The following is a 55,091-nucleotide window of genomic DNA, read 5'->3' as shown; positions in this document are numbered from 1 at the left end:
GCCCACCACCCCGGGCCAGCTGCTCGAGCGGTTCTACGCCTTCGACCTGGTCGTGCACGGCTGGGACCTGGGCGTCTCCCAGGGCCGGCCGACCACCTTCAGCGAGGTCGATATGGACACCATGGAGAAGTCCTTCGCCGCCTTCGGCGAGGCGATGTACGCCGAGGGCGTCTTCCGGCCCGCCGTCGAGCCGCCGGCCGGCGCCGACCGCCAGACCCGGCTGCTCGCCAGGATGGGCCGACTGGCCTGACCTCAGCCCCGGCGTGAGCCGAGCGCCTCCCGGAAGACCGTCGCCATGTCGGCCGGATCCTCGGCGATGTACGCCTCGCCGCCGGTGGAGCGCGCGATCCGGCGCAGCGCCGCGGCGTCGGCGTCGGCGGAGATGCCGATCGCGATGATCCGCACCGGACGTCGGGGGTCGGCGAGCTCGTGCAGCTCGGCGAGCAGCTCGGCGAGGCTGATGCTGCCCGGGTCGTCGTTCGCGCCGTCGCTGAAGAGCAGCACGCTGTTGGCGGCCGCGGGGTCGTAGTCCGCCTGCACCGCCCGGTACGCCGCGAGCGTCGTGTCGTAGAGCCCCGTCCCGCCGCCGGTCAGCGCGGCCAGCTCGGCGAGACCGGCGCCCAGGGCGTCGCGCTGCGTGCCGCCGGGCACCTGGGCGCCCAGGCGACGGATCGGCAGCAGCTCGCGGTGGTCGGTCTCGCCGTCGAGCCGCTCGGAGAAGGCCCACAGCCCGATCGCGGCGGCATCGGGGAAGAGCCCGAGGCCCTGCCGGGTCGCGGCGGTGGTCAGCTCCATGCGGGTCCGGCCGCCGGCGTCGAAGTCCATGGATCCCGAGACGTCGACGACGGCGAGCGTCCGGCTCGGGAGCACCAGCCGCGCCCACGTCTCCAGCACCGCGGAGACCTGCTTCGCCGATGCGGGCAGGACGGCGACCTTCCCCACGCCGTCGCCCCTCGGGGCCCCCTGCGGGTCGCGGAAGCCGGACTGCGCCAGCGCGTCGCGGGCCTCCCCCGCGCCGAGTAGGCGCACCAGGGTGCGGGTGGTCGCGTCGATGTCGGCTCGTCGCTCCTCGCCGGTGGTGAGCAGCACCGGGTAGTCGAGCAGCATGGTGCCGGCGGCCGGAACCCGCGCACGGAACCCCTGCGCGCTCGCCAGCAGCTCCTGCTCGCTGGCGACGGTGAGCCGCGCGTCGTTCCCGCCGAGGGTGCCCAGTCCCGCCTCGTCGGGCCGGTCGTTCCGGTCACCGGCCCGGGCCTGGGCCAGCGGGACGATCGTTGCCGCCGGGTCGGTGCCTGCGCCCTCCGCCTCCGCCACGGCGGCGACCAGCGCGACCGCCGCCGGGGCCGAGGTCAGCGGGTCCCCGAGCACCAGACCGTCGTCGGCCAGCGCCGCGCTCCACGAGGCCGGCACCCTGCCCGCCGCGGCCACCAGCACGACGGGGGAGGTGGCGAGGGACTGGACCAGGGGCTGCGGGGTGGCCGGGGCCGAGACCGCCGCGCGGCGTGCCCACGCCGAGGAGTCGGGGACCCACACGTCCGGCGCGTCCTTGCCGGCGGCCACCCGGGCGCTGACCAGCGCCGGTGCCTCCGCCTGGACGCTGATCTGGTCACACCCGGCGTCGGCCACCACCTCGGAGAGGACCGGAGCGATCTCGGGGGCGGCGGCGACGACGATGCTCGGGCCACCACAGCCCGCCGACGCGTCCGCGGGCCCGTCACCCTGGCTGAGTGCATAGGTCCCGGCAGCGCCGACCAGCATCGCGCCGATCGCGAGCAGGGCCACCGGAGCCCACCCGATCCCCCGGCGCGCACGGGCCGCCCGATGGCGCGCCGAGTCGTGTCCAGAGTGCCGAGCGTCCACGCCGGCCTCCCCTCCGAAGGAACCGCGGCGCACACTATCCGCTCGGGGTGGCCCGTGGACGACCTTCGGCCGAGAAAATCTGCGCGGTCGTCCCGGGCCTCGGGGCGGCGGGTCGCCGACTACTTCGGGGGCATCCGGATGCCGCCGTCGACGCGGACGACCTCGCCGTTCATGTAGGAGTTGGTCAGGCACTCCACGACCATGCTGGCCAGCTCCTCGGGCACGCCGAGCCGCTTGGGGAACAGCACCGACTCCCCCAGCTTGGCCTTGAACGCCTCGGCGTCGGGACCCTCGCCGTAGATCGGGGTGTCGACCAGGCCGGGGGCGACCGTGTTGAGCCGGATCCCGGAGGCGGCCAGGTCGCGGGCGACCGGCAGCGTCATCCCGACCACGCCACCCTTGGAGGAGGAGTACGCCGCCTGGCCGATCTGGCCGTCGAACGCGGCGACGCTGGCGAGGTTCACGATCGCGCCCCGGCAGCCGTCGGCGTCCGGCTCGTTGCGGCTCATCACCGAGGCCGCCTGGCGGACCATGTCGAAGGTGCCGATCAGGTTGATCGCGATCACCCTGGTGTAGGCCTCCAGCGAGTGGGCCGAGTCGACCTGGCCGTCGCGCCCGATGGTGCGCTGGGCCCAGCCGATGCCTGCCGAGTTCACCACGGCGCGCAGCGGCGCGATCTCGGCGGCGGCCTCGACGGCAGCGTTGATCTGCTCGGTCTGCGTCACGTCGACCTGGGCGAAGACGCCGCCGATCTCGGACGCGAGCGCCTCACCCTTGTCGGCCTGCAGGTCCGCGACCACGACGACGGCGCCGAGCGCGGCCAGGCGGCGGGCGGCTGCGGCGCCGATGCCCGAGGCGGCTCCGGTGACGATGGCACTTGATCCCTTGATGTCCATGGACCGGAGCATAGGGGCCGGACCGGCGGCTCAGAGGTCGGTGGTCCCCGCCGCGACGACCACGGCCGGCCCGCTGAGCAGCACCCGCCCGGTCGTCGTCCAGGTCACGCCCAGGGTGCCGCCGGGGACGTCGACGCGGTATCGCGCGTCGGTCGTCGGTGTCGCGCCCACCGTGGCGTGGTGGTCGTGGATCGCGGCCGCGACCGCCACCGCACAGGCGCCGGTGCCGCAGGAGCGGGTCTCCCCCGAGCCGCGCTCGTGGACCCGCATCGCGACGTGGTGGTCGCCGCAGCCCACGACGAACTCCACGTTCACGCCCGCGGGGTAGACCTCCCGGTCGTAGGCCGGCTCCTGGCGCAGGGTGCCCACCGGGCCGTCCGGGTCCAGGGAGTCCACCCGGGCGACCGCGTGCGGGTTGCCCATGTCGACGTGCAGCGCGGGCCAGGTGCGGCCGTCGACGGCGACGACGGTGCCGCCGAGCACCCGCGGCGCCCCCATGTCGACGGTGAGCAGGTCGCCCTCGACAGTGACCGTCTTGACCCCGTCCCGGGTGCCGACCGGGATCGGCCGCGCCGGGTCGACCAGGCCCGCGTCGATCAGGTGCCGTGCGAAGACCCGCAGCCCGTTCCCGCACATCTCCGACGCCGAGCCGTCGGCGTTGCGGTAGTCCATGAACCAGGTCGCCTCGGCGGGGCCCACGTGCTCACGCGCCACGTCGTACGCCGCGGTGCGGACCACGCGCAGCACCCCGTCGCCCCCGATGCCGGCGCGGCGGTCGCACAGGGCCCGGACCCGCGCGGGCGCCAGCGCCCCGTGGACGGTGCCGTCGTGGTCGGGCAGCAGCACGAAGTCGTTCTCCGTGCCGTGGCCCTTGAGGAAGTCGTAGGTCATTGCGCGTACAGCCCCTTGCGGTAGTTCTCCGGCCGGTAGTACTCGTCGAGCTCGGCGACGCTCTGCCCGGCCCGCTCCACCTCGGCGGCGAGCACCGCCCGCCGCGGCACGAGGCCCTCGGGGTCCCAGGTCTCGGGCTGCCACAGGTCCGAGCGCAGGAACGCCTTGCCGCAGTGGAAGAAGATCTCCTCGATCGCGATCACGGCCGCCAGCACCGGGCGGTGTCCCGCGACCACCATCTCGTCGAGGAACGGGGCCTCGCTGACCAGCCGGGCCCGGCCGTTGATCCGCAGCGTGTCGCCCCGGCCGGGGATCAGGAAGGTGAGCCCGACGTGCGGGTTCTCCAGGATGTTGCGGTAGCCGTCGGCGCGGCGGTTGCCGGGCCGCTCGGCCAGCGCGATGGTCCGGTCGTCGAGGACGTGGACCAGGGACCCCGCCGGGTCGCCCTTCGGCGAGGCGTCGCACTCCCCGGCCGCCGAGGCGGTCGCCAGCACACAGAACGGCGAGGCGGCCAGCCAGGCCCGGTCCACGTCGAGCAGCGCCGGACGCGTCTTCTCCCGGGCCCGCCGCGTGGGCTCGCCGAGCAGCGCGGCGAGCTCCGCGGCGGTGCCGATCTCGGTCCAGGTCACCCACCCAACCTAGCGCCGGGGCCGCACCACCGCCGCGCTGCCGCCGCCGCGCCGCTCGGGCTCGGCGACCGCGACCAGCCGGCCCCGGGGGCCGAACCCGATCGCGGTGGCCGCGCCGATCTCGGCTGCGCTGGTGAACGCGTCCCCGGCCGGGCGCAGCACGTGGCCCAGCCCGGTGAGCCCCGCGCCGTACCGGTCGATGAAGGTCGGCTCCGCCGTGACCGCCTCGGTGTTGCGCTGCGCGGCCCGCGGGGCCGCGATCGCGCGGGGCAGGCTCATGCCGCGGTCGACCCGGTTGAGGATCATCTGCAGCACGGTGGTGATGATCGTCGAGCCGCCCGGGGAGCCCAGGGCCAGCACCGGGCGGCCCTTGCGGGTGATGATCGTCGGCGACATCGAGCTGCGCGGCCGCTTGCCGGGCTGGATCCGGTTCGGGTCGGCGGGGTCGTAGGTGAGGCTGAAGTCGGTGAGCTCGTTGTTGAGCAGGAAGCCGCGGCCCGGCACCACGATCCCGGAGCCGCCGGTCTGCTCGATGGTCAGCGTGTACTCGACGACGTTGCCCCACCGGTCGGCCACGGTGAGGTTGGTGGTGGAGACGTTCTCGGTGTCCTCCGCGACCGTGCCCGCCGGGGGGGCGGCGTCGCACTTCCCGTCGTAGGCGCCGACGTCGCCGGCCGCGACCGGCTTCGTGGCCGCCCGGGCCGGGTCGAGCCGGCAGGCCCGCTCCGCAGCGAACTTGTCGTCGAGCAGGCGGCGCACCGGGACCTTCACCTTCGCGGGGTCCCCGACGTACTTCGCGCGGTCGGCGAAGGCCAGCGCGCTGGCCTCGAGGTAGTGGTGCAGGGCGTCGGTCTCGGACATCGTGCCGAGCCGGTAGCGCTCGAGGATGTTGAGCGCCTCGCCGATCGTGGTGCCGCCGCTGGAGGACGGCGGCATGCCGTGGATCGTCAGCCCGCGGTAGTCGCTGGTCGTGGCCTTGGCCTCCGCGACCCGGTAGCGGCGCAGGTCGCTGCGGCGCAGGTAGCCCCGCGGCACCGGCAGGTCGGTGCCGGCGGCCTTCGGAGGCCGGCGCACCGCCTTGACGATGTCGCCGGCGAGGGCGCCGCGGTAGAACGGGCGCAGCCCCTTCGTCGCGAGCAGGTCGTAGGTCTTGGCCAGCGCCGGGTTGCGGAACCTGCTGCCCACCCGCGGCGCCTTCCCGCCGGGCAGGAAGAGCTTGCGGGTGGAGCGGAGGGCCGCGAACCGCTCGGCGTTGTCGTCGGTCTGGTCGTGGAAGGTCTGGTCCACGACGAAGCCCTTGCGGGCCAGCTTGGTCGCCGGGCGCAGCGACTGCGCCAGGGACCGGGTGCCCCACCGGCGCAGCGCGGCGCGCCAGGTGGCGGGGGTGCCGGGGGTCCCGACCGAGACGCCGCTGGTGACCAGCTGCGGGGTGAACGGGTAGGTCTCCCCGGTCGCCGGGTCGATGAACGCGTCGCGCGGCATCGACCGGGGCGCGGTCTCGCGGCCGTCGATGGTCTGCACTCGGCGGGTGCGGGCGTCGTAGTGGACGAAGTAGCCGCCCCCGCCGATGCCGGCGCTGTAGGGCTCGGTGACCCCGAGCGCGGCGGCGGTCGCGACGGCGGCGTCGACGGCGTTGCCGCCCGAGCGCAGCACCTGGACCCCGATCCGGGTGGCGTAAGGGTCGACGCTGCTGACGGCCCCGCCACGACCGCGGGCCGTGGCCACCTTGGCGGGACCCTTCGGTCGCTCCTCGACGGCGGCGCCGGCGTTCGCCGCGGCCGGGGCGGCGGCCGGCGCGGCCGCCTCCGCGGTGCCGAGGGCGGTCAGCGAGGCGGCGGGCAGGGCGAGGGCGAGGAGGACGGCGGGAACACGCATGGCACTTCTCCCGGAAGGACGGCACTGTCGGGGGCCTCTTACCCCGATTCGCAGTGGTTCAGCCCCTCTCCACCCAACTCGTGCTCACGACGGCTCAGCGCGGGCCCACGACCTCGTAGCGGGCGCACAGGAACGCCCGGTTGCGGGCGTGCCCGAGCAGTCGCAGGTCGAAGCGGCGCGGAAACAGCGGCCGACCCGCGCCCAGGGTCACCGGGGCGATCGAGACGACCACCTCGTCGAGCAGCCCCTGCTCGGCGAACTGCGCGGCCAGGTCCCCACCGCCGACCACCCACAGGTCCCGTCCGCCCGCGGCCTCGGCCATCGCGGCGTGCACCTCCTCCACCGGCGCCTGGGTGAACCTGATCAGCTCCCCGACCGCCGGCAGGTCGCGGTGGGTGAAGACCCAGGCCGGGACGTCGTAGGGCCAGGACTCCCCCGAGGAGGCCAGGTGCGCGCGCAGCCACTCGTACGTCGTGGCGCCCATCGCCACCGCGCCGATCCCGGCGTAGAAGTCGTCGTAGTTCATCGCGCCGTGCTCGTCGATGTCCTGGGTGAGCAGCCAGTCCAGGGAGTCCTGCTCGTCGGCGAGGAACCCGTCCAGCGTGCTCGCCGTGTAGTAGGTCGTGCGGGTCATGCGGGGCCTCCGGTCCGTCGTTGCAGCCAGGTGATCGGGTCGCCCTCGGGCCAGGGCGGCGCGCTCCCGAGGTCGGCGAGCAGCCAGCGGGCGACCTGGCGCCGGTGGGGGGCGTAGGTCAGCACGTGCGCGAGGACGCTGCCGAGCACGAAGGTCTCCGGCGGCTCGCACAGCGCGTCGACCAGCCGGTCCCCCCACGCGCCGCGCCGCTCCACGTCGCGCACCATCGCCAGCCAGCGCGGCGCGACGGCCGCGTGCCGGTCGATCAGGTCGGCGGCGTCGCCGGACCCCGGCTCCGGCGCGCCGGAGCCGTCGATCGAGGCCAGCCACACCTCCTTGGCCAGCACCAGGTGCCCCAGCACCTGGGCCAGGGACTCCTCGGCCCCGTCGAACGGCAGCGCGCGGTGGCCGGCGAGCCGGGGACGCCGGTACTCCTCCCCGCTCAGGCCCTTCGCCGCCTCGAGCAGGTCCCGGGTGTCGTCGAGGTCGTGCTCGACCAGGAGCGCGGTGACCTCACCGCCCGACGGCTTGCCTCCTCCCTCCACCCACAGCGACATCGGCGGGTGGAAGTGGATGCCGTTGGGCGCCGGCAGCCAGTGGCTCGCCGGGTCGTGCGCGGTCACGGTGCTGGGCGACTGCCCGTAGGCGCGGGCGAACGCCCGGCTGAAGCCCTCCACCGAGTCGTAGCCGGCGGCGAAGGCTGCGTCGGTGACTGAGGCTCCCCGGCGCAGCTGCCAGGCGGCGCGCTCGAGCAGCACCCGGCGGCGCATCGACACCGGCGGCTCGCCGGCCCCGCGGGAGAGCTGGCGGCTGAAGTGGAACGGCGAGGCGAACGCGTCGCCGGCCATCGCCTCCAGGGTGGCGTTCTCCTCGTCGAGGACCGCGTCGAGGAGCTCGCGCAGCCGGTCCGGTGCGGGTGTCGTCTCGGGCATGGCTCCAGTCTGGGGCCGGCGGGCGCCGTACCGCCCGACCGTCCTTGCTCAACTCGGGGCTCAGGCGCCGGGCTCAGGTGGCGAGGTCGTCGACGGCCTCCAGGGCGCGCCGCACCCGGTCGGGGTCGTCGTACCTGACCCAACGGATCCGGGGGTCCTTGCGGTTCCAGGACTCCTGGCGCCGGGCGAAGCGCCGGGTGGCGACGACGGTGCGCTCGCGGGCCTCGGCCTCGGTGCACTCCCCGCGGAGGTACGCCGCCACCTCGCGGTAGCCGATCGCCCGGGAGGCGGTGCGGCCCTCGGCCAGCCCCTCGGCCAGCAGCCGCTCGACCTCGGCCACGAACCCGGCGGCGAACATCTCCTCGACGCGGCGCGCGATCCGGGCGTCGAGGGCCGGCCGGCCGATCTCGACACCCACCTGGACGGTCAGCGGGTCGGCGTACTCCAGGGCCGGCAGCGAGGCGGTGAACGGCCGCCCGGTGATCTCGATGACCTCCAGGGCGCGGACCACCCGGCGGCCGTTGTCGGCGCCGATCCCGTCGGCCGCGGCCGGGTCGAGCCCGGCCAACCGGGCGTGCAGGGCGCCGGGGCCGACCTCGGCCAGCTCGGCCTCCAGCCGGGCCCGGACCGCGTCGTCGGTGCCCGGGAACTCGAAGCGGTCCAGGATCGCCCGGGTGTAGAGCGGTGAGCCTCCCACCAGGACCGGCACGGTGCCCTGGGCCCGGAGCCGGGTGACGACCGCGCGTGCCCGGCCCTGGAACTCGGCGACGGTGAGCGGGTCGCGCACGCTCAGCAGGTCGAGCAGGTGGTGCGGGATCCCCCGGCGCTCGGCCGGCGGCAGCTTGGCGGTGCCGACGTCCATGCCGCGGTAGACCTGCATCGCGTCGGTGTTGACGATCTCGCCGCCCAGGGCCTCGGCCAGGTCCAGGGAGAGCGCGGTCTTGCCCGAGGCGGTGGCGCCGACGACGGCGACGATCGGGACACGGATCGGGTCGGGCACGTGCACCAGTGTGGCAAGCGGGTACGGGTGCCCCATGAGCGACTCCCGCGAGAATCAGCCCCCGCCCCGCTCCCCGCTGCGCGACGACGAGCCGGCCGCCCCCATGGAGCCCATCGAGGGCGCCAAGGACCCCGGCCCGCAGGTCCAGCGGGTGACCCGCGACGACACCCCCGGCACCGACGACCCGCCCCCGGCCAGCGGCGACCGGCCCGAGCAGGGCGACGCCGAGCGCGCCGCGCAGGAGGAGAACGCCGAGACCTCGATGGACCAGCCGTCCCAGTGACGGCGCCTTGCCCCCCGCCCCCCGACCCGAGGAGGACGTCGTGACCGACATCCCCACCGAGAAGCCAGTCGAGGACGTCGCCGAGGACGTGCTCGCCGACGATCCCGCCGACCCGGAGGAGTACCAGGCCTCCGAGCGCGAGCAGGTCTCCGCCGACACCGGGACCGTGTACGACGCGACCGGCCAGGCCGACGAGACGCCCCTCGACCTCCCCGTCGAGGACGAGGAGGAGTGAGCGACCCGCGCGTCCTGGGGCACGAACGGGCGGTGTTGGACGCGATCGGGTCGGGTACCTGCGCGCCCTACACGACGTTCGGCTTCCGCGTGGAGCCCGAAGGGAGCACTGCATGAGCGAGACCGACCTCGGCCCCCAGCCCGATCCGGAGATCGAGCCCGGCGAGCCCAACCCCGGCGGGGTGGACGCCGTCCCCGTCGACCGCGAGAACATCCCCGCCGACCTGACCGTGGAGGCCAACCCCGCGGTGGAGACGGAGAGCGCCCCCGACGCGATCAGCGAGGGCGAGGACACCAGCACCGAGGCGACCCGGGGCGACGGCGAGGGCGAGGGCAACGCGGAGGGCGAGGCGACGGCATGACCGACGTCCGCGACTCCACCCCGAACTCCAGCGGCCCGGAGCGCGCCCAGGGCGAGATGGGGGTGAGCAGCGAGCGGGTCGGTCCGACTGGCCCCGGCCAGGTCAGCACCGACGGCGTCCGCGACGTCGCGCCGGTCGAGCCCGACGGGGACACGCCCCCCGAGCAGTCCGCCGACGGCGCCGGCGAGGACAACCCCACCGGCCTGCAGCCGAAGGCCGGTTATCCCAGCCGGGACCCGCGCTCGGCCCAGAACCCGTACGAGCCGTCGTAGGCACGGGCCAGCGGTGAGCTGGCCACCGTTCGACGCGCCTGACTCGGCCCGGCGGTGAGCTGGCCACCGTTCGACGAGCCTGCCTGGGGCCAGCGGTGAGCTGGCCACCGTACGACGTACCCACCTCGGCCCAGCGGTGAGCTGGCCACCGTACGACGCGCCCGAACCGTGGCTGGCTCACCGCTCCCCGGAGTGAACCGTGGCTGACTCACCGCTCCCCCGGAAGAACCGTGGCTGACTCACCGCTCGCACCCGGCCAGAGGGAGCCGACCGCTCAGCGGCAGGCGGGAGCGTCCGGCAGCGGTGCCGGCACCCCGAGCGACGGCATCCCCAGGGAGACACCCGAGACGCCGGCCGGCGCGGGGCCGGCCTGACGGGCCGCCCAGGCGTCGCCGGAGCGGGTACGGCGCACGGCGCGGACCGGGCCGTCGGCGACCAGGTGGTGCGGTGCGGCGTAGGTGAGCTGGACGGTCACCATGTCGCCGGGGCGCACGTCGTCCGCGTCCACCGCGGAGAAGTCGGCCTCGAAGTGCACCAGCCGGTTGTCGGGGGCACGGCCGCTGAGCCGGCGGGTGGCGGCGTCCTTGCGGCCCTCCCCCTCGGCGACCATCAGCTCGACCGTGCGGCCCACGAGCCGCTGGTTCTCCGCCCAGGAGATCTCGTTGACGAGGTCGACCAGGCGGTTGTAGCGGTCCTTGACGACCTCGGGCGAGATCTGGTCGGGCAGGTCGGCGGCGGGCGTGCCGGGGCGCTTGGAGTACTGGAACGTGAAGGCGCTGGAGAAGCGCGACTCCCGGACCACCCGCATCGTCTCGAGGAAGTCCTCCTCGGTCTCGCCGGGGAAGCCCACGATGATGTCGGTGGTGATCGCGGCCTCGGGCATCGCGGCGCGAACCCGCTCGATGATGCCGAGGTACTTCGAGGAGCGGTAGGAGCGGCGCATCGCGCGCAGCAGCCGGTCCGAGCCGGACTGCAGCGGCATGTGCAGGCTCGGCATCACGTTCGGCGTCTCGGCCATCGCCTCGATGACGTCGTCGGTGAACTCGGCCGGGTGCGGGCTGGTGAAGCGGACCCGCTCCAGGCCCTCGATGTCGCCGCAGGCGCGCAGCAGCTTCGAGAACGCCTGCCGGTCGCCGAACTCGACGCCGTAGGCGTTCACGTTCTGGCCCAGCAGCGTCACCTCGGTGACGCCCTCGGCGACCAGGGCGCGGACCTCGGCGAGGATGTCGCCGGGCCGGCGGTCCTTCTCCTTGCCGCGCAGGGCCGGGACGATGCAGAACGTGCAGGTGTTGTTGCAGCCCACCGAGATCGAGACCCAGGCGGCGTACGCCGACTCGCGCTTGGTCGGGAGCGTGGAGGGGAAGACGTCGAGGGACTCCAGGATCTCGACCTGGGCCTCCTCCTGGACCCGGGCGCGCTCCAGCAGCACCGGCAGCGAGCCGATGTTGTGGGTGCCGAAGACGACGTCGACCCACGGCGCGCGCTGGGTGATCGTGGTGCGGTCCTTCTGGGCCAGGCAGCCGCCGACGGCGATCTGCATGCCGGGGTGGGCGGCCTTCACCGGCGCGAGGTGGCCGAGGTTGCCGTAGAGCTTGTTGTCGGCGTTCTCGCGGACGGCGCAGGTGTTGAACACGACCACGTCGGCCTGCTGGCCGGTGGGCGCGGCGGCGTACCCCGCGTCCTCGAGCAGGCCGGTGAGCCGCTCGGAGTCGTGGACGTTCATCTGGCACCCGTAGGTGCGGACCTCGTAGGTGCGCGTCATGACCGCACCAGGGTACGGCGGGCGGTGGCCGCGCCCGGAATTCGCGCCGGGGCTCAGCGCACGTAGACGCTGCCGTCGAGGTTCAGCAGCCCGGCCGACTCCAGGGCCACGTGGGTCTCGCTGTCCTCGTCGGAGTCCGGGGCGGTCTCGATGTCGACCGCGGCGACGTCGGCGAGCGGGACCAGGTGCGTCTGCGCGGTCTTGATGCCCATCCCGGCCCGGTCGGTCGGGATCCCGTCCTCGAGGAAGAGGAACCCGTCCCGGATCCCGAGGAAGCGGGCGCAGGCGTACAGCTCGCGGGTCCCGTCGGTGCGGCGTACCGAGATGGTGCTGAACGCGGGGTGCTCGTCGGTCGGCATGGGCCCATGCTCCCAGCCGCACCCTCCCGCCGTCTCGATGTGGCGCAGGTCCCACGGCGGCCCGGCGTAGGTCACGATCCGGTTCCGGTCGGCGCGCCCGGGCCGGCTGCGTGGCCCGAACCAGCCGGGAGCGGCTAGGTTGCTCGCCATGACGGACCGCCACACCGATGCCCTGGTGGTGCTTGACCACGTCGACAAGTGGTTCGGCCAGCTGCACGTGCTGCAGGACATCAACCTCTCGATCGGCCGCGGCGAGGTCGTCGTCGTGATCGGGCCCTCCGGGTCCGGCAAGTCGACCCTGTGCCGCGCGATCAACCGCCTGGAGACGATCGACCAGGGCACGATCAGCCTCGACGGCCAGCCGCTCCCCCAGGAGGGCAAGCAGCTGGCCGAGCTGCGTGCCGACGTCGGCATGGTCTTCCAGAGCTTCAACCTCTTCGCGCACAAGACGATCCTCGAGAACGTCACGCTCGGCCCGATCAAGGTGCGCAAGAAGTCCAAGGCCGACGCCGAGAAGCGGGCCATGGAGCTGCTGGAGCGCGTCGGGGTCGACCACCAGGCCACGAAGTACCCCGCCCAGCTCTCGGGCGGCCAGCAGCAGCGGGTCGCGATCGCCCGGGCTCTGGCCATGGAGCCCAAGGTGATGCTCTTCGACGAGCCGACCTCGGCGCTGGACCCCGAGATGATCTCGGAGGTCCTCGACGTGATGGTCGACCTCGCGAAGCGGGGCATGACCATGGTCGTCGTCACTCACGAGATGGGCTTCGCCCGCACCGCCGCAGACCGAGTCGTCTTCATGTCCGACGGCGCGATCGTCGAGGAGAACACCCCCGACGAGTTCTTCACCAACCCGAGAAGCGATCGGGCCAAGGACTTCCTCGGCAAGATCCTCAAGCACTGAAGGAGATCAGGCATGCGACTCACCAGGTTCAAGGCCGCGACCGCGGCGGTGCTGCTCACCGCCAGCCTCGCGGCGTGCGGCGACGCGGGCGATGACAGCGACAGCGGCCGCGAGGTCGAGGCCGATGAGAACGCCGCCGAGAACTTCGAGGACGGCACCCGGATGAAGGAGCTCGCCGACGCCGGCAAGATCACCATCGGGGTGAAGTTCGACCAGCCCGGCATCGGCTTCAAGGGCGCCGCGGACGACACCCCGCGTGGTCTGGACCCCGAGATGGGCAAGATCCTGGCCGCCTCGCTGGGCATCGACTCCGGCGACATCGTCTGGAAGGAGACGATCTCGGACAACCGGGAGCCGTTCCTCCAGGAGGGCGAGGTCGACCTCGTGATCGCGTCGTACTCGATCACCGACGAGCGCCGCCAGGTCGTCGGCCAGGCCGGCCCCTACTACGTCACCGGCCAGCAGCTGCTGGTCGGCGCCGACAGCGACATCGCCGGCATCGAGGACATCAAGGGCCAGGAGGTCTGCTCGGTCACCGGGTCGACCTCGCTGGAGAACGTCAAGGCCGAGGGCGCCAAGCCCCGCGGCTTCGACACCTACTCCGAGTGCGTCGACCAGGTCCTCGACGGCACCGTCGACGCGATGACCACCGACGGCGCGATCCTGCTCGGGTACGCCGCGGAGAACCCCGACGAGCTCAAGGTCGTCGGCGAGCCGTTCTCGGAGGAGCGCTACGGCATCGGCTACGCCAAGGACCGGCCCGAGATGTGCGGGTGGATCAACGAGACGCTCACCAAGGCGTTCGACGAGGGCGACTGGGAGGAGGCGTTCGACGTCACCCTCGGCGAGTCGGGCGTCGACGCCCCCGAGCAGCCCACGCTCGACGAGTGCGCGGCCTGAGCGCCGTCCACCCCATCCACGTCTGATCCGGTCGGCGGGAGCCCCAGGCTCCCGCCGACCGTCCTGAGAGGAGGAGCGCGCCATGGAGGCGGTGTTCTCGAACTTCGACGAGTACCTCAAGGCCTTCGGCCTGACGCTGGGCCTCTTCGTCGTCTCCGGCCTGGCGTCGCTCGTCTTCGGCCTGTTCCTCGCCTCGCTGCGCGTCGGCCCGGTGGGGATCATGCGCAAGGCGGCCGCGGTCTACGTGACAGTCTTCCGCAACACGCCGCTGCTGATGATCTTCATCTTCATGGCGGTCGCGATGCCGAAGCTCGGCTACAACTTCAAGTTCATCGAGGACTTCGAGATCGCCGGCTACAGCGTCTCGGCGTTCTTCTTCCGCTCCTGTCTCGCGCTCACGCTCTACACCTCGGCGTTCGTGGCCGAGGCGTTCCGCTCCGGCGTCAACGCCGTCCCGGTCGGCCAGGCCGAGGCGGGCCGCGCGATCGGGCTCACCTTCACCCAGAGCATGCGCTACGTCGTCCTGCCGCAGGCGCTGCGCGCCGTGGTGCCCCCGCTGACCAGCGTGCAGGTCGCGCTGATCAAGAACACCTCGGTCGCGGCGGCCTTCGGCATGGCCGAGGCGGTCGCGACGATGCGTGCCTTCAACAACGACAACGCGGACCAGCGCATCCAGATCTTCCTGCTCTTCGCGATCGGCTACATCCTGATCGTCGAGGTGGTCTCGCTGGCCTCCTACGCCCTCGAGCGCCGCTGGAAGGTGGCCTGACATGGCTGGCTCCATCCTCTTCGACGCCCCCGGACCGAAGACCATCGCGCGGCACCGGCTCTACACGGTGCTCACCGTGCTGGTCCTCGCCGCCCTCGTCGGGTTCGCCGTCTGGCGGCTCGAGGACACCGGCCAGCTGGTCTACGACAAGTGGGAGGTCTTCTGGACCCCCGCCTACGTCGAGGTGATCGGTGAGGCCCTGCTGAACACCCTGAAGATGGCGTTCGGGGCGATCCTGCTCGCCATCGTCTTCGGCCTGGTCTTCGGGATCGGCAAGCTCTCCGAGCACGCGCTGATCCGCTGGCCGTCCTGGCTCGTGGTGGAGTTCTTCCGCGCGGTGCCGGTGCTGCTGCTGATGATCTTCATCTTCTACTGGCTCTCCATCGGCGGCGGACCGCTGAGCCCGCTGTGGTGCGTGATCGCCGCCCTGATGCTCTACAACGGCGCGGTCCTGGCCGAGGTGTTCCGGGCCGGGGTCAACGCGGTTCCGAGGGGCCAGGCCGAGGCGGCCTACGCCCTGGGCATGCGCAAGTCGCAGGTGATGCTGTCCGTCCAGCTCCCGCAGGCCGTGAAGATCATGCTGCCGTCGCTGATCAGCCAGTGCGTGGTCGCGCTGAAGGACACCAGCCTCGGCTTCTACATCGTCGCTCCGGGCCTGACGGCCGTGGCGCGGCCGATCTACCAGCAGTTCGCCAACCAGGTCCCGACGGCGATCGTGATCACGGCCATCTACATCACCGTGAACCTGCTGCTGACCGCCCTGGCCACCTGGGTCCAGCACCGGCTGATCGGCGAGAAGAACCCCATCGACCTGAGCCGCGTCGGCAACATGGACGGCGGCCGGGCCGTCTAGCTCCGGCGCGGCGTCACCCAGAGCCGGATCACGCCCTCGATCACGACAGTGCCGTCCGCGAGCTCACCGCGGACCCGGACCGGGAGGTCCGGCTCCGTGGAGGTCCACTGCGCGGGGTCGGTCTCGGCGATGCAGGTGACGTCGCCGGTCGCCTTCGCGGTGTAGGCGACCTCCATCCCCTTCGGGATCCAGCGCCGCTCGGCGGGCACGCTCGCCTCGGCGAGCGCGCCCATCGCCGCCTCGAGCCCGTTGCACAGCGCGATCGCGTGCACGGTGCCGAGGTGGTTGTGGACCCGGCGGCGCTTGCGGACCACCAGCTCGGCACGGTTCGGCTCGAGCACCGTGAACCGCGGCCGGACCGAGGCGAAGTACGGCGCCCGCTGCCCGAACAGGATCGAGAAGACGCGGGGCCCCACCACGGGGACCTTGCTCGCCGTACGCCAGAGCCGGAGGACCTGAGTCATGCGGCCGGACGTTACCAGCCGGTAACTTATTCGGTCCAGGGTCAGCCGGGCTTCCGCGCGACCACGAAGATCCGCCGGAACGGCAGCACGACCCCGGCCGGCCCCTCGGGGTACGCCGTGGCGAGCCGGCGGCGGAACTCGGCCTCGAACGCCGCCCGCAGGTCGGCGGAGACCGCACCGAGGGCCTGGAGGGTGGGCCGGGCGCCGGTGCCGGAGACCCAGGTGAAGACCGGGTCCGGCCCGGAGAGCACGTGCAGGTAGGTGGTCTCCCAGGCGTCCACCGAGCAGCCGAGCCGGGCCAGCGCCGCCAGGTAGTCGGCCGGGTCGTGGGAGGACGGCACGGCCACGTCGCGCAGGTGCTCGGCGTACGGCGCCTCGGCCGCCAGGTCGCGGCGGATCGTGTGGCTGGGCTCCTCGAAGTTGCCGGGGACCTGGAAGGCCAGCCATCCGCCGGGGGCGACCTGGCCGAGCAGGTCCGCCAGCAGGTCGAGGTGCCCGGGGACCCACTGGAGTGTCGCGTTCGAGACCAGGACGTCGACGGGCTCGGCCGGGCGCCAGGCCCGCAGGTCGCCGACCTCGAAGTCGACGCCGGCCGACGCGGGCACGTCGCGCCGGGCCCGGTCGACCATCTCGGGGCTGGCGTCCAGCCCGGTGATCGCGGCCTCGGGCCACCGCTCGCGCAGCAGCACCGTCAGGTTGCCCGGCCCGCAGCCGAGGTCCGCGACGCGCAGCGGCCGCGCGGCGCCGACGCGCGCCAGCAGGTCCACGAACGGCCGGCCACGCTCGTCGGCGTACGTCAGGTAGCGCTCGGGGTCCCAGGTGTGGCTCATCGGACGATCCTGCGCCGGAGGTATCTCGATGTCAAGATTCTCGACCGTTGCGATACCATCCGGGCATGCGGGACGACGTCGACGAGCTCGTCGAGGCCTGGGCGCGCGAGCGTGCCGACCTCGACCTGGCGCCGATCGCGGTCTTCAGCCGGATCTCCCGCCTGGCCCGCCACCTCGACCTCGCCCGCCGGGCTGCGTTCACCGAGCACGGCATCGAGCTGTGGGAGTTCGACGTGCTCGCGGCGCTGCGCCGCGCCGGTGCGCCGTACGAGCTCTCGCCGGGCCGGCTGCTGCGCGAGACCCTGGTGACCAGCGGCACGATGACCAACCGGGTCGACCGGCTCGCGGCGCGCGGCTTCGTCGAGCGCTACCCCGACCCCGCGGACCGGCGCGGCGTCATCGTGCGGCTCACCACCGAGGGCAAGACCGCCGTCGACGGCGCGTTCACGGCGCTGGTCGAGGCCGAGAAGGGCTTCCTCTCCCCGCTCCCGCCCGCCGAGCGCGACCAGCTCGCCGACCTGCTCAGCGCGCTGCTCCAGCCGTTCTCCCGCTGAGGGCTGCTACTCCAGCAGCTCGGCGGCCTCCATCCACTCCAGCTCCAGCTGGTCCTTCTCGGCGGCGAGGCTCGCCAGCTCGGCGCCCAGCTCGGCCAGCCGGTCGTAGTCGGCGGCGTGCTCGACCACCGCGGCGTTCAGCTTCTCCTGCTGCTCGGCGATCCGACCCAGCCGCTTGTCGATGCGCGCCAGCGCCTTGCGGGCGGTGCGCTCCTCGGCGCTGCCGGACTTCGCCCGGCCGGACGGCACCGGCACAGTGTCGGCGGCACCCGCGGAGGCAGCGCCCGCGGAGGCCGGCTCCGGCGACCCGACCTGCCGGGTCGGCGCGTCCGCGGCGGCCATTCCTGCCAGGTCAGCGGCGCGGCGCTCGAGGTACTCGTCGACGCCGCGGGGCAGCATCGAGATCTGGCCGTCACCGAGCAGCGCCCAGGTGGTGTCGGTGACCCGCTCCAGGAAGTACCGGTCGTGGGAGACCACGACGAGGGTGCCGGGCCAGCCGTCGAGGAAGTCCTCCAAGACGTTGAGGGTCTCGATGTCGAGGTCGTTGGTGGGCTCGTCGAGCAGCAGCACGTTGGGCTCGTCGAGCAACAGCATCAGCAGCTGGAAGCGGCGGCGCTCGCCACCGGAGAGGTCGCCGATCCGGGCGGTGAGCTTGTCGCCGGTGAAGCCGAAGCGCTCCAGCATCGAGCTCGCGGTGATCTCCCCGTCGGCGGTCTTGGTGACCCGGCGGTAGCCCTCGACCATCGGCAGCACCCGGGCGTCGGGGTCGAGGTCGTCGAGCTGCTGGGACAGGTGGCGCAGCGCCACGGTCCGCCCCCGCCGTACGGTGCCGGCGGCGGGCTCGAGGTCACCGGCGAGCAGCCCGAGCACCGAGGTCTTGCCGGCGCCGTTGACGCCCACGATGCCGACCCGGTCGCCGGGGCCCAGGCGCCAGGTGGCGTGCGAGAGCAGCGTCCGCTCGCCGCGGACCAGGTCGACGTCCTCGACGTCCAGCACGTCCTTGCCGAGCCGCTGGGTCGCGAACCGCTGGAGCTCCAGGCGGTCGCGCGGCGGCGGCACGTCCTCGATCAGCGAGTTGGCCGCCTCAATGCGGAACTTCGGCTTCGCGGTCCGGGCCGGCGCTCCCCGGCGCAGCCAGGCCAGCTCCTTGCGGACCAGGTTCTGCCGGCGCACCTCGGAGGCGGCGGCCTGGCGCTGCCGCTCCGCCTTGGCCAGCACGAACGCGGCGTACCCGCCCTCATAGGCGTCCACGACGCCGTCGTGGACCTCCCAGGTCCACTGGCACACCGCGTCGAGGAACCAGCGGTCGTGGGTGACGACGACCAGCGCGCTGGGCCGGGCCGCGAGGTGCGCGGCCAGCCAGGCCACGGCCTCGACGTCGAGGTGGTTGGTGGGCTCGTCGAGCACCAGCAGGTCCTGCTCGCCGATCAGCAGCGCGGCCAGCGAGCAGCGCCGCCGCTCGCCGCCGGAGAGCCCGGAGACGGCCCGGTCCAGCGAGACACCGGCCAGCAGCACCTCGACGACCTCGCGGGTGCGGGGGTCGGCCGCCCACTCGTGGTCGGAGCGGCCGCCGAGCACGGCCTCGCGGACCGTGTGCGTCTCGACCAGCTCGTCGCCCTGGTGCAGGTAGCCGATCAGCAGCCCCCGCGAGCGCGAGACCCGTCCGCCGTCGGGCTCCTCCAGACCGGTCATCACCTCCAGCAGCGTGGTCTTGCCGTCGCCGTTGCGCCCGACGATGCCGATCCGCATCCCGGCGCCGACGCCGAGCGAGACGTCCTGGAGCAGCGGGCGGACGCCGTAGGACTTCGAGACCCGCTCGAGGTTGAGGAGGTTGTCGCTCATGCGTACTCCACCAGGTGCGCGCCGGAGACGGCGCCGTTGGCCACCAGGACTGTCGGGTGCTCGCCTCCACCGTCGGGGTCGGCCAGCGTCGCCGCGACCTCCCGGGCGTGGTCGGGCGAGGAGCAGAGGAACACGCACGTCGGTCCGGAGCCGGAGATCAGGCCGCGCAGTGCTCCGGCCGCCTCACCCCGGTCGAGAAGGTCGCCGAGCTCGGGACGAAGGGCGATGGCAGGCTCCTGGAGGTCGTTGTGGAGGGCGGCGGCCAGCGCCTCGGGCACGCCACTGGCGAGGGCCGCGATGAGGTCGTCGGCGGGTGGCGGCTGGGCGGGGGCGTGCGGGCTCAGCTCGTCGAAGTGGCGGTAGACCTGCGGGGTGGACAGGCCGCGGTCGGAGGGCACGGCGACCCACCACCAGGTGCCGGCGTCCTCGACCCGCTGGACCAGCTCGCCGCGGCCGGTGCCGAGCGCGGAGCCGCCGATGAGTGCGAACGGCACGTCGCTGCCGAGCTCGGCGGCGATCCGCAGCAGGTCCTCGTCGGTGGTGCCGGTCCCCCACAGCCGGTCCAGCGCCACCAGCGCGGCCGCCGCGTCGGCGGACCCGCCGGCCATGCCGCCGGCGACCGGGATCGCCTTGACGACGTCGACCGCCCCGGTGCGAGGTACGCCGTGGTGCGCGGCGAGCAGGTCCGCGGCCCGGGTCACGATGTTGTCCTCCAGCCGGGGCAGCTGGCCGGCGTCCATCCAGTCCGGCACGGCCACCTCGACCGACCAGTCCGGCGCCGGGCGGACGGTGACGTCGTCGTGCAGGCCGACGGCCTGGTAGACGGTGAGCAGCGGGTGGTAGCCGTCCTCGCGGGGGGCACCGACACCCAGGTGCAGGTTGATCTTGGCCGGGGCGCGGACCGTGAACTGGGCCGGCAGGTCCTCGAAGCGGGCGGTCATCGGTGCAGGCCCTCGGCGATCGCGACGAACTGCCCGATCTCCAGGGACTCGCCGCGGGCCAGGGGGTCCACGCCGGCGGCGGCCAGGGCGGCGTCCACGCGCTCGCCCGGCGCGAGCGCGCGCAGGGCGCCGCGCAGCGCCTTGCGCCGGTGCGCGAACGCCGCGTCGACGACCGCGAAGACCTGCTCGCGGGTGGCGGTGGTGTCCGGCGGCTCGCGCCGCGTCCAGGCGACCAGCCCGGAGTCGACGTTGGGAGCCGGCCAGAAGACGTTGCGCCCGATCGTGCCGGCGCGGCGCACCTCGGCGTACCAGGCGGCCTTGACCGACGGGATGCCGTACACCTTCGATCCCGGCCGTGCCGCCAGCCGGTCGGCGACCTCCGCCTGGACCATCACCAGCCCACGCTCGAGCGAGGGCAGCAGGCCCATCAGGTGCAGCAGCACCGGCACCGAGACGTTGTAGGGCAGGTTCGCGACCAGCGCGGTGGGCGCCGGGCCGGGGATCGACTCCACGCGCATCGCGTCGGCCAGGACGACCTGGCACCGGTCGGCGTGCCCGGGGGCGAACTCCGCCACGGTCGCGGGCAGCCGCCCGGCCAGCACCGGGTCGATCTCGACCGCCACGACGTGGCTGACGGTCTCGAGCAGGGCGAGCGTCAGCGAGCCGAGCCCGGGCCCGACCTCGAGGACGACGTCGGTGTCGTTGACCCCGGAGTCGCGCACGATCCGGCGCACGGTGTTGGCGTCGATGACGAAGTTCTGGCCGCGCTGCTTGGTGGGGCGCAGGTCCAGCTCGGCCGCGAGCCGACGCACCTCCGCCGGCCCGAGCAGCCTCGGGCCGGCGGAGGTGGACATGGCCGGAAGGATATCGGTCAGCGCGGCAGACCCAGCTTCGAGGCACAGCCCGGCCAGGAGCCGTACCCGCCGGTCGCGTCCCGGAGCTTGGTCGCGACGGCGATCTGGGTCTCGCGGCTGGCGTTGCTGGGCAGCCCCGTGCCGCCGTACGCCTGCCAGGTGCCGAGGTTGAACTGCAGGCCGCCGTAGTAGCCGTTGCCGGTGTTGATCGACCAGTTGCCGCCGGACTCGCAACCGGCCAGGGAGTCCCACACGGTGCTGCCGCCAGCGAAGTTCGGCGCCGACTGGCGCGTCTCCACCACCTGCTCCTTGGTGCCGACCTCGACGATCCTCGCGACCGGCTTGCGGGTGACCGTCGAGTCGACCTCGACCCGACGGACCAGCTCGCCGTTGCGGAAGGTCAGGTCGTAGGTGACGTCGCGGGCACCGGCGCGGCCGGCGCGGACGACGTTCTCCTCGCCCTCGTAGGCGGAGTCGTCGTCACGCTCGACGGTCTCGAAGCCGATCGCCTCGCCGGCGACCTGCTTGGTGGTCTTCCGGATCCGGGTCAGGACGAGCTTGTCGCCGTCCTCGACCTGCTCGTCGAGCGCCGGCACCGTGCGGTCGTGCTTGCGGATCTTGACGCCGAGCTCGGCGAACGCCTCCTCGGTGGTGAGCGCGACGACCTCCTGGCGGGCCGGCTTCGCGCCGCCGACCGAGACGCGCAGCGACTTGGGGGTGACGACGCTCAGGGCCATGCCCTCGCGGCTGATGCCGGCCGAGCGGCTGGTCGAGAGCCGGGACTCCTCGAAGGAGCGGCCGATCTGGCCGAGGGCGTCCTCGACCTCGGTGGCGGTCACCCAGTAGGTCTTCTTCTCGCCGTCGATGCTGAGCGTCAGCGGGCGGGCGTACTGGACCGAGATGCGGGTGTCCTCGCCGACCTCCTCGTGCAGGCCGGGCGCGACCAGGTCGCGCTCGCCGACCTCGATGCCCTCCTCGTCGAGGACCTCCTCGACGGTGCCGGCCATCGTGGAGACCTCACGGGTCTCGCCGTCGACGGTCAGTGCCACCGACGCGGAGAGGGCCGAGTAGCCGAGGGCGGTGCCGGCCACGGCCAGGACCACGATCGCCGAGACGGCGACCAGGGCGATCCGGCTGCGGGTGGCGCGGGCCAGCGCGGTGCCGACCTTGGTGCGCAGGGTGGGGAGCAGCGTGGAAGCCACAGTTCTCCGAACGTCGTGCTGCCCGGGTCTCGGCGGCCACCATGCTGCGGCGAACGCCTCGGTGCCGGACCGTCACGAGTTCTTCCCCGAACCGCGACTGCCGCTGTGCACCGGGCGTGTTCCGTCCCGATCCCGGCTGTCAGCGCCCCAGACCACCAATGATCGGGCCCGATTGCAAGTCCTCGTCCCGGTCAGGAGGACGGTGTGGCCAGGGTCATGCCCCTCGTCATGCACCCCACGAACCCCCGAAGGCCGCGTCGGTGTTGGCGTCGACGGCAGCGCAGAGGTCGCCGAGGTCGGCCCCGCGCACCTGGGCCATCAGCCGCATCGTGAGCGGGATCAGGTAGGACCCGTTGGTGCGCCCGCGGTGCGGCACCGGGGTCAGGTACGGCGCGTCGGTCTCGACCAGGATCCGGTCCTGCGGCGCCACGGCCAGCGCGTCCCGCAGCGGCTGGGCGTTGGCGAAGGTCACGGTGCCGGCGAAGGAGAGGTACGCCCCGCGGTCCAGGCAGGCGCGGGCGAAGTCGGCGTCCCCGGAGAAGCAGTGCATCACCCACCGGTCCGGCGCACCCTCCTCGTCGAGCACCGCCAGCACGTCCTCGTGGGCGTCCCGGTCGTGGATCACCAGGGTCTTGTCCAGCCGCTTGGCGAGGTCGATGTGGCGGCGGAAGGCCGCCACCTGCACGGCGTACCCGTCCTCGCCGGTGCGGAAGTGGTCGAGGCCGGTCTCCCCCACCGCCCGGACCTGCTCGTGGGCGGCGAGCCGCTCGATCTCGGCGAGCGCGTCCTCGAGCTCGCCCGCCGCGTCCATGCCCGGCACCTCGTTGGGGTGCAGCGCGACCCCCGCGACCAGCGCGTCGTGGGCCTCGGCGGCCGCGACGGCCCAGCGCGCGCCCGGCAGGTCGCAGCCGATCTGCACGATCCGGGTGACCCCGACGGCGGCGGCCTGCGCGATCGCGTCGGCGACCGGGACCGCCGGCTCGTCGCCGCGGGCGATGTCGAGGTGGCAGTGGTTGTCGACGACGGGGTGGGGCAGCGGCTCCGGCGCGGGGGGCCGCTGGCTCATGCCGCCCCGATCCGCGCCAGCACCGCGTCGGCGAGGGCCCGCGGGGCGTGGGTGGGGATCCAGTGCGACACGCCCTCGAGCACGACCAGCTCGTACGGCGCGTCGACCCAGGCCGCGGTCGCCTCGACCGGGGCCCGGGTGATCGCGCCGTCGCCGTCGCTCCACACCATCGTCGTCGGCACCGTCACCTTGCGGCGCACCGAGCCGCCGCCGCCGAACGGCAGGCCGCGGTACCACGCCAGGCCGCCGGGCAGCGCGCCGTCCTCGAGCACCTCGGTGCGGAACCGGGCCAGGTCGTCGTCGTCCATCCCCGCTCGCCGCAGCCAGGCCTCGAAGAGGCCCCGGCCGGCCAGCAGTTCCGGCACGAAGGGCAGCTGGAAGAACCCCATGTAGGTCGAGTGCAGCCCCTGGGTGGAGGTGAGAAAGGACTGCGCGAACGCCGCGGTGTGCGGCACCGAGACCGCCGTCCAGGTGCGGACCAGCTCGGGGCGGCTCATCGCGAGCCCCCAGCCGACCGCGGCCCCCCAGTCGTGGCCGACCAGGTGCACCGGCCCGCCGACCGCGTCGACGAGGGCAGCGACGTCCGCGACCAGCTTGCCGGCTGCGTAGTCGTGCCGACCCGCCGGCCGGGCGCCGCGCGAGTAGCCGCGCTGGTCCGGGGCCAGCGTGCGCAGGCCGTGCTCGTGCAGCATCGGCGCGACCCGGCGCCAGCTCGTGGACCGCTCCGGGAAGCCGTGCAGCAGCACCACCGGGTCTCCGTCGAGCGGCCCCTCGTCGCGGACGTCGAAGACCAGCCCGTCGCGGGCGAACGACGTGATCCGCCCGGTCATGACTTGTGCACCAGGTCGTAGACCTCGCGGCGGGGCACGCCAGCGCCCCGGGCCACTGCCGCGATCGCGTCCTTGCGGCTCATGCCGTCCTCCTCGTGCGCCGCCACGGCAGCGCGCAGGCTCTCGGGATCGGTGGGCAGCGGGACGTCCTCGGCTCCGGAGACCACCACTGTCACCTCACCCCGTACCCCGTCGGCAGCCCAGGCCACCAGCTCGGCGAGCGGGCCCCGGCGTACCTCCTCGTGGGTCTTGGTCAGCTCCCGGCACACCGCGGCCGCGCGGTCGCCGCCGAAGGCCTCGGCCATCGCCGCCAGCGCCGCCTCGGTGCGGTGCGGGGCCTCGAAGAAGACCATCGTGCGCTGCTCCCCGGCCAGCCCGGCCAGCCGGCGGGACCGCTCCCCGGCCTTGCGCGGCAGGAATCCCTCGAAGCAGAACCGGTCGACGGGCAGCCCGGAGACGGCCAGCGCGGTGAGCACGGCCGAGGGACCGGGGACCGCGGTGACCAGCACGTCGTGCTCGACGGCCGCGGCCACCAGCCGGTAGCCGGGGTCGGACACGCTGGGCATCCCGGCGTCGGTCACCAGCAGCACCCGCTCGCCGGCGAGCAGCGCCTCGAGCAGCACGGGCGTCCGGGCCGCCTCGTTGCCCTCGAAGTACGACACCACCCGCCCGGTCGGAACCACGTCGAGGTCGGAGGTGAGCCGCCGCAGCCGCCGGGTGTCCTCGGCGGCGATCACGTCGGCCCCGGCGAGCTCCTCGGCGAGCCGTGGCGGGGCGTCGGAGACGCGGCCGATGGGAGTGGCCGCGAGCACGAGGACGCCGGTCATGCCCCGATCATCGCAGCCGCGCCGCGGGCCGCGCCGGGGGCCGGGCCTCGTCCTGCGCCGCCGGCCACACCCGGGCCGTAGAGTTCGGGGCCGTGAGGACCAGCCGGCTGCGTGCGGACGACCCGGTGGTGGGCTGGGTCTCCGCCGCCGGCGTCGCGCTGTTCGCCCTGGTGCTGCGGCTGTGGCACCTCGGGACCCCGCACCAGTTCGAGTTCGACGAGACCTACTACGCCAAGGACGCCTGGTCGCTGCTGCACCACGGCTACGTCCGGGAGTACGCCGAGGGCGCCGACGAGGCGATCCTCGACGGCACCACCTCCGGGCTGTGGGAGGGCGACCCGTCGATGATCGTCCACCCCGACGTCGGGAAGTGGCTGATCGCGCTGGGCGAGTGGGCCTTCGGGATGGACCCGTTCGGTTGGCGGGTCTCGGCCGCCGTCGTCGGGTCGCTGATGGTGCTGGTGATGTGCCGGCTGGTGCGCCGGATGACCGGCTCCACGCTGCTCGGCTGCACCGCCGGGCTGCTGCTCAGCCTGGACGGGCTGCAGCTGGTGCTCTCCCGGCTGGCGCTGCTCGACATCTTCCTGGCGTTCTTCACGCTGTGCGCGATCGCCTGCCTGGTCAACGACCGGTTCTGGTACCGCGACCGGCTGGCCCGGCTCGCCCCCGAGCCGGTCCGCAGCGGCTGGGGCCCGGTGCGCGGGCTGCTGTGGCGGCCCTGGCTGCTGGTCGGCGGCGTCTGCTTCGGGCTCGCGGTCGGCACCAAGTGGACGGCGCTCTACCCGCTCGCCGCCTTCGGGATCCTGGTCTGGCTGTGGAGCGCCTCGGCCCGGCGGGCCGCGGGCGTCCGGCGTCCGGTGCTGCGCTCCGCGGTCGTGGACGGGATCCCGGCGTTCGTCCACCTCGTCGTCGTCGGGCTGGTCGTCTACCTGCTGACCTGGACCGGGTGGCTGGTGCACGCCGACGAGTACGAGGAGCACCTCTCCGCGACCCAGTACACCCGCTACGACCACATGGAGGGCGACACCGCGGTCTCCGAGGGTGACGACCAGTGGCCCACCGCCACCGAGCCGGACGCCTCCGGCCCGGCGGAGGTCGTGCAGTCGCTGCGCTCGCTGTGGCACTACCACCGCGACGTCTACGCCTTCCACACCCACTTCCTCAACGACAGCGACCACACCTACGCCTCGAAGCCGTCGGGCTGGCTGCTGCTGAACCGTCCGGTGGGGGTCGCTGCCGACACCGGGATCCAGCCCGGCACCCGCGGCTGCGACGCCCCCGCGGGCAGCGACTGCCTGCGCCAGGTGCTGCTGCTGGGCACCCCGACGATCTGGTGGGGCGGGGCGCTCGCGCTGCTGTACGCCGTGGCGATCTGGCTGGGCGCGCGGGACTGGCGCTTCGGGGTCGCGGTGATCGGCACGGCCTCGACCTGGCTGCCGTGGCTGCTCTACGACGACCGGCCGATCTTCTCGTTCTACGCGGTCGTGACGCTGCCGTTCGTGGTCCTGGCGATCGTGCTGGCCATGGGTCGCGCGATCGGCCCGTCACGGACGCCCACGCCGCGGCGTACCGCCGGAGTGGTGGCGGCCGGCTCGTTCGTGGTGCTCACGATCATCAACTTCGCGTGGTTCTGGCCGATCTGGACCTACGGGCTGCTCACCCACGCGGAGTGGCTGGACCGGATCTGGCTCGAGCGCTGGATCTAGCTGTGCCCGGCCGGGGTCAGCCCGACCAGCGCAGCGTCTCCGCGACCGCGTCGAAGAGCCCGGTGAGCTGGTCGCGCAGCGTCACCAGCGGCGAGGAGAAGGCCAGGAGCAGGCAGGCCCCGGCGCCGTTCGGCACCGGCACGAACCACTCCACGGTGAAGCCCGGCACCGGGCCGAGCTCCTCGGCGACGGGGTCGCCGGGCGGCGGCGGGGTGCGGGTCGTGAGCTCGCGACGGACCGCGGGGCCCGGGGGCTCGCGGCGCACCTCGCAGGAATCGACACTCACGTCGGGGTCCTCGCTGACGGCCAGCACCTCGGCGAGCGTCTCCGCGGTGGCCGCGGCCAGACCCGGCTGCTCGCCGTCGGCGGCGCGCGCGGGGTCCTGCGGCGCTCCGGGGACGAGGCTGACCACGAGCGAGGCGGCGACCGGCATCGGGCCGGCCATCATCCGGGACAGGTGCAGCTCCACGCCGCCGGAGCGGTAGGCCTGCTCGGCCCGCTGCTCGAGCTCGGCGCGGATCTGTCGGCGCAGCAGCGGCTGGTCGTCGGCGGGCACCTGCAGGTCGACGAGCCGGTTGATCGACGCGGCCCGGGCGGCGGGCTCCAGGTCGATGCGCCACCAGTCGGCAGGCGTGGCCAGCCGGTACGCCGCGGGCCGCGACGCGCTCTCGGCCGCGCTCATCGCCCGCGCCCCTGCCGTGCGTCCAGGCGCAGCGCCGCCGCGAGCTCGTCGACCACCGCTGCCAGGTCGTCGCCGAGGACCAGGTCGACCCAGAGCGCGTCGAACCACACGAAGCCGTCCAGGCCCCGGGGCAGCGCGACGTAGGTGATCCCCTCCATCACGTCGTCGACACCCGGCTCCCCGACAGGTACGCCCGCCGCTGCGCCGGCACCGAACATCCGCCGCAGCCGCACCGCACGGCCCAGCGCCAGGTCCAGCTCCTGGACGTGCCGCTGCCCGACCGTCTCGGGCCCGGCGCCGAGGGTCTCCAGCAGCCCGGGCACGGTCAGTGGGCCGTCCTCGAACGGGAAGACGGTGGCCGAGGCGAAGACCAGCACCTGGCCCAGCGGGTCGGGCTGGAAGGCGAGCGCGACGTGGGCGGAGAGGCCGGGGACGGCCGCCTCCTGGGCGCGCTGCACGAACGAGGCCAGCTGAGCCGCGGCCGCCTCCTCGCCGATCGAGTGCTCCGTCGGCTCCAGTCCGGCCGCGGCCTCCGCGACGTTCGCGGTGGCCCAGGCCTGCGGGTCGACGGCCGGGTCGGTGGGCAGCTCGACCCAGCCCTGCGGGAGCGCCGCCCCGAGCCGGACGTAGTCCTCGCGGGGCCCGCCGAGCCTCATCGGCGCTCCTCCGCGGCGGCGCGGCGCGCGCGCATCTCGGCCTGGAGCCGACGCCAGCCGTGACGGCGCTGGCCGGCCCACGAGATCAGTACGGCGCCAGCCGCGAGCGTGATGACGAGCGCCCGCAGACCCGCCGGAGCGCCGCTGACGCCAGCAGGGATGACCGTGAGCGCCGCGAGCCCGGCCACGTTGATCCAGGAGTCGAGCGGGTCGAGCAGCGGAGCCTGTTCCACCCCGGTGATCACCCGGCGGCGCCGCCGGAGCAGCTGCCGCAGGTCCAGCAGCGCCGCGGCGCAGATGGCCGCCGCGGCGACCGCGGCGACGGCCACCGCCGCGGTGGGCTGCGGGCGGGCCAGGGCGAGCGCGACCAGCAGCCCGACGGCGTCCACTGCCATCAGGGCCAGCCGCTGCCAGAACCAGCGGCGGCGCACCGGGTCCTCGGGCCGGACCTGCTGGCCGGGTCGGGTCACGCTGTCGACCTCCCTGCTCACAGCGGCGACCGCCAGCCCCAGGTCTTCGCGCCGTCGAAGAGCCCGGCCTTGTCGGCGGCGTCGACGCCGGTGCCGACGGCCGTCGCGGCGGCTGCCTGCCCCATCTGGACGTTCAGCGAGTGCAGGGAGCTGTTCAGCGCGCTGGTGCTGAACCCGTCGGTGGCGCGCACGACGCTGCTGATGTTCGTGATCGTGTCCGCGTCCAGGGCGATGTTCTGCAGCCCGGAGACCCGGAGGTTCTGCACGCCCTCGCCGATCAGGGCCGGGGTGTTGTGCCAGTTCTGGCCGATCGTGCGCAGGCCGTCCATCGCCTCCGGTCCCATCGAGCTCCAGGCGCTGGGCCGGAAGCCGCTCAGCAGGTCGGCGCCGCGCGGGACGAGGCCCGGGGCCGACGCCATGGTCTGGGTGAGGTGCTTGAAGCCGCCCGGCCCGAAGGTGGCGGTCAGGTCGCCGAACTGGCTGCCCATCATGCCCTTGAGCGAGTTCGCCCGGACCCCGGAGAGGCTGGCGGCACGACCGAGGTCGCCCGAGCTGAGCGCGTCGATGACCGCGTCGGTCGCCCGACCGCCCCGGGCGGTGATCGCCGTGCTCGCGCGGGTCGCCGCGGCGCTCATCTTGCCGCTGGCGTTGACCGCCGAGACCGCGCCACGGACGCCGCTGATGGCGGCCCGCCCGACGCCGAAGGTCGCCAGGCCCACGACGTCGAGGGCGATGTCGAGGAGCCCGCCGTCACCGGTCCAGTACAGCGCGAGGTGGCAGACCAGCGAGACCGCGGTGGCCGCGAGCGCGACGACGGTGAGGACGGCGGCCAGCGCCTGGCCGATCACGGGGATCCAGCCCACCAGCAGCGCGGCGATGCCGCACGCCGTGGCGATCCAGCCCGCCACGTCGGCGATCAGCTTCAGCAGGTCGGCGTGCTCGTGGATCCAGTCCTTGACGTCCTGGATCCGGTCCTGCGCCCACTTCTTGAGGCCCTCGAACCGGCCGTCCTTGAGGCCGTCGTCGTCGATGACCATGGTCAGGCCCCTCGCGGCCTGACGACCGGCGTCGGCGACCCGGTCGGCGCAGAACTGGACCTCCTTCTGGAGTCGGCCCAGGTCGCTGCCGAAGCCCTCGACCGTCGCCTGGTCCATCGCCCGGCCCGGCCGCTCGGGGGCCGTCGAGTCGGTGGGGTCGGCGTCCATCCGGCTCTGGGCCTGGTCGCGGCTCGCCTGCAGCTCCTGGGCCTGGGTGCGCAGCTCCAGCGAGATCCGCTGCTCCTCCTCCAGGACCGGCACGTAGGTCTCGACGGCCTTCGCCGCGGCGTCGTACCGGTCGAAGGCCTTCTCCAGCTTGGTCGCGGTGTCGCGGGCGGTGCTCTCGAAGCGCCGGCCGGCGTCGGAGTCCCAGTACTCGTCGCTGCACAGCGTGCGCAGCTTCGCGGCCTGCTCGGTGATCGCGTCGGCCACCTGCCGCAGCTTCCGGCCCAGTCGGCGGACCTCCTCGGGCTCGCCGGGAACCGGGTCGGCCCCCGCGAGCGGCGACCAGTCAGCGGGACGGCTCACTTCGGGCCCTCCGTCAGCACCGCCGCGAGGTCGGCGTCGGCCTGCGCGTAGCCGTCGGCGGCCTGCACCGCCCAGTCGGCGAACTTCTCCAGGTCCTCGCAGAGCCGCTCGCGGTGGATCTTCCAGTTCGAGGCGAAGTCGTCCAGCGCGTTGGCGAGGTCCGTGCTGCCGAGGTCGGAGCGGTACTCCGCCACCAGGCTGCTGGCGCCGTTGAACCGGCTGCTGGTGCTGCGCACGTCGTACGCCGACGACCGGATCCGGCCGATGTCCGCCACCAAGCGGTCACCCATGTGTCCTCCTAGGAGCCTGCCGTCCGGATCCGTCCCGGCGGCAGGAGGGACATTCCCCCGCCGCCGCGACTTCACACCTGCGATCAGCCGCGCTGCTCCAGGGCCTCGGTGAGCAGCGCGACCAGGGCCTCCAGCTGCACGTCGGCCGAGGAGGCGACCTCCTCGTCGGAGCCGTCCAGCGCCCGGGCGGCGAGCCCGGCCTTGCTGTCGATGAGCTCGGCGATCTTGGTGTCGATGGTCTGCGAGGCGATGATCCGCCACGCCGTCACCGGCTCCTCCTGGCCGATCCGGTGGATCCGGTCGATCGCCTGGGTCTGCTCGGCGTCGGTCCAGGACAGCTCGGCGAGCACCAGGTTGGAGGCGACCTGGAGGTTCAGGCCGACCCCGGCGGCGCTCAGCGAGCACACGACGATCGCGACCTCGGGGTCGTTCACGAACTCGTCGATCGCCTTCTGCCGGGCCTTCGGCGTCTGGTCGCCCCGGATCGAGGAGTACTTCAGGCCGCGGCGGGCGAAGGTGTCCTCGGCCAGGTCCATGACGTCGACGTGCTTGGCGAAGAACACGACCTTGCCGACGTTGCGGGCCAGCTGGGCGGCGTAGTCCGCCGCCAGGCCGGCCTTCGCCTGGCCGATGCGGCGCATCATCGAGAAGACGTTCTCGCCGGTGGCAGTGGTCGTGGTGTCCTCGCGCTCCCAGGTCGCGACCCGGCGGACCAGCTCGCGGTCGATGCCCTCGACGACCTGCCCGGAGGTCCGGGTGGCCAGCGCCATGTCGTAGCGCTGGACCAGGCGCAGGGCGAGCTCGCGCTCGGCCTGCCGGATGGAGCGGCCGACCTCGTCGTCGAGCTCCACGGGCAGGTCCGCGACCCGGCGGGCGGGGATGTCCTTGGCGACGTCGATCTTGCGGCGCCGCACGATGCCCTGGTTGATGACGGCGGTGCGGGCCGCGGGGTAGAACGCCGGGTCGGCCGGGGTCAGCCCGGTCTCCTCCAGGGCGTCCATCAGCGGGCGCAGCGGCTTCTTCTCGTCGATCCAGCCGAGGTACTCCCAGATCGCCTTGAAGTCCTCGATGTCGTTGATCAGCGGGGTGCCGGTCAGCGCCATCAGCAGCGGCCGCGCGGCGCGGGCGCGGATCCGGTCGGCGAGCTGGAGCACGTGCTGGGAGCGCTGGGAGGACTTGTTCTTGATGAAGTGCGCCTCGTCGACGACCATGCCGCGGAAGCCGAGGTCCCCGAGCCAGCCGACGTGGCGGTCGAGCACCTCGTAGTTGACGACGATGATGTCGGCGAAGCCGTCGACGTCGTACCCGTCGCCGTGGATGACAGTGACGTCGCGCTCGGGGGTCCACAGCCGGGCCTCGCGGGCCCAGTTGGTCTTCACGACGTTCGGGACGACGACCAGCAGCGGGTAGGCGTCGGCGGCGCGGGCAGCGACGAGGGCCTGCGCGGTCTTGCCGAGGCCGGGCTCGTCGGCGAGCAGGAAGGTGCGGTGGCCCTCGGCGGCCGCACCCACGACCTGGGCCTGGTGCGGCATCAGCTCGAGGTCGTCGGGCAGCCGCACCCGGGGCGGCTCGGGCAGCGGCATCGAGGAGGTCTTGCCGCCGTACTCGAAGGAGCGGAAGAGCGGGCCGAGCAGCTCCCAGGTCGCCAGCCGGCGCGGGCCGTCCGGCGGCGGGGGCACTGCGGAGAAGTCCGGCACCAGGAACGGGTTCGCGAGCTGGCGGGCGATCACGGAGCGGGGCACGACGCGGCGCGGGGCCGTCGGGTCCTCCTCCGCCGGCGCGTCGGGCTCCGGCTCCGGCTCGGGCTCCATCCCGGCGGCCCGCAGCATCTCCTGCTTGAGGTCCTTGGCGGCCTCCGAGAGCACCGCGCCCTCGTCGAGCAGCGTGAACAGGGACGGCTCGCGGGCGGCGGTCTTGGCGAGGATGGTGCCGATGCCGTCGAGCCGCTTGAGCTCCTCGGCGCGGTGCGCCTCGGTGCTCTCGGTGTCGGCCTTGACCCGGTTGCGCTCCTCACGGGCCAGGATCGCGACGACCTGGAACTTGGTCCGGGTCGAGGGGCGCACGGTCCCGCGCTGCACCGCCGACTCGACCTCGCGCACGGCGCGAGCGAGGACCGGGATGATGCCGTCCTCGTCGAGGTTCCGGGCGCGCCGGCGGTTGCGGGTCGCGGTCCGGGTGCCGCCACCCTGCTGGCGCTGGCCTCGTCGAGCCAAGTGCTCCTCCTACGGAACTGCCCCGGCGCTCACCGGGGCGGGATGTGACCGGGTCACGGTGCGCCCGAGCGTCGTCACGCCGAGCGCGGGCCCGGGGCCCCCTCGGCGGCACGGCTCGGTCCCGACGACGAACGAATCAGACGACAGTCACGGTGCCGATCGATCGAGTCGGGCGGGCGGATGGAGCGCCGGCCTGCATCCGACGGGACCTGGCAGCTGCTGCTGGCGGACCCGTCCGGACTTCTAGAACTCGGCCAGCATAGCCCACCCCCTCCCGCCCGGCCGCGGGGCGACACGCGGGCCGCGCTGCTCCCAGCGGATCCGCTCCGAGCAGCACGCCCTTCGCTCCGGGGCGCCGCGCTGCCACGGTGGAGGACATGACAGAGCCCACCCGCCTCGACGACGACCTCGCCCGCCGCCTCCTCGACCAGCGCACAGTCCTGCTCGGCAGCGCCCTGGACGAGGTGGTCGGCAACCGGATCTGCTCGGCCCTGGTCACGCTGGCCACCGAGGACCCCGCGCGCGACATCTGGCTGTGGATCAACTCCCCCGGCGGCTCGGTCCCGGCGATGCTGGCGATCCGGGACACGATGCGGCTGCTGCCGGCGGACGTGTGCACTGTCAACCTCGGCATGGCCTACAGCGCCGGCCAGTTCCTGCTCAGCTCCGGTACGCCGGGGCGCCGCTACTCGCTGACGCACGCACGGGTGCTGCTGCACCAGGGGTCGGCGGGCATCGGCGGCGTCGCCGATGACATCGCCCTCCAGGCCGAGGACCTGCGGCACACTCGGGACACGGTGCTCGGCCTGATCGCGGAGGACACCGGCCAGCCGGTCGAGCGCGTGGAGCGGGACTCCCGCCGCGACCGGATGTTCACGGCGACCGAGGCGATGGAGTACGGCTTCGTCGACCACGTGGTCACCTCGCTCGCGCAGATCCGGACCCCGGCGCACCGGCCGGTCGGGCTGGGGGTGGGGTCATGAGCAGCTACACGATCCCGTACGTGACCACCCGCACCGAGCGCGGCGAGCGCACCAGCGACATCTTCAGCCGCCTCCTCGAGGACCGGGTGATCTACCTCGGCACGGCCCTCGACGACGGCGTCGCCAACGTGGTCATCGCGCAGCTGCTGCACCTGGAGTCGCAGAACCCCGACGCCCCGATCAGCCTCTACCTGAACTCGCCGGGCGGGTCGGTCCCAGCGATGCTGGCCATCTACGACGCCATGCAGTTCGTCCGGGCGCCGATCGAGACGACCTGCGTGGGCCAGGCGGTCGCGACCGCCGCGGTCCTGCTCGCCGGCGGCGAGCCAGGGCACCGGCAGATGCTGCGCCACGGCCGGGTCGTGCTCCAGCAGCCCGCGGCGGAGGGCCGCGGCGCCGTACCGGACCTGATCCTGGAGGCCGAGGAGATCGCCCGGGTGCGCGCGCTGCTCGAGGAGCTGCTCGCCCTCCACACCGGCCGCACCCCCAGCCAGGTCCGCGAGGACCTCGAGCGCGACCTGGTGCTCACCGCGGACGCGGCCCAGGCCTACGGCCTGGTCGACGCCGTCCTGGACCAGCGCGGTGGCTGAGCGCTCAGGCCGCGAGGCACAGCGGGCCGGAGAGGTGACCGGCGCGGACGCCGACCGCCCGGGTCACCACCTCGGCGACCCGCAGCTCCAGCGCCCCCGCCACGGCGGCGAGGATCTCGGAGGAGGGGTCCTTGAGGCCGCGCTCGACCTCGGAGAGGTACTGCGGCGAGACGCCTGCGCGCTGGGCCACGTCGACCAGCCGCAGGCCGGCCTCGTGGCGCGCCTCGCGCAGGGAGTCGCCGACCAGCTCCCGCCACAGGGGCTCGGTCTGGGTCGGCTCGCTCGACGGGACTGGGAACTCGATCACCTCCGCCATGGACTCACGCTAGCGACGAGCCACCCCGCGGGCGACCCGTTTCGCCCTGAGCAGAACGCGGACCCTCGGGCGGCGGCCCGGATGTCGCTCCCGGGCGATTCCCTCCGGGCCGCGCCGGACCTACCGTCGAGAGCAGCGCGGGAGGAGGGAGACCGGCGCATGACCGCTCGACGGACCGACGTGCTCTTGGGCCTGGGCGTGACCCTGGCCCTCACGGCCGTCGTGAGCGCGAACGAGGGCGATCCCGGGACGGCGAACCCGCTGGCCTACCTGTGGGCGGTCGGGCTCGGACTGCTGATGCTGGTGCGCCGGCAGCGGCCGGTGCTGGTGCTGGTGCTGACGATGCTCGGCTTCGTGACCTACTACATGGCCGGGTTCCCGGCGATCGGGGTCGGCGTCCCGATGGCCGCCGCCGTCTTCTCCGCCGCCGAGACCGGGCACCTGCGCGCGGCGGTCACCGCCGGCGTGCTGATCCTCGCGCTGGCGACCGGCTACCGGATCCTGGACGGCCAGGACGCGACATTCATCCTGGGCTACGAGCTGGTCTCCCACGCCGCGCTGATCGCCGCCGCCATCGCGCTGGGCCACAGCGTCCGCGTCGGCACCGCGCTGCGGCGGCGCACCGAGCAGGTCACCGGGCTGCTGACCCGGCAGGGCGAGCTCGACGCCGACGCCCGGCTGCGCGAGGAGCGGCTCGCGCTGGCCCGCGAGCTGCACGACTCGATCGGCCACTCGCTCGCGGTGGCCGCCCTCTACGCCCAGGTAGCCCGCGAGGCCGGGCCCGACGGTGGGCCCGACGGTCAGCAGCGCCACCAGGCGATCGAGCTGGTGCGCTCCGCGGTCTCGGACGCGCTGGCCCAGCTGCGGCGCACGGTGGCGGTGCTGCGCGGCTCGCGGTCGCCGACCGAGCCGGAGGTGGGGATCGGCGACCTGCCGCAGCTCGCCGCGGCGCCCCGCTCGGTCGGGTACGTCGTCGAGCTCGACCTCGAGCTCGACGACGACGTGGCGGTGCCCGCGGAGGTGGGCGCCGCGGCGTACCGGGTGGCCCAGGAGGCGGTCACCAACGCGATCCGGCACTCGTCCGGGACCCGCATCTCGATCCGGGTGGCCGAGCGGGCCGCCCACGAGCTCGAGGTCGTCGTCCGCGACGACGGTCGGGTCGTGGGCAGCCCGGACCTGCGTCCCGGACACGGCCTGAGCGGCATGGCCGAGCGCCTCGGCGAGCTCGGCGGCGCCCTCGAGGTCAGCGCCGGCACCGACGGCTGGCTGGTGCGCGCGCGGATCCCCTGGGACGGCGCCCGATGATCGAGGTGCTGCTCGTCGACGACCAGACCCTGCTGCGGGCCGGGCTGCGCGCGATCCTGGAGAACGCCGACGACCTCACGGTGGTGGCCGAGGCCGGCACCGGGCGGGAGGCCCTGCACCGGGCCCGCGAGCACCGGCCGACGGTGATCCTGATGGACCTGCAGATGCCGGTGATGGGCGGCGTCGAGGCGATCGAGGCGCTCCGGGCCGACCCGCTGCTCTCCGCGACGCCGGTGCTGGTCCTCACCACCTTCGACGACGAGGACGACGTGGTCGCCGCGATCGCCGCGGGCGCCAACGGCTACCTGCTCAAGGACATCGAGGCCGACGACCTGCGCCGGTCGGTCCGCGAGGCCGCCGGGGGCCGGGCCCAGATGTCCCCGGGCGTGCTGCGCCAGGTGATGGACCGCCTCGCCCGTCTGCCCACCCGCCAGGCGCGCGAGCAGAGCGTGGCCGGCCTGACCGAGCGCGAGCTCGAGATCCTCACCCAGGTGGGCCTGGGCCTGACCAACGAGGAGATCGGCCGGGCGCTGTTCCTGAGCCCGGAGACCGCGCGCACCTACGTCAGCCGGCTGCTCGCGAAGCTCGGGGCCCGCGACCGGGCGCAGCTCGTCGTCCTGGCGCACCGGGCCGGGCTGGTGCCATGAGGCGGCGCCGCCGGGTCGACGGGGCGCCGGGGCCCCCAGTGGGGCGATCAGTGGGGCGATCAGTGGTGCGCGTGCCCCGAGACCGGCTCGGCGTGGTCCCCGGGCTCGACCACGACGAACTGGCCCATCATGCCGTCGTCCTCGTGCAGCAGCAGGTGGCAGTGGAACATGTACGGCGTCCGCGGGTCGGCGTGGTCCTCGAACCGCAGGATCAGCCGGTAGGTGCGCCGGGGCTCCAGGTAGACGGTGTCCTTGCGCCCGGCCAGCTCCGGCGGCGGCGGCTCGCCGTCGATGGTCAGGACCTGGAACTGGACGTCGTGGACGTGGAAGTTGTGGGGGAACAGGTTGCGGTTGCGGACCTCCCACACCTCGGTCGCGCCGAGCGTCACGGTCTCGTCCACCCGATCCATCGCCATCCGGCGGCCGTTGATCTCGCGGCCCTCGAGCTCGAAGCGCCGGACCCGGTCCGCCGCCGTCGGGTCGAGCCGCTCGATGCGGGTCAGCGTGGCCGGCAGCGGCGCGGCGGGCGTGAGGGTCGGGACGGCCCGCAGCTCCAGCAGGTCGGCGGTGTCGTCAGCCCCGAAGACCTCGGGAACGACCACGGCGCCGAGCTCGGCGCCGTCGGAGCGCAGCCGCACCGTCTCACCCGGGCTCAGCCGCACGACCAGCTCCGCCCGCTCGCCCGGGGAGAGCCGGACCCGGGTCTGGCGGACCGGCCGCTCGAGCAGGCCGCCGTCGGTCCCGACCAGGTCGAAGGCCCGGTCGTCGCCGAACCCGAGCCGGTAGCTGCGGGCGGTGGAGCCGTTGAGCAGCCGCAGCCGGACCGCCTGTGCGCCGACGTCGAGATAGGCGCCGTGCACGCCGTTGGTCACGACCCGGTCGCCGAGCAGCCCGATCTCGTTGCCGTGGTCGTCGAACTCCAGCTCCCCGTCCTGGTCCAGCCGCTTGTCCTGCACCAGCACCGGGAAGTCGTCGATCCCGTAGCGGTGCGGGAGCCCGGGGGCGTCGGGACCGTCCGGGGCGTCGAGCAGGAAGAACCCGGCCAGGCCGCGGTAGACGTGCTCCTCGGTCTCGCCGTGCGGGTGCGGGTGGTACCAGAGCGTGGCCGGCGCCTGGTCGACCCGCCAGGTGGGCGTCCAGGTCTCCCCCGGCGCGATCGGCTGGTGCGGGCCCCCGTCCATCGCGGCCGGCAGGTGCATCCCGTGCCAGTGCACGGTGGTCGTCTCGGGGAGCTCGTTCGCGACCGTCACCCGCACCTGCTCCCCCACCCGGGCGCGCAGCGTGGGCCCGAGCTGCGGGCCGTCGTACCCCCAGGTGGCGGTGGGCCGCGGCCCGCCGAGGTCGCTGCGGCCGGCCCGGGCGGTGAGCCGGAGCTCGCGGGTGCCGTCGGCGGCGACCAGCCCCTCCTGCAGCGGCGGCACGGCCAGCGGGGTGTCGAAGCGCGCCGGGGAGCGCAGCCGGGTCGAGCCGGCAGGTGCGGACAGCCGGGCGAGGCCGTCGCACGCCGAGGCGGTCCCGGCGAGCGCGGCCACCGCGAGGCCGGCGCGCAGCAAGGACCGGCGGGAGAGGCGACGGGGCTCGGTGCGCATGCGCCGACGCTAGGAACGGGCGGCGCGCCCGTCGTCAGCCTGGCGGCGACACCGGTGTCGCGTGCGACCGACCGTCCTGTCGCCTGCGCGCGCGGGCGATCTCGCTCCTGGCGGGATTCGCCGGGCCCCCTCCTCCGGCAGCGTCGGCGGCGATCCGCTGACGACTGCGGCCGAGGAGGAGAGGAGGGGATCGCGATGGAACGCATCGCACGCGCGTGCCTGCGGCACCGGCGCACGGTCCTGGCGGGCTGGGTGGCGGCGGTGATCGGCCTGTCGGTCCTGGCCGGCGCGTTCGGCGGCGAGGCCGAGGACGACTACGCCCTGCCGGGGTCCGAGAGCCAGCGCGCGATCGAGATCCTGGACCGGGGCGGCCTGTCGTACGGCGGCGGCACCCAGGTGCAGGTGGTGCTCCAGCACGACGAGGGCCTGGACTCGCCCGAGGCGCGCTCGGCCGTCGACGCCCTGGTCGCCGACGTCGAGGCGCTCGCGCCGGATGCCCGCGTCGTGAGCCCGTGGTCGGCCGAGGGCGCCGACCAGCTCACCGCGGACGGGCGCCTGGGGTTCGTCGCGGTCGAGGTGCCGGAGGACCGGGAGGACCTGGCGCCGCTGCAGGAGGACCTCGGCGAGCTCCGGGACCGGTACGACGACGGCGGCCTCACCGTCGAGGTCGGCGGCCTGCCCGTCGAGAGCGGCACCGAGTCCGGGCCGCCCGCCGAGCTGATCGGGATCGTGGCCGCGATGGTGATCCTGCTGTTCGCGTTCGGCTCGGTCCTCGCGATGGGCCTGCCGATCCTGATCGGGCTGGTGGGCGCCGCGAGCGGCGTCGCGGTCGTGGGCCTGGGCTCGCGCTGGGTGGAGATGCCGACCTTCGCCGCCCCGGTCTCGGCGATGATCGCGATCGGCGTCGGGATCGACTACGCCCTGCTGGTGGTCACCCGCCACCGCGAGGGCCTCGCCTCGGGGCTCTCCCCCGCCCGGTCGGCGGTGCTCGCCCAGGCCACCGCGGGTCGCTCGGTCCTGTTCGCGGGGGTCACCGTGGTCATCGCGTCGCTGGGGCTGGTGCTCATGGACCTGAAGTTCATCACCGGCGTGGCGCTGGGCATCGCCGGCGCGGTGCTGATCACGATGGCCGCCGCGCTCACGCTGCTGCCCGCGATGCTGGGGGTGGTCGGCCTGCGGATCGACAGGTTCTCGGTCCACCGGCGCCGCACAGGTGCCGGAGGCGGGGACGACGATGGCCCGGCGCGCCGCTGGAGCCGCCAGGTCCAGCGGCACCCGCTGCCCTGGGCGCTCGCCTCCACCGCGGTGCTGGTCGTGCTCACGATCCCGGTGCTCGACATCCGGTTGGGCTTCTCCGACGCCGGCACCAGCCCCACGAGCCACACCGACCGGCGCGCCTACGACCTGCTCGCCGACGGCTTCGGAGCCGGCACCAACGGCCCCCTGGTCGTCGCGGTGGACCCGGGCCGGGCGGGCGACGGCCTCCTCGACGGCCTGGCCGACGACCTCGCCAGCACCCCCGGGGTGGCCGAGGTGAGCCCGCCCGTGGTCGCCGAGAACGGCGAGGCCGCAGCCCTCAGGGTGGTCCCGACCACCGGTCCGCAGGCGCAGGCGACGACCGACCTGGTGCACCGGCTGCGCGAGGACGTGATCCCCGCGAGCCTCGAGGGCTCGGGCGCGCAGGCCGCGGTGGGCGGCACCACGGCCGCGGCCGTGGACTTCGCCGACTACAACGCCGATCGACTGCCGGTGTTCCTGGCGGTGGTCCTGGGGCTGGCGATGGTGCTGCTGATGGCGGTGTTCCGCGGGGTGGTGGTCGCGGTGAAGGCGGTGGTGGTCAACCTGCTCTCGCTCGGCGCGGCGTTCGGCGCCACGGTCGCGGTCTTCCAGTGGGGCTGGGGCGTGGACCTGCTCGACCTGGGCGCCAGCGCCCCGTTCGAGGCCTGGGCGCCGATGATGCTGATCGCGATCACGTTCGGGCTGTCGATGGACTACGAGGTCTTCCTGCTCTCCCGGATCCGGGAGGAGTACGACCGCACCGGCGACAACGCCGCGGCGGTGGCCGAGGGGCTGGCGCGGACCGCCCGGGTGATCACCGCGGCGGCGGCGATCATGGTGTGCGTGTTCGGGAGCTTCGTGCTCGGCTCCACCCGGGAGCTCCAGCTGTTCGGGTTCGCCCTGGCCTTCGCGGTCCTCGTCGACGCCACCGTGGTGCGGATGGTGCTGGTCCCGGCGACCATGGAGCTGCTCGGGGACCGGAACTGGTGGCTGCCGCGCTGGCTGGACCGGTCCCTGCCCCGGCTGCGGATCGAGCGCCCGGCGCCGGCGGTGGAGGAGGTCCCGTGAGCCCGGGCGGCCTGGGCGGCCTGGACCACGAGGTCACGCCCGGCCGGGCCGACACGGTGGTCCGCCGCCGGCGGCCCGGCGCCGACGGCCTGGACGTCGCGAGCGAGGCGGCCCTCCTGGCGCTGGTCCGCACCACCACGCCGGTGCCGGTCCCGTGGGTGCTCGGCACCTGGCCCGCCCAGGGCGTCATGGAGCTGGAGCGGGTCGGCGGCACGCCGCTGCTCGACCTGCTGCCCGCGCTCCCGCCCGCCGCCGCGGTCCGGCTCGGGTCCGAGCTCGGCGGCCACATCGCGGCGCTGGCCCTGGCTCCCCGAGCCCGGGTCGAGCGACTGGTCCCCGTGGACCTGCCACTGCTCGGCGACCTGCTGGCCGAAGCCGCCGACGCATGGGCGCAGGCGCGGCACCTGGTGCCCCTCGGCCGGCGCCGGTCGGTGGAGGCGTTCCTGCGCAGCATCCCCGACCTCCACCCGGCCGACCCGGTGCTGACCCACCAGGACCTCGGCGCCGAGCACGTCCTCGTCGACGACGTCGGCATCACCGGCATCATCGACTGGTCCGACGCCGCGCTCGGCGATCCGGCCGTCGACCTCGGCCTGGTGCTGCGCGACCTGGGTCCCGCGGCGGGCGAGCGCGCGATGGTGCGCTTCACCGGCTCCGGGCTCGGCGACCCGGGGCTCCGCGAGCGCGCGCTCGTCCACGCCCGGCTCCGGGCCCTGGAGGACCTGGCCTACGGGCTCGGCGCGGGCCGGTCGACGTACCGCGACAACGCCCTGCGTGCCCTCGCCCGGCTGTTCCCCGGGGACGGGTAGCCGCTACTGGGTGATCGGGGCCTGGAGCATGCCGGCGATCGCGTCGCACAGGAAGGTGCCGACCTGCGACCAGAGAGGCTGCTCACCGGACCTCTCCGCGCGCCCCTCGATCTCCGCGCAGGCGCTGCTGACGATGTGGACCATCAGCGTGGCGCGCCCTTCGACGACCGCCCGGTCCAGGTGCGCGAGCCGGTCGACGACCGACCCGACGATCTCCTTGGCCGCCGGGGCGTGCACGGCGCCCACCTCACGGACCAGGGCAGCGGTGGTCGGGTCGTGCTGGGCCTGGTCGAGGAACCGGGCGCGCCAGCTCGGGATCGGGAGCTCGGCGTACAGCGTGGTCAGGGGGAGCACCAGTGCGCGGATGTCGCCGAGCAGCGAGTCCGACTCCGCAAAGAGCCGGGCCCGCTCGGGCTCCAGGGCGTCCTGATGCCGGTCGAGCAGCGCCCGCAGCAGGCCCGCGCGCCCCCCGAAGTAGTAGCGGACCGCCGAGTGGTTGGTGTTGGCGGCAGCCTCAGCGATCCGACGGTCCGAGACGTTGGGAATGCCGTGGACGGCGAAGAGACGTTCGGCGGCATCGAGGAGCTCGTGCCGGGCGTCGTGACGCGGCATCGCTTCCTCCCACTCGCGGCCTGACCCGGTGGACTCTACTCAAAATGTCCGGTAATACGCCACATGACTTACTATCGACCGTGGCCCACCTGCCGGGTCATATCGAACGTTCTGCGGCAGCGCCTCCTCGAGGCCGCCGCACGAGGAGACATCGTGGCATCACCCGCTTCCGCGCCGCCGGCGCAGCCCGACCGCAGCGCGGCGAAGTATCCGCCGCCGCCGCCCGAGACCCCGGCCGAGCGCAAGGGCCGTCTGATCGCCCTGTTCGTGATGCCGTTCCTGATCGTCACGATGATGTACGCGACGTACATGTCCACCATGCACAACCCGCACCCTCGTGACATGCCGGTCGCGGTGGTGGGCCAGGGCGCGGCGGCCGCGGAGTTCGCCGCCGAGCTGGAGGAGAGCTCCGACGGAGCGCTCGAGGTGCGCACTGTCGACGACCTCGCCGAGGCCGAGGACCTGATCCGCAACCAGGAGGCCGTCGGCGCCATCGAGGTGCCGGAGGCCGGCACCAACGCGACCATCCACCACGCGATGGCCGGCGGCGCCTCCCAGGCGACGGTGTTCGACCAGACGGTGGCACCGGCCGCCCTCGCCGAGGGCTGGACGGTCGAGACCGTCGACATCGAGCCGCTGCCGACCGGTGACGGGTCCGGGACCATGGTGCTCTTCGCCGCCATGGGGATGATGCTGGCCGGCTACGTGCCGCTGAGCGGCATGCTGCTGGGCACTCCGAACCTGCTGCGGGTGCGCCGGTTCCTCCCCATCACCCTCGGCTGGGGCGCGCTCACCAGCTCGCTGATCTGGCTGATCCTCGGGCCGATCGTCGGCGCCGTCGACGGCCACTACCCGCTGTTCCTCGGGGTCGGCACGCTCGCGGTGACCGCGGTCGGCATCGCCCAGCTGCTGTTCACGAAGGTGATGGGCCCGTTCGCGGTCCTGCTGGGGATGCTGCTGTGGGTCGTCTTCGGCGTCCCGTCCTCCAACCTCGCCATGTCGGTGCACACGATGCCGGGGTTCTTCCAGTGGCTCTACGAGGTGCTGCCGCTGCCGGCGGCCGGCGAGGCCCTGCGCTCGGTCATCTACTTCGGCGGGGACGGCGTCTGGAAGCACGTCCTGACCCTGGCCGCCTGGCTGGTCGCGGCCCTGCTGCTCGCGATCCTGAAGGAGCGCAAGTCCGGCGACCTCATCGTCGGCGGACCGCTGTACACCGCCCCGGACGCGCCGCTTCCGGCCCTGTCGGGCGGGCCCGTCGCGCCGTACCGCAACCGGGTGCTGGCGGTCGCGGCCTTCCCGCTCACGATCATGATCACCGTCGTCACGCTGATGAGCCTGTCCATGCACCAGCCGGAGGTGCGCGACGTGCCGGTCGCGGTCGTCGGCCCGGCCGCTGCGGCGGAGCAGTTCGTCGCGGGCGTCGAGCCCCAGCTGGGTCAGTACGTCGACCTGACGGTGGTCGAGTCCGCCGACGAGGCGGCCGACCAGATCCGCAGCCAGGACCTGGTCGCGGCGTACGTGCTGCCGACCGAGCAGGGCGGCCAGCCGACGCTGGTGACCGCCGGCGGCGCCGGCGCCAGCCAGAAGTCGACTGTCGTCCAGATGTTCACGCCGGTCGCCGCGGGCAGCGGTGCCGAGCTCGTCGTCGAGGACATCGCCCCACTCACCGACGACGACGTCAACGGCAGCAACAGCCTCTACGTCGGCATGGGCTGGATCATGGCGGGCTTCCTGTTCTTCGCCGTCATGCGCGGCGGAGCGCCCGACCTGACCCGTACCCGCCAGCTGCTGCCGCTGCTCGGCGGCTGGTCGGTGGGCATGGCGGTGTGGCTGTGGTTCCTCTACGACGTCCTCATCGGGGCGGTCAACGGGCACGCGCTCGCGCTGATCGGATACGGCATCCCGACCATCTTCGCCGTCGGGCTGGCCAGCGCGGTGCTGACCCGGACCCTGGGCCTGTTCGGGCTGATCCCGGTGATGATCGTGGTGATGCTCGCCGGCGTGCCGGCCTCCGGAGGCGGACTCTCGATCTACATGGTCCCGGAGTACTTCCGCCCGCTCGCCGACATCCTGCCGCTGCCGGCTGCTGTCGACATCGCCCGATCGGTGGTCTACCTCGACGGGACCGGGGTCGGGTCCGACCTGCTGGTGCTGGCGGTCTGGGGCGTCGCCGGGCTGCTGCTCAACCTGCTGGTCGTCGACCGGTGGGTCAACCGCACGAACGCGAAGCCGCACGCCCCCATGGGTCCGCGGTACGCCCCGGAGCGCGGGAGCAAGAAGCCGACCTCAGCGGACCCCGAGGGCCCCGAGGGCCCCGGTGGCAAGGCTGTCGGCGCTCCGGGCACCCCGGCCGGGCTTCCCGGCTGAGGTCTTGACAGCACTCCACGACGGCGGCTCCGGCGGCACCCCCCAGGTGCTGCCGGAGCCGCCGTCCGTGGTTGCGGAACCGCGCCGGCGCGCCCGCGACCTGGTCCCGCCCAGCCTGGCGCGCCCGCTGCGCGAGCTGACGCTGGTCCTGGTGCTGTTCGGCCTGTACAAGGTGGGCCGCGCCCTGATCACCGGCCAGGAGGCCGTCGCGCGGCAGCACGCCGACGCCGTGCACCGGATCCAGCACACCCTGGGCCTGCCGTCCGAGGCGGCGATCCAGGCCTGGGTGCACTCCGAGGCCCTGTTCCGGCTCCTGAACACGTACTACACCGGCGTCCACTTCCCGCTCATGGTCGTGTTCCTGGCCTGGGGGTTCCTCCGCCGGCCGGCGGCCGAGTACCGGTGGGCCCGCAACCTGCTCGCCCTGCAGACCGGCGCAGCCCTGGTCATCCACATGGTCTTCCCGCTGGCCCCGCCGCGGATGTTCCCGCAGTGGGGATTCGTCGACACGATGGCCCGCTACGGACCCTCGCCGTACGACGGGGCCAGCGCCGACGTGGCCAACCAGTTCGCCGCCATGCCGAGCCTGCATGTCGGCTGGGCAGTCGTCATCGCCTACGTCGTCGTCCGCACCGGCCCCCGCTGGCTGGCCGCGGTCGCGGTCACCCACGCGCTGCTGACGACGTTCATCGTCATCGTCACCGCCAACCACTGGTGGCTCGACGCGGCCGCCGGAGTGCTGCTGCTCGTCCTCGCCGACGCCTGCCTGCGCCGAGTCGGCCTGACCCCGTTCGATCGCGGTCCTTCCCGCCACCCGGCGACGCGCGTACCATCTGGTTCATCCATCGCGCACTGAGCCGAGGAGGACGCCATGGGCGGTCGCGAGGTCGTCGACGTCGCGGTCGTCGGGGCCGGGCCGACCGGCCTGCTGCTGGCGGGTGACCTGGCGCGCGCCGGCGCGCGGGTGGCGCTGCTGGAGAAGCGGACCGAGGAGTCCAACCTGACCCGGGCGTTCGCCGTCCACGCCCGCACGCTCGAGCACCTGGACGCCCGGGGCCTGGCCGACGCCCTGGTGGCGACCGGCAACGCGGTGGACGGCCTGCGGCTGTTCGGGTCCGTGTCGGTCTCCTTCGCCACCCTGCCGAGCCGGTTCCCGTTCCTGCTGGTCACCCCGCAGTACCACGTCGAGCGGCTGCTGCTCGCGCGCGCGGTCGACGCGGGCGTGGACCTGCGGCGCGGCGCCCGGGTCGTCTCGCTCGCCCAGGACGAGGACGGCGTACGGCTCGACCTCGAGTCGACCCGGAGCCCGGTCCGCGCCCGCTACGTCGTCGGCACGGACGGGCACCACTCGACAGTTCGCAGCCAGCTCGGACTGGACTTCCCGGGGAGGTCAGTCGTCCGCTCGCTGATGCTCGCCGACGTCCGGATGACGCAGCCGCCCGGGGAGCTGCTCACGGTGGTCGGCAACCGCGAGGGCTTCTGCTTCGTCGTGCCGTACGGCGACGGCTGGTACCGGCTCATCGCCCGGGACCCGCGTCGGGAGCCGTCCGAGGACGTCCCGGTCTCGCTGGACGAGCTGCGCGACCTCACCCGACGGGTGCTCGGGACCGACCTCGGCATGCACTCCCCGCGCTGGATGTCGCGCTTCCACAGCGACGAGCGCCAGGTCACCAGCTACCGGGTGGGTCGGGTGCTCCTGGCCGGGGACGCCGCCCACGTGCACTCCCCCGCCGGCGGCATGGGCATGAACACCGGTCTCCAGGACGCCGCCAACCTCGGATGGAAGCTGGCGGCGGTGCTCGACGGCCGGGCCGAGGAGTCGCTGCTGGACACCTACGAGGCCGAGCGCAAGCCGATCGGTGCGAGCGCGGTGCGCACCAGCGGGGCCCTGATCCGGGTGGCGATGCTGCGTAGTCGCCTGGCCCGGGGCGCCCGCGACCTGGCCTTTCGCAGGGCCCTGGGGCTGGCCCCGGTCGGCGCCCGCGCGGCGTTGCGGATCAGCGGGATCGGACTGCGCTACCCCGCGCCTCCGGGTCAGCACGACCTCGTCGGCAGCCGAGCCCCCGACCTGACCGACCGGGACGGCCGGCGCCTGCACCAGTCCCTGGACCCGGCCGGCTTCACACTGGTCGCGCCCGGACCCGTGCTCGCCCGATACGCGTCCGCCGCCGGGCTGTCGACGTTCGCCCCGGCCGCACCGACTCCACCGGTGCCGGGCACGGCGGCGATGCTGGTGCGCCCGGACGGCCACGTCGCCTGGGCCGGACCGGCCGGGCAGCCGCTCGACGACGCGCTCCGGCCGCGCGGGGCCGGCTCCTAGAACCGAGCTAGCGCTCAGGTCGATGCCGATGACGTCTCGCCAGCGTCAGCGGGCTTCGACGACATCGACCATCCGGTCGAGGGCCCGCTGCATGTAGCGACGCCACAGAGGGCGGAACGGGCCGGCCAGGATGAGCCGGCGTCCGCGCAGCGGCTTGAACTCGTAGGTCCACCGGATCAGGCAACCGTCCCCGTCGGGGAGGAATGACCATTCGCCGCGGACGCCGGCGGCAAGCCGTCCGAGGACGTTGGTGAACTCGGTCAGCTCGTAGGCGAAGCCTTGGCCGGCGACGTACTCGGTGAGACGTTCGGTCGCCTGGTAACCGTCGTCGAACGTGGGCGTCCGTGACGGGCCCGGGTGGTCCCACGACTCGGTCTGGTTGCGAACCTCGGTGACCCCCGGGAAGGGGAAGACCGGGTGGAAGACGGTCGCGAGGTCGATGGGCGCGATGATCTCGAAGGCGTCGGCCGGCGGCGCCGTCGTACGGGCGAGGACGGTCACCGGCACCGTCTTGTCGGGGCGGGTGATGAGCGGCGGCCGTGGGTTCGTACTCATGAAGGGCCTTTCAACGTCAGCTGCGTCGAGTCGCTCTGACGACGACGTCGTGGATGGTGTTCTCGCGGCCTTCGGGGCCGGACATGGTCCGGTGTGCCTCCTCAGCGGTCACGATCTCCCACTCGGCCGGATCGAGGCGTGCGGTGATGCTGGCAGCGGTTGCCGAGGCCGAAGCGGGCGGCCCGTCGACGTGCCTGCCGTGCCTGCCGTGCCCATGCCCCTGATCGCTTCCGTGCCGGTGGTCGTCCGCGGTGTCCTCGTGGTGGAGGTGACCGACGATGAGGAGGGTGCCTCCGGGGGCCACCCAGGTGGCAGCGCGGTCGTAGAACTCCAGCTGTGGCATCGCGGGGTGGGCGTAGGAGGTGGTGACCAGGTCGTACTGTGCGTCGGGCTCCCAGGTGGACAGGTCCGCCTGCACCCACTGCACCCGCTGGGCAACTCCAGCGTCGGCGGCGCGGTCGAGCGCCGCGGCGGCGATGTCCGCGCCGGTGACCTGCCAGCCGCGCCCGGCGAGCCAGATCGCCTCGGCTCCGGCGCCGCAGCCTGCGTCGAGCGCGGTCCCGGGCACCAGGTCGCCGACCTCGTGCGCGAGGTGCGGGTTCGGCTGGCCCGATCCCATCGCCGCCGCGCGGTCGCCCTGCCAGATCTGGTCCCAGTACTCGTTGTCGAACGTGTGCTCCATGGCGGCGATTCCTTCACTACTGGGGGCGGCGGATGGCCTCCTCAGCGTGAAGGCCGACCTGCCGGCGTGCAACTGTTCTTGCCGAATGGCAAACTCCCGGCATGGACGAACCCGTGGACCGCACACTCGACGCCGTGGGGCCACGCCTGAGACAACTGCGGCAGCGGCGCGACATCACCTTGAGCGACCTCGCCGTGGAGACCGGGATCTCGACCAGCACCCTGTCCAGGCTCGAGGCCGGGCTCCGGCGCCCGACGCTGGAGCAGCTACTGCCGCTGGCCCGCGCCTACGGCGTCACCCTCGATGAGCTCGTCGACGCACCACCGACGGGCGACCCGCGCGTCAACCTGCGCCCGATACCCACCAACGACGGCCGGACCATCCTGCCCCTCAGCCGCAGGGCCGGAGGCATCCAGGCCTACAAGTTCATCCTCCCCACCGGACGCGACGACGCCGAGCCCGACCTGCGCACCCACGACGGCTACGACTGGGCCTTCGTCCTCAACGGCAGGCTCCGACTCGTCCTCGGCGAGCACGACCTGATCCTCGAGCCCGGCGAGGCCGCAGAGTTCGACACCCGCACCCCGCACTGGTTCGGCGCCACCAGCTCAGGGCCCGTCGAGTTCCTGAGCCTCGTCGGCAAGCAGGGAGAACGCGCACACGTGCGCACCGGACCCACGTAGCGAGACGATCACCATCACCTACGGGACGCGAGTGTCGAACGAGTTGGTCGATTCGGGTGACGGCTCGTCGATCGGGTGAAGACTGGCAGGCGTGTCCATCGAAGTGATGAGCGTCGAGCGGTTGCGTTTCGACGATGGGGCTCCCGTGCGGGCCGCGTCTGCCGTGGTTGCGTTCGCCGGCGGGTTCCTCGTCGTGCCAGACGATGCGACGCACGCCGCTTGGTTCCGAGGGTCATCCGTGACCGCCGTACGACTGCTCCCACCGACCGGCGGACACGAGTTGTTCTCCGATGCGACTGGGACCAAGCACCTGAAACCCGATCTTGAGGCTGCCTGCCACCTGACCGTCGAAGGCGGTCCGGCAGCGTTGATCATGGGCTCGGGGTCTTCCCCCGCCCGGATGCGATGGGTACTCCTCCGGCTCGAGCACGACGAGCCGCGGCCGCACGTTGCGGACATGACACCGCTGTACGCCAGCGTGGCCGACGCCCTGTCGCTGAGGCCTGAGGACCTCAATCTGGAAGGGGTCTGCGTCGTCGGGGACGTGCTGCGCTGGTACCAGCGGGGGCTTCCCTCAGCCGGGCTGCCTTCCGGCAGCGTCGACCTGGACCTCCGCACCGCCGTAGCCGCTGCCTTGGGCCAGGTCGGCCCAGCAGCAGTGGCCGCAATGGAACCGCGGACCTACGACCTCGGTGCGGTAGCGGGGGTCGGCCTGGCGATAACGGACGTGGTGACCCTGCCCGACGGGACCCTCCTCGCCAGCGCCGCGGCCGAGGACAGCCCCAACCCGCGCGACGACGGACCCGTGGTTGCGTCGTGCCTGGTCCGACTTGACGACAACGCCGTGAGAGAAGTCATTCCGTTGCCGCCGGTCGAGGACAGCGTCATCAAGGTGGAGGGCCTCATGGTGCTCGAGGGATACCAGGACGGGGCACTGCTCCTGGCGGTTGCCGACGTCGACGATCCCGACGCAGCGTCTCTAGCCACCAGAGTGCGGGTTCGATTCTGACGCGACAATCCGGGGACGACCTCGCGGTCCCACGTGCATCGCAAGAACCTGAGCCCGGAGATCTCGCCGGCCGGATCGCGCAAGCGTGGGTGCCCCGTTCGTGCTGACTCAATGCTGAGGGGCCACGCGCTTCTCCTGTCTCAGGATCCGCACGTGGCCTCTGACCAGCGGTTTCGGTGGAGCTGAGGGGATTCGAACCCCTGACCTTCTCGAGCCGACAAGCCCCTTGAAAAGCTCGCCGAACCTCGGTCAGTCTCAGCTCGATTTCGCTGAATCTGCAGCCCTGTAACGGATCTGAGCACTTCGACCCTCCGATCGTACGTCGCCACCTCGACACAACTCGGGCAACTTCGGAGGGACTTTCTGCTGATTTTCCGGTATCCACCCGGTGCGCTGGCCACTGCGGGGAGCTTGTCCGCCAACCCGCGGGGAGCGCTCTCGCGAGCGGTCCCAGCTCCTCGGCGAGTGGGATCTCGTCGTCGTCGACCCTGTCGATGGTCGCTCGGTCCCGGGCGACAACTACCTCGTCCCCCTGCTCCCCCAGCGCGGCCATCAGCGCCTGCGATCAGCCATCAGACAGCACGCGCCCTCGGCCGCCCCGAGTGACGAGGACCTGCCAAGCGGAGCGAATGGTCCGCGGGAGGACGGGCTCGTCCCCACAGGCGGGCCGGACCCCAGCCAAGGCGCGTGGGCTCTGGCGGCGGAGGCCTCCCCTTCACTTGCGTCCAAGCGCCCAGAATGGGCTACGACGCCGCACTGAAGTTCAGCAGAATGTGACTCTCTTGAGTGGAAGGGCGATGCGCGGCTGGGCCTTCAGTTCGCGACCGAGCGGACCCTGTCACATGACGCTGGCCGTCCAACTGCCAGCGACCGAGTCCCGCCCACCACAACCACCAGCCCTGCACGCCGCCCGCCGATGCCTCTCGAAAATTGTCCGGAACCGCCACCCGAACCCATAGCCTGCCCAAGTGTGGGAACGCTGGGACGCCGTAGCCGCTTCGGCGCGCGGGCTCAAGTCTGACTACCGCCTCGACGATCGGCCGTTGGGTGCCGGCGGGCAGGCCACCGTCGTTCGCGGCGAGCACCGCACCACGGGCCTCCCCGTCGCGTTCAAGCGACTGCGCCCGGGGCTTGTCGCCGATGCAGACGCGCGTGCCCGTCTACGGCGCGAGGTGCAGATCGGGACGCAGTTGCGACACCCAAACGTCGTTGCAGTCCTCGACTCCAACGTGGACGAGGGCTGGTTCGTCATGCCCCTCGCCGCGGGCACCCTCGAGTCCATGCGCGAGTCGGTAGCCGAGGAGTCCCGGCGCATCGAGACGCTGCTGCGCCAGGTCGGCGCGGGTCTCAGCGCGGCGCATGAACTCGGCTGGACACACCGTGACGTCAAGCCCGCCAACATCTTGATCTTCACCGATGGCTCGACGTCCAGCCCGACCTCGACATGGGTCGTCGCCGACTGGGGTCTCGGTCGTCGCCCGGACGGCGCCACCACTGCGCACGGGCGAACAGTTGTCGGTGTCGCTTACGGCTCTGAGGGCTTCGCAGCGCCAGAACTCGCTGAAGACGCGCATCGCGCAGGTCCGACAGCCGACATCTACAGCCTTGGCCAGGTGGCGGGCTGGGTGCTTACGGGGCGTCTACCGCGTCCGAACATCCCATTGCGCCCAGATGATGACCCGTGGCGCAGCGTCGTCGACCGCGCCACACGAATGGATCCGAATCGTCGGCCACCTGACATCGAGTCGCTGTTGGAGATCGTTGTTGCCGAGATGGCTCCGATGCCGGAGGCACCGACCGCTCGCGCCCAGCTCTTGCTGGCCGAAGCCGGCGCTGGACAGCCAGCCTCGGGGGTCGCACTCATGAACTTGGCCCTCTCTCAGGCAACAACCTCAGCAGGTGCTGATCACGAACTGCTCACCGACCTCATACCGGCCCTGAGCGCCGACGTGGTGCGGCTGGCCGTGACCCATCACAGCGAGATGATGCGCGACCTCATCGCCACGCTCGAGACCGCCGCCGATGACTCTTGGATCCCCTTCCGGACTGCGAGTAGCTGCGCCATCTTCCTAGTCCGCTGTCTCGAGGCGGCACTCGACCGATCCGACGACGACACTGCCGAGGCAGCGTTGCAGGCGTTCTGCCGATGGGACGAAACGTACGACCAGTGGGACGCGCAGAGGGCTCTGCGCCCAGTCCTGCGCAGAGTGCGCGGAGTCCACGCCGAACGTGCAGCACGGATCCTTCGTCGTCACCCCGAGAGTGCTGCCCACTTTTCGGACCTCGTCGGAGAGCGTGACCTAGATCCGGCACTGCGCGGCGTTCTGGCTGCCGCCGGCGGATGAACACACGGGCCGAGCCCGCACCCACACATGCGCCCGTGCTCCCTTGCCCGCGCTGCCCTGCCCGTGCTGACTGCCTGGGCCCGTCTGCGTTCTGAGCTGCGCTCAGGGACCGCGCCTTCGATCAAGACGGGGCTAGCGGGTGCGCCACCTCGATCGCGGGGTCAGCCACTTCAGGCAGACCATCGAGCCAACTCGCCATACCCGAAACGCTTGCCGGTAGATGCGCACCGAAGCCGCGCAGCTCACGTGCCTGGGCAAGTGCTGCACGCGCTTCGGCGTCGGTCAGCACGGCGTCGCAATACGCATAGGCGATTGCGAGCGCGTCGATGTCAGCGATGTGGTTCGACTTCCAGCGATGGGCCGGGTTGCGGTGATAGCGAGTCTTCATCGTGACCGCCACCTGCACCTGGGGCATCGCGGCGAAGAGGCGGACGAGCTCCGCCGATTCCGGGAGGTCGTGCCTGAAACCGTCCTGCTCGCGCTCTTGGAGATGACGTGCGAAGAGGGTCATCCACTCGTGCGCTACATCCCGTGCGAACACCACGTCTCGTAGACGACCTCGTCGCCAAGAGGGGTCAGCATCGAGAATGCTCGAGGTTTCGGCCTCGAAGTCGAGTCGACTCTGCGCGCTGGCCGTGTACTGCTCCGGCACGTAGCCCCGTGCCCGCAACGCGGGAATCTCGGCATCTTGAGGGCCTTCGAGAAGCTTGCGCTCCGTCTCGCGCTGCATGTCAGCCAGCATTCGGTCGAAAGCTTCCTCACCCAACTGCCGGCGGACTTCTGAAGACGAGTCCTCTCCTGTCGTCGAGTCCACGATGCGCAAGCCTCCAGCGCGGCCGAATGCCCAGAGCGCCGAGTTCTTCAACAGTGTCATCGGCGCGTAGCTGGGCGGGTCTCCGTAGAGCCTGTCGATCCCGGCAGCCATCTCCAATAGCACCAAGGACGGGCGCCCGAGGAGATAGTTGAAGTCGGAGAGCTCCTCCATCACGTCGGCGACATGGCCACGCTGTCGTGGACTCGGAACCGAGTGCGCCACCTCGATGAAGTGAATCGCCGAGAGGGGAAACACTGCACGACGTTCCGCCTTGGCTCGACGAGCCGCATCAAGCAGATCGAAGTACCCGTCGCGTACAAGGATGGGCCGGCCGCTCTCGGCGGAGTGCCGGGCCAACGATCGGTTGGCCTTCGCCAGCTCGATGTAGTGGTTCAAGTCCAAGTAGACGAGGGGAACCGGCGGGCGAGTAACACTCGCCCAGACCATCTCCTCAGGTACTGGTGCTTTCAGCATCGATTGACGAGCCTATACACCTGCACTGAGCGACGATGGCGGACGGAGACGATCGAGTTGCAGTCGCCTCCTGAGTAGGTCGTGTTTGGGGGCTCTTCGCAGTTGAGGGTGTAAGTCGGGCTGGCGCGTCGGCCCCGGGTTAGGCGTCGAGGTCTCCCGAGGATGAAGGCTCCTACACGCTCATCTCGAAAGACCTCGACGTGCCTGACGCTACCGTCGGCGACCGCTCGAAAGCGTTCGCCCACCCCGACCTCTCCACCTTCTGCAGGCTTGACGAGCTCGGCCTCGTCGTCACCGGTCAGCGCCTCGAGCCCGATCGCGCGGTCCTGGCCTGCCGGGTCCGTGAACCCGATCAGTGGCGCCAGCGCTGCGGCTGCGAAGGATCGCCACGCGTCACCATCACCCGGACCTTGTCCCACGAACCGCTCGACTGGCGACCCACCACGCTGGTCGTGACGATCCGTCGTTACCGGTGCGCCGACTGTGGGCACGTGTGGCGCCAAGACACCCCCCGGGCCGCCGAGCCACGAGCGAAGCTCTCGTGCCGCGCGCTGCATTGGGCACTGGAAGCGATCGTCGTGCAGCACCTCAGCGTTGCCCGCGTCGCCGACGGCCTCGGGGTCGCCTGGCACACCGCCAACAACACCGTCCTGGCCGAAGGCAGACGGGTCCTGATCAACGATCCCGCTCGCTTCGACGACGTCCGGGTCCTCGGCGTCGACGAGCACATGTGGCGCCACACCCGCCGCGGCGACAAATACGTCACCGTGATCATCGACCTCACCCCGATCCGTAACGGCACCGGCCCCGCACGCCTGCTGGACATGGTCGAGGGACCCTCGAAGCAGGCGTTCAAGACCTGGCTCGCCGCCCGTCTCCAGGCCTGGTGTGACCGAGTGGAGGTGGTCGCGATGGACGGGTTCACCGGCTTCAAGACCGCCACCACCGAGGAACTACCCGACGCGGTGACCGTGATGGATCCCTTCCACGTGGTCCGCCTGGCCGGCGACGCCCTGAACCGCTGCCGCCGCCGGGTTCAACAGAACCTTTACGGCCACCGCGGCCGTAAGAATGATCCACTGTACGAGGCTCGCCGCACCCTGCACACCGGCGCCGCCCTCCTCACCGACAAGCAGCGCAAGCGGTTGAGCGACCTGTTCGCGGTCGACGCCCACGTCGAGGTCGAGGCGACCTGGGGCATCTACCAACGCATGATCGGCGCCTACCGCGAACCCGACCGCGTCCGCGGGCGCGCGCTGATGGAGAAGCTCATTGCCTCGGTCAGCACCGGTGTCCCGGCCGCGCTCGTCGAGCTCACCACGCTGGGCAAGACCTCGACCAAGCGCGCCGCCGACGTGCTGGCCTACTTCGACCGACCCGGCACATCCAACGGACCCACTGAGGCGATCAACGGGCGCCTCGAGCACCTCCGCGGATCCGCCCTCGGCTTCCGCGACCTGACCAACTACATCGCCAGGTCCCTACTCGAGACCGGAGGATTCAGACCCTGACTCCTACACCCTCAAATGCGATGAGCCGCGAATGGTCCCCAGACGGACGAGCTCGTCCCACAGGCGGGCCAGACCTCAGCCAAAGCAGATGGGCTCTGGCGGCGAAGGCCTCCCCTTCACCTGCGTCCAAGCGCCCAGATTCACGCAGCCATCTCCATCGATACAGCCGGGCAGCCTGACCAGATAAGTCAGATTCCGGTCTTGACGGCGACTGCCTCGTCATCCCAGAACTTGGGCTCGTGAGTGGCTCCGTGCTTCCAGAACGCTTTCTGGATCACGAACTCAGTCACACTCGGATGGGCGGGCAGTCGTTGGTTCTCACGCGCCAGCGCCAGCACGATGTCGAAGTCCAGTCGCACGTCGATGACACGCGACACGCGATCAAGCGCCGCGATGTGGTGTTGGTTCACTGGGGCGCTGAGAAGCACCAACTCATCCACTTTCGCGCCACTGTTGATGGCACGCGCTGCCACCTCACCGCCGTAGCTATGCGCGAACACGGTGCCGAGTGCGGCTCCGGACGAGTGGCTGCGCACCCAGCGCGAGAGACGGTGTCCAGCGGTGACGCGGTGCTTCTGGCTGTAGGAACCTGACCAAGAGAACTCCATGCCGTCGCTGTAGAGGCGCGGCCGAAACTGCTGCTTCACGTACGAGTGGAAGTCGCCCTTCCATGCCCACGTCCCATGAACCATCGTTGACGTCGCCGGGTGGGCGGCTGGAGACGATGCAT

56 protein-coding genes and 1 tRNA gene (1 of these 57 cut by a window edge) are annotated in these 55,091 nt (G+C 72.8%); 24 read left to right on the top strand and 33 right to left on the bottom strand.

Going from position 1 to position 55,091, the window contains the following annotated elements:
- Positions 1-250, top strand: the final stretch of a protein-coding gene (locus EBO35_RS02930) for a TIGR03086 family metal-binding protein (RefSeq protein ID WP_164477775.1). Its footprint begins 287 nt before the window's first position; 250 of the gene's 537 nt are visible here — the last part of the coding sequence; its start codon lies off the left edge, out of view; its stop codon occupies positions 248-250.
- 2 nt (positions 251-252) lie between these two features.
- Here the strand turns inward: EBO35_RS02930 and EBO35_RS02925 are convergent, their stop codons facing one another.
- The 8 genes from EBO35_RS02925 to miaA form a co-directional block, all read right to left on the bottom strand.
- The gene (locus EBO35_RS02925) at positions 253-1,782 is read right to left on the bottom strand and encodes a substrate-binding domain-containing protein (RefSeq protein WP_122816399.1); all 1,530 of its coding nucleotides are present in this window, start codon (positions 1,780-1,782) and stop codon (positions 253-255) included.
- Positions 1,783-1,979: 197 nt separating this feature from the next.
- On the bottom strand, positions 1,980-2,756 hold the full coding sequence (locus EBO35_RS02920; RefSeq protein ID WP_122816398.1) for an SDR family NAD(P)-dependent oxidoreductase: 777 nt from the start codon (positions 2,754-2,756) through the stop codon (positions 1,980-1,982).
- Between the two features lie 30 nt (positions 2,757-2,786).
- Entirely contained in the window at positions 2,787-3,647 is an 861-nt protein-coding gene (gene dapF / locus EBO35_RS02915) for a diaminopimelate epimerase (RefSeq protein WP_122816397.1), read from the bottom strand.
- Positions 3,644-4,276, bottom strand: a complete 633-nt coding sequence (locus EBO35_RS02910; RefSeq protein ID WP_122816396.1) for a pyridoxamine 5'-phosphate oxidase family protein — start codon at positions 4,274-4,276, stop codon at positions 3,644-3,646. Before EBO35_RS02910 ends, dapF begins: the two co-directional genes overlap by 4 nt.
- A gap of 9 nt (positions 4,277-4,285) precedes the next feature.
- Entirely contained in the window at positions 4,286-6,151 is a 1,866-nt protein-coding gene (gene ggt, locus EBO35_RS02905) for a gamma-glutamyltransferase (RefSeq protein WP_122816395.1), read from the bottom strand.
- A 94-nt stretch (positions 6,152-6,245) separates the two neighbouring features.
- The gene (locus tag EBO35_RS02900; RefSeq protein ID WP_122816394.1) at positions 6,246-6,785 is read right to left on the bottom strand and encodes a dihydrofolate reductase family protein; all 540 of its coding nucleotides are present in this window, start codon (positions 6,783-6,785) and stop codon (positions 6,246-6,248) included.
- The gene (locus tag EBO35_RS02895; protein WP_122816393.1) at positions 6,782-7,717 is read right to left on the bottom strand and encodes a helix-turn-helix domain-containing protein; all 936 of its coding nucleotides are present in this window, start codon (positions 7,715-7,717) and stop codon (positions 6,782-6,784) included. Before EBO35_RS02895 ends, EBO35_RS02900 begins: the two co-directional genes overlap by 4 nt.
- A gap of 73 nt (positions 7,718-7,790) precedes the next feature.
- Positions 7,791-8,717 carry a tRNA (adenosine(37)-N6)-dimethylallyltransferase MiaA gene (miaA, locus tag EBO35_RS02890; RefSeq protein WP_241153833.1) on the bottom strand — a complete coding sequence of 309 codons (927 nt, stop codon included), beginning with the start codon at positions 8,715-8,717 and terminating at the stop codon, positions 7,791-7,793.
- 34 nt (positions 8,718-8,751) lie between these two features.
- On the opposite strand from miaA, the gene EBO35_RS02885 reads away from it, so the two are divergent.
- The 4 genes from EBO35_RS02885 to EBO35_RS02870 all read left to right on the top strand — a co-directional run bounded on the left by EBO35_RS02885 (position 8,752) and on the right by EBO35_RS02870 (position 9,868).
- Positions 8,752-9,000: a hypothetical protein gene (locus EBO35_RS02885; protein ID WP_122816391.1), complete on the top strand. Its 249-nt coding sequence runs from the start codon at positions 8,752-8,754 to the stop codon at positions 8,998-9,000.
- Positions 9,001-9,040: 40 nt separating this feature from the next.
- Positions 9,041-9,235 (top strand): hypothetical protein, encoded by a 195-nt coding sequence (locus EBO35_RS02880; RefSeq protein WP_122816390.1) that lies wholly within the window; start codon positions 9,041-9,043, stop codon positions 9,233-9,235.
- A 112-nt stretch (positions 9,236-9,347) separates the two neighbouring features.
- A complete protein-coding gene (locus tag EBO35_RS02875) occupies positions 9,348-9,596 on the top strand; it encodes a hypothetical protein (protein ID WP_122816389.1) in 249 nt (82 codons plus the stop codon).
- A complete protein-coding gene (locus tag EBO35_RS02870; protein ID WP_122816388.1) occupies positions 9,593-9,868 on the top strand; it encodes a hypothetical protein in 276 nt (91 codons plus the stop codon). The genes EBO35_RS02875 and EBO35_RS02870 overlap by 4 nt, the downstream gene beginning before the upstream one ends.
- Before the next feature lie 274 nt (positions 9,869-10,142).
- On the opposite strand, the gene miaB is transcribed toward EBO35_RS02870, so the two are convergent.
- Both miaB and EBO35_RS02860 read right to left on the bottom strand, forming a co-directional pair.
- Positions 10,143-11,630, bottom strand: coding sequence for a tRNA (N6-isopentenyl adenosine(37)-C2)-methylthiotransferase MiaB (gene miaB, locus EBO35_RS02865; RefSeq protein WP_122816387.1), 1,488 nt, complete (start codon positions 11,628-11,630; stop codon positions 10,143-10,145).
- Between the two features lie 53 nt (positions 11,631-11,683).
- Entirely contained in the window at positions 11,684-11,989 is a 306-nt protein-coding gene (locus EBO35_RS02860; protein ID WP_122816386.1) for a hypothetical protein, read from the bottom strand.
- 148 nt (positions 11,990-12,137) lie between these two features.
- Here EBO35_RS02860 and EBO35_RS02855 point away from each other — a divergent pair, with 148 nt between their 5' ends.
- The 4 genes from EBO35_RS02855 (at position 12,138) to EBO35_RS02840 (ending at position 15,412) form a co-directional block, all read left to right on the top strand.
- The gene (locus tag EBO35_RS02855) at positions 12,138-12,890 is read left to right on the top strand and encodes an amino acid ABC transporter ATP-binding protein (RefSeq protein WP_122816385.1); all 753 of its coding nucleotides are present in this window, start codon (positions 12,138-12,140) and stop codon (positions 12,888-12,890) included.
- A gap of 12 nt (positions 12,891-12,902) precedes the next feature.
- Positions 12,903-13,790: a glutamate ABC transporter substrate-binding protein gene (locus EBO35_RS02850; RefSeq protein ID WP_122816384.1), complete on the top strand. Its 888-nt coding sequence runs from the start codon at positions 12,903-12,905 to the stop codon at positions 13,788-13,790.
- A gap of 82 nt (positions 13,791-13,872) precedes the next feature.
- Positions 13,873-14,559, top strand: coding sequence for an amino acid ABC transporter permease (locus tag EBO35_RS02845; RefSeq protein ID WP_122816383.1), 687 nt, complete (start codon positions 13,873-13,875; stop codon positions 14,557-14,559).
- Position 14,560: 1 nt separating this feature from the next.
- On the top strand, positions 14,561-15,412 hold the full coding sequence (locus EBO35_RS02840) for an amino acid ABC transporter permease (protein ID WP_122816382.1): 852 nt from the start codon (positions 14,561-14,563) through the stop codon (positions 15,410-15,412).
- Here EBO35_RS02840 and EBO35_RS02835 read toward each other — a convergent pair.
- Positions 15,409-15,876 carry a hotdog fold domain-containing protein gene (locus tag EBO35_RS02835; RefSeq protein ID WP_122816381.1) on the bottom strand — a complete coding sequence of 156 codons (468 nt, stop codon included), beginning with the start codon at positions 15,874-15,876 and terminating at the stop codon, positions 15,409-15,411. The genes EBO35_RS02840 and EBO35_RS02835 overlap by 4 nt on opposite strands.
- A gap of 41 nt (positions 15,877-15,917) precedes the next feature.
- Positions 15,918-16,706, bottom strand: coding sequence for a trans-aconitate 2-methyltransferase (locus EBO35_RS02830; protein WP_122816380.1), 789 nt, complete (start codon positions 16,704-16,706; stop codon positions 15,918-15,920).
- Positions 16,707-16,771: 65 nt separating this feature from the next.
- Between EBO35_RS02830 and EBO35_RS02825 the strand changes: the two genes are divergently transcribed.
- A complete protein-coding gene (locus tag EBO35_RS02825) occupies positions 16,772-17,260 on the top strand; it encodes a MarR family winged helix-turn-helix transcriptional regulator (RefSeq protein WP_122816379.1) in 489 nt (162 codons plus the stop codon).
- Between the two features lie 6 nt (positions 17,261-17,266).
- Here EBO35_RS02825 and EBO35_RS02820 read toward each other — a convergent pair whose 3' ends face one another.
- From EBO35_RS02820 to rsmI, 7 genes are all read right to left on the bottom strand, one after another.
- Positions 17,267-19,102 (bottom strand): ABC-F family ATP-binding cassette domain-containing protein, encoded by a 1,836-nt coding sequence (locus EBO35_RS02820; RefSeq protein ID WP_122816378.1) that lies wholly within the window; start codon positions 19,100-19,102, stop codon positions 17,267-17,269.
- Positions 19,099-20,043, bottom strand: a complete 945-nt coding sequence (locus EBO35_RS02815; protein ID WP_122816377.1) for a 4-(cytidine 5'-diphospho)-2-C-methyl-D-erythritol kinase — start codon at positions 20,041-20,043, stop codon at positions 19,099-19,101. Before EBO35_RS02815 ends, EBO35_RS02820 begins: the two co-directional genes overlap by 4 nt.
- Positions 20,040-20,897, bottom strand: coding sequence for a 16S rRNA (adenine(1518)-N(6)/adenine(1519)-N(6))-dimethyltransferase RsmA (gene rsmA, locus EBO35_RS02810; RefSeq protein WP_122816376.1), 858 nt, complete (start codon positions 20,895-20,897; stop codon positions 20,040-20,042). The genes EBO35_RS02815 and rsmA overlap by 4 nt, the downstream gene beginning before the upstream one ends.
- A gap of 17 nt (positions 20,898-20,914) precedes the next feature.
- On the bottom strand, positions 20,915-22,099 hold the full coding sequence (locus tag EBO35_RS20280) for a ubiquitin-like domain-containing protein (RefSeq protein WP_122816375.1): 1,185 nt from the start codon (positions 22,097-22,099) through the stop codon (positions 20,915-20,917).
- Positions 22,100-22,325: 226 nt separating this feature from the next.
- A complete protein-coding gene (locus EBO35_RS02800; RefSeq protein WP_122816374.1) occupies positions 22,326-23,165 on the bottom strand; it encodes a TatD family hydrolase in 840 nt (279 codons plus the stop codon).
- A complete protein-coding gene (locus EBO35_RS02795) occupies positions 23,162-23,995 on the bottom strand; it encodes an alpha/beta fold hydrolase (RefSeq protein WP_122816373.1) in 834 nt (277 codons plus the stop codon). Before EBO35_RS02795 ends, EBO35_RS02800 begins: the two co-directional genes overlap by 4 nt.
- Positions 23,992-24,822, bottom strand: coding sequence for a 16S rRNA (cytidine(1402)-2'-O)-methyltransferase (gene rsmI / locus EBO35_RS02790; RefSeq protein ID WP_122816372.1), 831 nt, complete (start codon positions 24,820-24,822; stop codon positions 23,992-23,994). The genes EBO35_RS02795 and rsmI overlap by 4 nt, the downstream gene beginning before the upstream one ends.
- A gap of 92 nt (positions 24,823-24,914) precedes the next feature.
- Between rsmI and EBO35_RS02785 the strand changes: the two genes are divergently transcribed.
- Positions 24,915-26,528 carry a dolichyl-phosphate-mannose--protein mannosyltransferase gene (locus EBO35_RS02785; protein WP_122816371.1) on the top strand — a complete coding sequence of 538 codons (1,614 nt, stop codon included), beginning with the start codon at positions 24,915-24,917 and terminating at the stop codon, positions 26,526-26,528.
- Between the two features lie 16 nt (positions 26,529-26,544).
- On the opposite strand, the gene EBO35_RS02780 is transcribed toward EBO35_RS02785, so the two are convergent.
- From EBO35_RS02780 to EBO35_RS02755, 6 genes are all read right to left on the bottom strand, one after another.
- A complete protein-coding gene (locus EBO35_RS02780; protein ID WP_122816370.1) occupies positions 26,545-27,210 on the bottom strand; it encodes a hypothetical protein in 666 nt (221 codons plus the stop codon).
- Positions 27,207-27,866: a hypothetical protein gene (locus EBO35_RS02775; protein WP_122816369.1), complete on the bottom strand. Its 660-nt coding sequence runs from the start codon at positions 27,864-27,866 to the stop codon at positions 27,207-27,209. Before EBO35_RS02775 ends, EBO35_RS02780 begins: the two co-directional genes overlap by 4 nt.
- Positions 27,863-28,336: a hypothetical protein gene (locus EBO35_RS02770; RefSeq protein WP_122816368.1), complete on the bottom strand. Its 474-nt coding sequence runs from the start codon at positions 28,334-28,336 to the stop codon at positions 27,863-27,865. Before EBO35_RS02770 ends, EBO35_RS02775 begins: the two co-directional genes overlap by 4 nt.
- Positions 28,337-28,353: 17 nt before the next feature.
- The gene (locus tag EBO35_RS02765) at positions 28,354-29,901 is read right to left on the bottom strand and encodes a hypothetical protein (protein WP_122816367.1); all 1,548 of its coding nucleotides are present in this window, start codon (positions 29,899-29,901) and stop codon (positions 28,354-28,356) included.
- Complete coding sequence (locus EBO35_RS02760) at positions 29,898-30,191, bottom strand: hypothetical protein (RefSeq protein ID WP_122816366.1); 294 nt, start codon at positions 30,189-30,191, stop codon at positions 29,898-29,900. Before EBO35_RS02760 ends, EBO35_RS02765 begins: the two co-directional genes overlap by 4 nt.
- 83 nt (positions 30,192-30,274) lie before the next feature.
- On the bottom strand, positions 30,275-32,404 hold the full coding sequence (locus tag EBO35_RS02755; protein ID WP_122816365.1) for a DEAD/DEAH box helicase: 2,130 nt from the start codon (positions 32,402-32,404) through the stop codon (positions 30,275-30,277).
- Between the two features lie 377 nt (positions 32,405-32,781).
- Here EBO35_RS02755 and EBO35_RS02750 point away from each other — a divergent pair, with 377 nt between their 5' ends.
- Together EBO35_RS02750 and EBO35_RS02745 are read left to right on the top strand one after the other, a co-directional pair.
- Positions 32,782-33,387, top strand: a complete 606-nt coding sequence (locus EBO35_RS02750; protein ID WP_122816364.1) for a ClpP family protease — start codon at positions 32,782-32,784, stop codon at positions 33,385-33,387.
- Positions 33,384-33,977 carry a ClpP family protease gene (locus tag EBO35_RS02745; protein WP_122816363.1) on the top strand — a complete coding sequence of 198 codons (594 nt, stop codon included), beginning with the start codon at positions 33,384-33,386 and terminating at the stop codon, positions 33,975-33,977. Before EBO35_RS02750 ends, EBO35_RS02745 begins: the two co-directional genes overlap by 4 nt.
- Before the next feature lie 4 nt (positions 33,978-33,981).
- Here EBO35_RS02745 and EBO35_RS02740 read toward each other — a convergent pair whose 3' ends face one another.
- Positions 33,982-34,293, bottom strand: coding sequence for a helix-turn-helix domain-containing protein (locus tag EBO35_RS02740; RefSeq protein WP_122816362.1), 312 nt, complete (start codon positions 34,291-34,293; stop codon positions 33,982-33,984).
- Between the two features lie 159 nt (positions 34,294-34,452).
- Between EBO35_RS02740 and EBO35_RS02735 the strand changes: the two genes are divergently transcribed.
- Entirely contained in the window at positions 34,453-35,598 is a 1,146-nt protein-coding gene (locus EBO35_RS02735; protein WP_164477774.1) for a sensor histidine kinase, read from the top strand.
- Positions 35,595-36,245, top strand: a complete 651-nt coding sequence (locus EBO35_RS02730) for a response regulator (RefSeq protein ID WP_122816360.1) — start codon at positions 35,595-35,597, stop codon at positions 36,243-36,245. The genes EBO35_RS02735 and EBO35_RS02730 overlap by 4 nt, the downstream gene beginning before the upstream one ends.
- Before the next feature lie 59 nt (positions 36,246-36,304).
- Here EBO35_RS02730 and EBO35_RS02725 read toward each other — a convergent pair whose 3' ends face one another.
- The gene (locus tag EBO35_RS02725; RefSeq protein ID WP_122816359.1) at positions 36,305-37,834 is read right to left on the bottom strand and encodes a multicopper oxidase family protein; all 1,530 of its coding nucleotides are present in this window, start codon (positions 37,832-37,834) and stop codon (positions 36,305-36,307) included.
- 195 nt (positions 37,835-38,029) lie between these two features.
- Between EBO35_RS02725 and EBO35_RS02720 the strand changes: the two genes are divergently transcribed.
- Positions 38,030-40,180: an MMPL family transporter gene (locus EBO35_RS02720; RefSeq protein WP_122816358.1), complete on the top strand. Its 2,151-nt coding sequence runs from the start codon at positions 38,030-38,032 to the stop codon at positions 40,178-40,180.
- Entirely contained in the window at positions 40,177-40,989 is an 813-nt protein-coding gene (locus EBO35_RS02715) for a phosphotransferase (protein WP_164477773.1), read from the top strand. Before EBO35_RS02720 ends, EBO35_RS02715 begins: the two co-directional genes overlap by 4 nt.
- A 3-nt stretch (positions 40,990-40,992) precedes the next feature.
- Here the strand turns inward: EBO35_RS02715 and EBO35_RS02710 are convergent, their stop codons facing one another.
- Complete coding sequence (locus EBO35_RS02710) at positions 40,993-41,601, bottom strand: TetR/AcrR family transcriptional regulator (RefSeq protein ID WP_122816356.1); 609 nt, start codon at positions 41,599-41,601, stop codon at positions 40,993-40,995.
- Between the two features lie 153 nt (positions 41,602-41,754).
- On the opposite strand from EBO35_RS02710, the gene EBO35_RS02705 reads away from it, so the two are divergent.
- From EBO35_RS02705 to EBO35_RS02695, 3 genes are read left to right on the top strand one after another with little or no spacing between them, the layout of a single operon-like run.
- Positions 41,755-43,968 (top strand): ABC transporter permease, encoded by a 2,214-nt coding sequence (locus EBO35_RS02705; RefSeq protein WP_206422645.1) that lies wholly within the window; start codon positions 41,755-41,757, stop codon positions 43,966-43,968.
- Between the two features lie 4 nt (positions 43,969-43,972).
- Positions 43,973-44,824, top strand: a complete 852-nt coding sequence (locus EBO35_RS02700) for a phosphatase PAP2 family protein (RefSeq protein ID WP_241153832.1) — start codon at positions 43,973-43,975, stop codon at positions 44,822-44,824.
- Positions 44,825-44,839: 15 nt separating this feature from the next.
- Entirely contained in the window at positions 44,840-46,288 is a 1,449-nt protein-coding gene (locus EBO35_RS02695; protein ID WP_122816354.1) for an FAD-dependent monooxygenase, read from the top strand.
- A gap of 45 nt (positions 46,289-46,333) precedes the next feature.
- Here the strand turns inward: EBO35_RS02695 and EBO35_RS02690 are convergent, their stop codons facing one another.
- Both EBO35_RS02690 and EBO35_RS02685 read right to left on the bottom strand, forming a co-directional pair.
- Entirely contained in the window at positions 46,334-46,843 is a 510-nt protein-coding gene (locus tag EBO35_RS02690) for an SRPBCC family protein (RefSeq protein WP_122816353.1), read from the bottom strand.
- Positions 46,844-46,859: 16 nt separating this feature from the next.
- Positions 46,860-47,525 carry a class I SAM-dependent methyltransferase gene (locus EBO35_RS02685; RefSeq protein ID WP_122816352.1) on the bottom strand — a complete coding sequence of 222 codons (666 nt, stop codon included), beginning with the start codon at positions 47,523-47,525 and terminating at the stop codon, positions 46,860-46,862.
- Positions 47,526-47,626: 101 nt separating this feature from the next.
- Between EBO35_RS02685 and EBO35_RS02680 the strand changes: the two genes are divergently transcribed.
- A complete protein-coding gene (locus tag EBO35_RS02680) occupies positions 47,627-48,208 on the top strand; it encodes a helix-turn-helix domain-containing protein (RefSeq protein WP_122816351.1) in 582 nt (193 codons plus the stop codon).
- A gap of 91 nt (positions 48,209-48,299) precedes the next feature.
- The gene (locus tag EBO35_RS02675) at positions 48,300-49,217 is read left to right on the top strand and encodes a DUF6910 family protein (RefSeq protein WP_206422644.1); all 918 of its coding nucleotides are present in this window, start codon (positions 48,300-48,302) and stop codon (positions 49,215-49,217) included.
- A gap of 177 nt (positions 49,218-49,394) precedes the next feature.
- Here the strand turns inward: EBO35_RS02675 and EBO35_RS19325 are convergent.
- Positions 49,395-49,479 (bottom strand) — tRNA-Glu (locus tag EBO35_RS19325).
- A 706-nt stretch (positions 49,480-50,185) separates the two neighbouring features.
- Here EBO35_RS19325 and EBO35_RS02670 point away from each other — a divergent pair.
- Positions 50,186-51,562, top strand: coding sequence for a serine/threonine-protein kinase (locus tag EBO35_RS02670; protein ID WP_122816350.1), 1,377 nt, complete (start codon positions 50,186-50,188; stop codon positions 51,560-51,562).
- A gap of 121 nt (positions 51,563-51,683) precedes the next feature.
- Here EBO35_RS02670 and EBO35_RS02665 read toward each other — a convergent pair whose 3' ends face one another.
- On the bottom strand, positions 51,684-52,772 hold the full coding sequence (locus tag EBO35_RS02665; protein ID WP_164477772.1) for a hypothetical protein: 1,089 nt from the start codon (positions 52,770-52,772) through the stop codon (positions 51,684-51,686).
- Between the two features lie 278 nt (positions 52,773-53,050).
- On the opposite strand from EBO35_RS02665, the gene EBO35_RS02660 reads away from it, so the two are divergent.
- Positions 53,051-54,361, top strand: coding sequence for an ISL3 family transposase (locus EBO35_RS02660; RefSeq protein WP_122816348.1), 1,311 nt, complete (start codon positions 53,051-53,053; stop codon positions 54,359-54,361).
- Positions 54,362-54,549: 188 nt separating this feature from the next.
- Here EBO35_RS02660 and EBO35_RS19320 read toward each other — a convergent pair whose 3' ends face one another.
- On the bottom strand, positions 54,550-55,008 hold the full coding sequence (locus EBO35_RS19320; RefSeq protein ID WP_164477771.1) for an alpha/beta hydrolase: 459 nt from the start codon (positions 55,006-55,008) through the stop codon (positions 54,550-54,552).
- Between the last annotated feature and the right edge of the window lie 83 nt (positions 55,009-55,091).

This window comes from Nocardioides pantholopis (genome assembly GCF_003710085.1).
In the GTDB taxonomy this organism is placed as follows: domain Bacteria; phylum Actinomycetota; class Actinomycetes; order Propionibacteriales; family Nocardioidaceae; genus Nocardioides; species Nocardioides pantholopis.
This window is presented reverse-complemented; position numbering and strand designations above follow the sequence as displayed.

Excerpts from the sequence above, each read along its gene's own strand:
- EBO35_RS02750 (WP_122816364.1), top strand. The coding sequence starts at position 32,782 with ATGACAGAGCCCACCCGCCTCGACGACGACCTCGCCCGCCGCCTCCTC.
- EBO35_RS02740 (WP_122816362.1), bottom strand. The coding sequence starts at position 34,293 with ATGGCGGAGGTGATCGAGTTCCCAGTCCCGTCGAGCGAGCCGACCCAG.
- EBO35_RS02690 (WP_122816353.1), bottom strand. The coding sequence starts at position 46,843 with ATGAGTACGAACCCACGGCCGCCGCTCATCACCCGCCCCGACAAGACG.
- EBO35_RS02800 (WP_122816374.1), bottom strand. The coding sequence starts at position 23,165 with ATGAGCCAGCGGCCCCCCGCGCCGGAGCCGCTGCCCCACCCCGTCGTC.
- EBO35_RS02895 (WP_122816393.1), bottom strand. The coding sequence starts at position 7,717 with ATGCCCGAGACGACACCCGCACCGGACCGGCTGCGCGAGCTCCTCGAC.
- rsmI (WP_122816372.1), bottom strand. The coding sequence starts at position 24,822 with ATGACCGGCGTCCTCGTGCTCGCGGCCACTCCCATCGGCCGCGTCTCC.
- EBO35_RS02820 (WP_122816378.1), bottom strand. The coding sequence starts at position 19,102 with ATGAGCGACAACCTCCTCAACCTCGAGCGGGTCTCGAAGTCCTACGGC.
- EBO35_RS02900 (WP_122816394.1), bottom strand. The coding sequence starts at position 6,785 with ATGACCCGCACGACCTACTACACGGCGAGCACGCTGGACGGGTTCCTC.
- EBO35_RS02720 (WP_122816358.1), top strand. The coding sequence starts at position 38,030 with ATGGAACGCATCGCACGCGCGTGCCTGCGGCACCGGCGCACGGTCCTG.
- EBO35_RS02920 (WP_122816398.1), bottom strand. The coding sequence starts at position 2,756 with ATGGACATCAAGGGATCAAGTGCCATCGTCACCGGAGCCGCCTCGGGC.
- EBO35_RS02710 (WP_122816356.1), bottom strand. The coding sequence starts at position 41,601 with ATGCCGCGTCACGACGCCCGGCACGAGCTCCTCGATGCCGCCGAACGT.
- EBO35_RS02780 (WP_122816370.1), bottom strand. The coding sequence starts at position 27,210 with ATGAGCGCGGCCGAGAGCGCGTCGCGGCCCGCGGCGTACCGGCTGGCC.
- EBO35_RS02845 (WP_122816383.1), top strand. The coding sequence starts at position 13,873 with ATGGAGGCGGTGTTCTCGAACTTCGACGAGTACCTCAAGGCCTTCGGC.
- ggt (WP_122816395.1), bottom strand. The coding sequence starts at position 6,151 with ATGCGTGTTCCCGCCGTCCTCCTCGCCCTCGCCCTGCCCGCCGCCTCG.
- EBO35_RS02835 (WP_122816381.1), bottom strand. The coding sequence starts at position 15,876 with ATGACTCAGGTCCTCCGGCTCTGGCGTACGGCGAGCAAGGTCCCCGTG.
- EBO35_RS02760 (WP_122816366.1), bottom strand. The coding sequence starts at position 30,191 with ATGGGTGACCGCTTGGTGGCGGACATCGGCCGGATCCGGTCGTCGGCG.
- EBO35_RS02870 (WP_122816388.1), top strand. The coding sequence starts at position 9,593 with ATGACCGACGTCCGCGACTCCACCCCGAACTCCAGCGGCCCGGAGCGC.
- rsmA (WP_122816376.1), bottom strand. The coding sequence starts at position 20,897 with ATGTCCACCTCCGCCGGCCCGAGGCTGCTCGGGCCGGCGGAGGTGCGT.
- EBO35_RS02795 (WP_122816373.1), bottom strand. The coding sequence starts at position 23,995 with ATGACCGGGCGGATCACGTCGTTCGCCCGCGACGGGCTGGTCTTCGAC.
- EBO35_RS02745 (WP_122816363.1), top strand. The coding sequence starts at position 33,384 with ATGAGCAGCTACACGATCCCGTACGTGACCACCCGCACCGAGCGCGGC.
- EBO35_RS02875 (WP_122816389.1), top strand. The coding sequence starts at position 9,348 with ATGAGCGAGACCGACCTCGGCCCCCAGCCCGATCCGGAGATCGAGCCC.
- EBO35_RS02860 (WP_122816386.1), bottom strand. The coding sequence starts at position 11,989 with ATGCCGACCGACGAGCACCCCGCGTTCAGCACCATCTCGGTACGCCGC.
- EBO35_RS02815 (WP_122816377.1), bottom strand. The coding sequence starts at position 20,043 with ATGACCGCCCGCTTCGAGGACCTGCCGGCCCAGTTCACGGTCCGCGCC.
- EBO35_RS02825 (WP_122816379.1), top strand. The coding sequence starts at position 16,772 with ATGCGGGACGACGTCGACGAGCTCGTCGAGGCCTGGGCGCGCGAGCGT.
- EBO35_RS02730 (WP_122816360.1), top strand. The coding sequence starts at position 35,595 with ATGATCGAGGTGCTGCTCGTCGACGACCAGACCCTGCTGCGGGCCGGG.
- EBO35_RS02850 (WP_122816384.1), top strand. The coding sequence starts at position 12,903 with ATGCGACTCACCAGGTTCAAGGCCGCGACCGCGGCGGTGCTGCTCACC.
- EBO35_RS02830 (WP_122816380.1), bottom strand. The coding sequence starts at position 16,706 with ATGAGCCACACCTGGGACCCCGAGCGCTACCTGACGTACGCCGACGAG.
- EBO35_RS02775 (WP_122816369.1), bottom strand. The coding sequence starts at position 27,866 with ATGAGGCTCGGCGGGCCCCGCGAGGACTACGTCCGGCTCGGGGCGGCG.
- EBO35_RS02885 (WP_122816391.1), top strand. The coding sequence starts at position 8,752 with ATGAGCGACTCCCGCGAGAATCAGCCCCCGCCCCGCTCCCCGCTGCGC.
- EBO35_RS02840 (WP_122816382.1), top strand. The coding sequence starts at position 14,561 with ATGGCTGGCTCCATCCTCTTCGACGCCCCCGGACCGAAGACCATCGCG.
- EBO35_RS02685 (WP_122816352.1), bottom strand. The coding sequence starts at position 47,525 with ATGGAGCACACGTTCGACAACGAGTACTGGGACCAGATCTGGCAGGGC.
- EBO35_RS02855 (WP_122816385.1), top strand. The coding sequence starts at position 12,138 with ATGACGGACCGCCACACCGATGCCCTGGTGGTGCTTGACCACGTCGAC.
- EBO35_RS02680 (WP_122816351.1), top strand. The coding sequence starts at position 47,627 with ATGGACGAACCCGTGGACCGCACACTCGACGCCGTGGGGCCACGCCTG.
- EBO35_RS02735 (WP_164477774.1), top strand. The coding sequence starts at position 34,453 with ATGACCGCTCGACGGACCGACGTGCTCTTGGGCCTGGGCGTGACCCTG.
- EBO35_RS02695 (WP_122816354.1), top strand. The coding sequence starts at position 44,840 with ATGGGCGGTCGCGAGGTCGTCGACGTCGCGGTCGTCGGGGCCGGGCCG.
- miaB (WP_122816387.1), bottom strand. The coding sequence starts at position 11,630 with ATGACGCGCACCTACGAGGTCCGCACCTACGGGTGCCAGATGAACGTC.
- EBO35_RS02725 (WP_122816359.1), bottom strand. The coding sequence starts at position 37,834 with ATGCGCACCGAGCCCCGTCGCCTCTCCCGCCGGTCCTTGCTGCGCGCC.
- dapF (WP_122816397.1), bottom strand. The coding sequence starts at position 3,647 with ATGACCTACGACTTCCTCAAGGGCCACGGCACGGAGAACGACTTCGTG.